The sequence below is a fragment of the Pseudooceanicola sediminis genome (genome assembly GCF_003575965.1).
Taxonomy (GTDB): Bacteria; Pseudomonadota; Alphaproteobacteria; order Rhodobacterales; family Rhodobacteraceae; genus Pseudooceanicola; species Pseudooceanicola sediminis.
Genome location: NZ_QWJJ01000005.1, coordinates 1 through 57,671, shown reverse-complemented (window position 1 = coordinate 57,671; position 57,671 = coordinate 1). Strand labels below are relative to the sequence as shown.

At 65.4% G+C, this 57,671-nt stretch carries 48 protein-coding genes (1 of these 48 running past the window's edge); 28 read left to right on the top strand and 20 right to left on the bottom strand.

What is annotated here, in order from left to right:
- On the top strand, window positions 1-884 hold the 3' portion of the coding sequence (locus tag DL237_RS06720) for a methylenetetrahydrofolate reductase (RefSeq protein ID WP_119398291.1). Its footprint begins 25 nt before the window's first position; 884 of the gene's 909 nt are visible here — the last part of the coding sequence; its start codon lies off the left edge, out of view; it ends in the stop codon at window positions 882-884.
- Window positions 769-2,175: a LysR family transcriptional regulator gene (locus DL237_RS06715; protein ID WP_119398290.1), complete on the top strand. Its 1,407-nt coding sequence runs from the start codon at window positions 769-771 to the stop codon at window positions 2,173-2,175. The genes DL237_RS06720 and DL237_RS06715 overlap by 116 nt, the downstream gene beginning before the upstream one ends.
- Before the next feature lie 87 nt (window positions 2,176-2,262).
- On the opposite strand, the gene DL237_RS06710 is transcribed toward DL237_RS06715, so the two are convergent.
- The 3 genes from DL237_RS06710 to ggt all read right to left on the bottom strand — a co-directional run bounded on the left by DL237_RS06710 (window position 2,263) and on the right by ggt (window position 5,898).
- Window positions 2,263-2,475, bottom strand: coding sequence for a hypothetical protein (locus DL237_RS06710; RefSeq protein ID WP_119398289.1), 213 nt, complete (start codon window positions 2,473-2,475; stop codon window positions 2,263-2,265).
- Window positions 2,476-3,207: 732 nt separating this feature from the next.
- Window positions 3,208-3,813: a hypothetical protein gene (locus DL237_RS06705; RefSeq protein WP_119398288.1), complete on the bottom strand. Its 606-nt coding sequence runs from the start codon at window positions 3,811-3,813 to the stop codon at window positions 3,208-3,210.
- Between the two features lie 252 nt (window positions 3,814-4,065).
- A complete protein-coding gene (gene ggt, locus DL237_RS06700) occupies window positions 4,066-5,898 on the bottom strand; it encodes a gamma-glutamyltransferase (protein WP_119398287.1) in 1,833 nt (610 codons plus the stop codon).
- A 318-nt stretch (window positions 5,899-6,216) separates the two neighbouring features.
- On the opposite strand from ggt, the gene DL237_RS06695 reads away from it, so the two are divergent.
- From DL237_RS06695 to modC, 9 genes are all read left to right on the top strand, one after another.
- Entirely contained in the window at window positions 6,217-7,035 is an 819-nt protein-coding gene (locus tag DL237_RS06695; protein WP_119398286.1) for a purine-nucleoside phosphorylase, read from the top strand.
- Window positions 7,036-7,401: 366 nt separating this feature from the next.
- Window positions 7,402-8,637: an aromatic ring-hydroxylating oxygenase subunit alpha gene (locus DL237_RS06690; RefSeq protein ID WP_119398285.1), complete on the top strand. Its 1,236-nt coding sequence runs from the start codon at window positions 7,402-7,404 to the stop codon at window positions 8,635-8,637.
- A 13-nt stretch (window positions 8,638-8,650) separates the two neighbouring features.
- Window positions 8,651-9,721: a 2Fe-2S iron-sulfur cluster-binding protein gene (locus DL237_RS06685; protein ID WP_233544899.1), complete on the top strand. Its 1,071-nt coding sequence runs from the start codon at window positions 8,651-8,653 to the stop codon at window positions 9,719-9,721.
- Between the two features lie 249 nt (window positions 9,722-9,970).
- Window positions 9,971-10,672: a VIT1/CCC1 transporter family protein gene (locus DL237_RS06680; RefSeq protein WP_119398486.1), complete on the top strand. Its 702-nt coding sequence runs from the start codon at window positions 9,971-9,973 to the stop codon at window positions 10,670-10,672.
- Window positions 10,673-10,811: 139 nt separating this feature from the next.
- Complete coding sequence (locus DL237_RS06675; protein WP_119398283.1) at window positions 10,812-12,116, top strand: aspartate aminotransferase family protein; 1,305 nt, start codon at window positions 10,812-10,814, stop codon at window positions 12,114-12,116.
- 4 nt (window positions 12,117-12,120) lie between these two features.
- Entirely contained in the window at window positions 12,121-12,507 is a 387-nt protein-coding gene (locus tag DL237_RS06670) for a winged helix-turn-helix domain-containing protein (protein WP_119398282.1), read from the top strand.
- Between the two features lie 69 nt (window positions 12,508-12,576).
- Window positions 12,577-13,350, top strand: a complete 774-nt coding sequence (gene modA / locus DL237_RS06665) for a molybdate ABC transporter substrate-binding protein (RefSeq protein ID WP_119398281.1) — start codon at window positions 12,577-12,579, stop codon at window positions 13,348-13,350.
- 3 nt (window positions 13,351-13,353) lie between these two features.
- Complete coding sequence (gene modB, locus DL237_RS06660; RefSeq protein WP_119398280.1) at window positions 13,354-14,064, top strand: molybdate ABC transporter permease subunit; 711 nt, start codon at window positions 13,354-13,356, stop codon at window positions 14,062-14,064.
- Window positions 14,061-15,140, top strand: a complete 1,080-nt coding sequence (gene modC, locus DL237_RS06655; protein WP_119398279.1) for a molybdenum ABC transporter ATP-binding protein — start codon at window positions 14,061-14,063, stop codon at window positions 15,138-15,140. Before modB ends, modC begins: the two co-directional genes overlap by 4 nt.
- Before the next feature lie 14 nt (window positions 15,141-15,154).
- Here the strand turns inward: modC and DL237_RS06650 are convergent, their stop codons facing one another.
- The 9 genes from DL237_RS06650 to DL237_RS06610 all read right to left on the bottom strand — a co-directional run bounded on the left by DL237_RS06650 (window position 15,155) and on the right by DL237_RS06610 (window position 24,929).
- A complete protein-coding gene (locus DL237_RS06650) occupies window positions 15,155-15,862 on the bottom strand; it encodes a nitroreductase (RefSeq protein ID WP_119398278.1) in 708 nt (235 codons plus the stop codon).
- A 218-nt stretch (window positions 15,863-16,080) separates the two neighbouring features.
- Complete coding sequence (locus DL237_RS06645; RefSeq protein ID WP_119398277.1) at window positions 16,081-17,319, bottom strand: saccharopine dehydrogenase family protein; 1,239 nt, start codon at window positions 17,317-17,319, stop codon at window positions 16,081-16,083.
- Between the two features lie 47 nt (window positions 17,320-17,366).
- Window positions 17,367-18,464, bottom strand: coding sequence for a carboxynorspermidine decarboxylase (locus DL237_RS06640; RefSeq protein ID WP_119398276.1), 1,098 nt, complete (start codon window positions 18,462-18,464; stop codon window positions 17,367-17,369).
- Between the two features lie 235 nt (window positions 18,465-18,699).
- Entirely contained in the window at window positions 18,700-19,815 is a 1,116-nt protein-coding gene (locus DL237_RS06635) for a diaminopropionate ammonia-lyase (protein WP_119398275.1), read from the bottom strand.
- 534 nt (window positions 19,816-20,349) lie between these two features.
- The gene (locus DL237_RS06630; RefSeq protein WP_233544889.1) at window positions 20,350-21,039 is read right to left on the bottom strand and encodes a gamma-glutamyl-gamma-aminobutyrate hydrolase family protein; all 690 of its coding nucleotides are present in this window, start codon (window positions 21,037-21,039) and stop codon (window positions 20,350-20,352) included.
- A gap of 179 nt (window positions 21,040-21,218) precedes the next feature.
- The gene (locus DL237_RS06625; protein ID WP_119398274.1) at window positions 21,219-22,214 is read right to left on the bottom strand and encodes an amidoligase family protein; all 996 of its coding nucleotides are present in this window, start codon (window positions 22,212-22,214) and stop codon (window positions 21,219-21,221) included.
- Between the two features lie 261 nt (window positions 22,215-22,475).
- Window positions 22,476-24,194: a sensor histidine kinase gene (locus tag DL237_RS06620; protein WP_119398273.1), complete on the bottom strand. Its 1,719-nt coding sequence runs from the start codon at window positions 24,192-24,194 to the stop codon at window positions 22,476-22,478.
- 16 nt (window positions 24,195-24,210) lie between these two features.
- Window positions 24,211-24,765 (bottom strand): RNA polymerase sigma factor, encoded by a 555-nt coding sequence (locus DL237_RS06615; protein WP_119398272.1) that lies wholly within the window; start codon window positions 24,763-24,765, stop codon window positions 24,211-24,213.
- Window positions 24,762-24,929: a NepR family anti-sigma factor gene (locus DL237_RS06610; RefSeq protein ID WP_119398271.1), complete on the bottom strand. Its 168-nt coding sequence runs from the start codon at window positions 24,927-24,929 to the stop codon at window positions 24,762-24,764. Before DL237_RS06610 ends, DL237_RS06615 begins: the two co-directional genes overlap by 4 nt.
- 98 nt (window positions 24,930-25,027) lie before the next feature.
- On the opposite strand from DL237_RS06610, the gene DL237_RS06605 reads away from it, so the two are divergent.
- Window positions 25,028-25,840, top strand: a complete 813-nt coding sequence (locus DL237_RS06605; RefSeq protein ID WP_119398270.1) for a response regulator — start codon at window positions 25,028-25,030, stop codon at window positions 25,838-25,840.
- Between the two features lie 167 nt (window positions 25,841-26,007).
- Here the strand turns inward: DL237_RS06605 and DL237_RS06600 are convergent, their stop codons facing one another.
- From DL237_RS06600 to DL237_RS06590, 3 genes are all read right to left on the bottom strand, one after another.
- The gene (locus DL237_RS06600; RefSeq protein WP_119398269.1) at window positions 26,008-26,175 is read right to left on the bottom strand and encodes a DUF1328 family protein; all 168 of its coding nucleotides are present in this window, start codon (window positions 26,173-26,175) and stop codon (window positions 26,008-26,010) included.
- 254 nt (window positions 26,176-26,429) lie between these two features.
- Window positions 26,430-27,467, bottom strand: a complete 1,038-nt coding sequence (locus tag DL237_RS06595; protein ID WP_119398268.1) for a 5-oxoprolinase subunit C family protein — start codon at window positions 27,465-27,467, stop codon at window positions 26,430-26,432.
- Complete coding sequence (locus tag DL237_RS06590) at window positions 27,464-28,216, bottom strand: 5-oxoprolinase subunit B family protein (RefSeq protein ID WP_119398267.1); 753 nt, start codon at window positions 28,214-28,216, stop codon at window positions 27,464-27,466. Before DL237_RS06590 ends, DL237_RS06595 begins: the two co-directional genes overlap by 4 nt.
- A 137-nt stretch (window positions 28,217-28,353) precedes the next feature.
- On the opposite strand from DL237_RS06590, the gene DL237_RS06585 reads away from it, so the two are divergent.
- From DL237_RS06585 to DL237_RS06575, 3 genes are all read left to right on the top strand, one after another.
- Window positions 28,354-29,319 (top strand): TRAP transporter substrate-binding protein, encoded by a 966-nt coding sequence (locus DL237_RS06585; protein ID WP_119398266.1) that lies wholly within the window; start codon window positions 28,354-28,356, stop codon window positions 29,317-29,319.
- Between the two features lie 85 nt (window positions 29,320-29,404).
- Window positions 29,405-29,929, top strand: a complete 525-nt coding sequence (locus DL237_RS06580) for a TRAP transporter small permease (protein WP_119398265.1) — start codon at window positions 29,405-29,407, stop codon at window positions 29,927-29,929.
- Entirely contained in the window at window positions 29,929-31,227 is a 1,299-nt protein-coding gene (locus DL237_RS06575) for a TRAP transporter large permease (RefSeq protein ID WP_119398264.1), read from the top strand. The genes DL237_RS06580 and DL237_RS06575 overlap by 1 nt, the downstream gene beginning before the upstream one ends.
- Window positions 31,228-31,399: 172 nt before the next feature.
- Here the strand turns inward: DL237_RS06575 and DL237_RS06570 are convergent, their stop codons facing one another.
- Window positions 31,400-31,909, bottom strand: a complete 510-nt coding sequence (locus DL237_RS06570; RefSeq protein WP_119398263.1) for a winged helix DNA-binding protein — start codon at window positions 31,907-31,909, stop codon at window positions 31,400-31,402.
- Between DL237_RS06570 and DL237_RS20565 the strand changes: the two genes are divergently transcribed.
- The 4 genes from DL237_RS20565 to prfB all read left to right on the top strand — a co-directional run bounded on the left by DL237_RS20565 (window position 31,909) and on the right by prfB (window position 38,007).
- A complete protein-coding gene (locus DL237_RS20565; RefSeq protein ID WP_158585596.1) occupies window positions 31,909-32,076 on the top strand; it encodes a hypothetical protein in 168 nt (55 codons plus the stop codon). The two genes, DL237_RS06570 and DL237_RS20565, sit on opposite strands and share 1 nt — an antisense overlap.
- Before the next feature lie 400 nt (window positions 32,077-32,476).
- Window positions 32,477-33,622, top strand: a complete 1,146-nt coding sequence (locus DL237_RS06565) for an N-acetylmuramoyl-L-alanine amidase (RefSeq protein WP_119398262.1) — start codon at window positions 32,477-32,479, stop codon at window positions 33,620-33,622.
- A 322-nt stretch (window positions 33,623-33,944) separates the two neighbouring features.
- On the top strand, window positions 33,945-36,470 hold the full coding sequence (locus tag DL237_RS06560) for a penicillin-binding protein 1A (RefSeq protein ID WP_119398261.1): 2,526 nt from the start codon (window positions 33,945-33,947) through the stop codon (window positions 36,468-36,470).
- Between the two features lie 412 nt (window positions 36,471-36,882).
- Window positions 36,883-38,007, top strand: a complete 1,125-nt coding sequence (gene prfB / locus DL237_RS06555; protein WP_119398260.1) for a peptide chain release factor 2 — start codon at window positions 36,883-36,885, stop codon at window positions 38,005-38,007.
- Window positions 38,008-38,345: 338 nt separating this feature from the next.
- On the opposite strand, the gene DL237_RS06550 is transcribed toward prfB, so the two are convergent.
- Entirely contained in the window at window positions 38,346-42,515 is a 4,170-nt protein-coding gene (locus DL237_RS06550; RefSeq protein ID WP_119398259.1) for a translocation/assembly module TamB domain-containing protein, read from the bottom strand.
- Entirely contained in the window at window positions 42,515-44,323 is a 1,809-nt protein-coding gene (locus tag DL237_RS06545) for an autotransporter assembly complex protein TamA (protein ID WP_119398258.1), read from the bottom strand. The genes DL237_RS06550 and DL237_RS06545 overlap by 1 nt, the downstream gene beginning before the upstream one ends.
- A 789-nt stretch (window positions 44,324-45,112) precedes the next feature.
- On the opposite strand from DL237_RS06545, the gene DL237_RS06540 reads away from it, so the two are divergent.
- The 9 genes from DL237_RS06540 to urtE all read left to right on the top strand — a co-directional run bounded on the left by DL237_RS06540 (window position 45,113) and on the right by urtE (window position 56,048).
- Entirely contained in the window at window positions 45,113-46,540 is a 1,428-nt protein-coding gene (locus DL237_RS06540) for a circularly permuted type 2 ATP-grasp protein (protein WP_119398257.1), read from the top strand.
- 6 nt (window positions 46,541-46,546) lie between these two features.
- Window positions 46,547-47,494 (top strand): alpha-E domain-containing protein, encoded by a 948-nt coding sequence (locus tag DL237_RS06535; RefSeq protein WP_119398256.1) that lies wholly within the window; start codon window positions 46,547-46,549, stop codon window positions 47,492-47,494.
- A gap of 6 nt (window positions 47,495-47,500) precedes the next feature.
- A complete protein-coding gene (locus tag DL237_RS06530; protein WP_119398255.1) occupies window positions 47,501-48,304 on the top strand; it encodes a transglutaminase family protein in 804 nt (267 codons plus the stop codon).
- Window positions 48,305-48,356: 52 nt separating this feature from the next.
- The gene (locus DL237_RS06525) at window positions 48,357-49,118 is read left to right on the top strand and encodes a proteasome-type protease (protein WP_119398254.1); all 762 of its coding nucleotides are present in this window, start codon (window positions 48,357-48,359) and stop codon (window positions 49,116-49,118) included.
- 474 nt (window positions 49,119-49,592) lie between these two features.
- Window positions 49,593-50,873 (top strand): urea ABC transporter substrate-binding protein, encoded by a 1,281-nt coding sequence (gene urtA / locus DL237_RS06520; RefSeq protein WP_119398253.1) that lies wholly within the window; start codon window positions 49,593-49,595, stop codon window positions 50,871-50,873.
- Between the two features lie 200 nt (window positions 50,874-51,073).
- Window positions 51,074-53,104: an urea ABC transporter permease subunit UrtB gene (gene urtB / locus DL237_RS06515; protein WP_119398252.1), complete on the top strand. Its 2,031-nt coding sequence runs from the start codon at window positions 51,074-51,076 to the stop codon at window positions 53,102-53,104.
- A gap of 275 nt (window positions 53,105-53,379) precedes the next feature.
- Window positions 53,380-54,609 carry an urea ABC transporter permease subunit UrtC gene (gene urtC, locus DL237_RS06510; protein WP_119398251.1) on the top strand — a complete coding sequence of 410 codons (1,230 nt, stop codon included), beginning with the start codon at window positions 53,380-53,382 and terminating at the stop codon, window positions 54,607-54,609.
- Window positions 54,609-55,349 (top strand): urea ABC transporter ATP-binding protein UrtD, encoded by a 741-nt coding sequence (urtD, locus tag DL237_RS06505; RefSeq protein WP_119398250.1) that lies wholly within the window; start codon window positions 54,609-54,611, stop codon window positions 55,347-55,349. The genes urtC and urtD overlap by 1 nt, the downstream gene beginning before the upstream one ends.
- A 3-nt stretch (window positions 55,350-55,352) precedes the next feature.
- The gene (gene urtE / locus DL237_RS06500; protein WP_119398249.1) at window positions 55,353-56,048 is read left to right on the top strand and encodes an urea ABC transporter ATP-binding subunit UrtE; all 696 of its coding nucleotides are present in this window, start codon (window positions 55,353-55,355) and stop codon (window positions 56,046-56,048) included.
- 150 nt (window positions 56,049-56,198) lie between these two features.
- Here urtE and dtd read toward each other — a convergent pair whose 3' ends face one another.
- Together dtd and DL237_RS06490 are read right to left on the bottom strand one after the other, a co-directional pair.
- Entirely contained in the window at window positions 56,199-56,636 is a 438-nt protein-coding gene (dtd, locus tag DL237_RS06495; RefSeq protein WP_119398248.1) for a D-aminoacyl-tRNA deacylase, read from the bottom strand.
- Window positions 56,637-56,648: 12 nt separating this feature from the next.
- Complete coding sequence (locus DL237_RS06490; protein ID WP_233544898.1) at window positions 56,649-57,662, bottom strand: DUF2927 domain-containing protein; 1,014 nt, start codon at window positions 57,660-57,662, stop codon at window positions 56,649-56,651.
- Window positions 57,663-57,671: the final 9 nt, after the last annotated feature.

The following is a 57,671-nucleotide window of genomic DNA, read 5'->3' as shown; positions in this document are numbered from 1 at the left end:
GCGATTCGGCGCAGCCCACCCCGTCTGGGGTCCGCGATCTGGTGCGCGGTTTTTCAATCGAGGTGATGCCACGGACGGCGGCCAAGATCGAAGATTTCCAAGGGCTTCTGCCACAGGATACGCGGGTCTACATCGCCCACATCGAAGGCACCCCGATCGAGGACATGGTTGCCACAGCGCAGCGGCTGGGCCAGGCCGGGTTTGAGGTGATGCCGCATTTCCCTGCGCGCATCATCCGTGACCGGGCGATGTTGCAGGATTGGGTCAAACGCTATTCCGAAGAGGCGGGGGTGACCTCGGCATTGCTGCTGGGCGGATCGCCGAAAACGCCTGTCGGAGAGTTCGACTCGTCCATGCAAATGCTTGAAACCGGGGTGTTCGATACCCACGGCTTTACCCGCCTGCACGTCGCGGGCCACCCCGAGGGCAACCGCGATATCGATGCCGACGGCTCGACAAAGCTGGTCGATGATGCGTTGCGGTGGAAACAGGATTATTCCGAAAGGACGGACGCCGAAATGGCGATTGTGACGCAGTTCGTCTTTGACGCGGCCCCCGTGCTGAACTGGATCAGCCGCCTGCGCGAGGCGGGCGTGACGTTGCCGGTGCATGTTGGTGTCTCGGGGCCGGCAAAGCTGCAAACCCTGATCCGCTTTGCCATTGCCTGTGGTGTCGGCCCGTCGCTGAAGGTGCTGGAAAAGCGGGCGCTGGACCTGAGCAAGCTGCTGGTGCCGTATGAACCCACCGATGTGCTGAGCGCCCTTGCCGATGCTCGCCAGATCGGCAAGATTGCGCAGATCCATTTCTTCCCCCTCGGTGGCATCAAGACCTGTGCCGAATGGGCGAAGCGCAATGGAGGAGCGCCGCTGCAAGCGGTCGTCTGAGCCGGGCGCGGGAGGCGCCCTGGCAGAGACGACGGGGCGGCGGCAACAGGATCTGACAGCTTGGCCAGGGGAGGGGCGAGCGGTGGTGATTGCCGAATATTATCCTAATCTCAGGCACATGGCCGGGATCGTGGCGATAGCCGACACTGGCAGCATGTCCGAAGCGGCCGTCCGTCTGAACCTTTCGCAACCGGCGCTGGCGCAGGGGTTGGCCAAGGTCGAACGGCAGATGAAGGGGGCTTTGTTCCGGCGTGATGCGCGCGGAATGCGGTTGAGCGAGGCAGGCGAAATCTTTGTCGCGCGGCTGCGTCGGGGGTTCGATATCCTGCGGCAGGCGTCACCTGTCACAAAGCGCAGCAACCTGCATCAGCTGGTCACCATGAACCAGATGCTGAGCCTGATCGCGGCGGTGGATCACGGCGGGTTCCGCCCGGCCGCCGCCAGGATGGGACGGGCGCCATCATCGCTGAGCCGGGCCTGCCGTGACCTTGCCGATCAGGCGGGCACGCCGCTGTTCGAAGTGGGGCCGATCGGCTTTCGCCCCACCCCCCAGGCCGAGGAGCTGGCGCGGGTTTTTCGACTGACTCTCAACGAGATACACCAGGCGGCGGCAGATGTGCGCGGGCTTCAGGGCGATTACGCCGGGCGGTTGGCGGTCGGGTGTCTGCCCCTGGCGCAGGCGGTGATCCTGCCCGAGACGCTGAACCGTTTCGCACCGGAATTTCCCGGCATCACTCCTCAGGTGGTCGGGGGCAGATATGCCGACCTTGTGCAGGGGCTGCTGAACGGAGATCTGGATGTGCTGATCGGGGCGCTGCGGCACGAGGCGATGCCGGGTGCGCTGAACTGCGGTCTGGCGCATGTGCCGCTGTTTTCGGATCGGCTGGTGGTGGCGGCGCGGATGGGGCATCCGTTGGCCGGAAAGACGGCGGTGACCCTGGAAAACCTCAAGGAATTTCCGTGGGTTGTGCCGGGTTCCGGTGCCCCGGCGCGGGGGTGCTACGACCAGTTGTTCCAGAGTGGAGCGGCCGCGCCGCGTGGTGTGCCGCGCCCCATCGAGACCGAGGTGCAGGGGGTGGTGGGCGGCCTGCTGCGATCCTCCGACCGGCTGGCGATCCTGGCGCGCAGCCAGTTTCCGCGGGATGGCAGCCTGCAACCGATCAGTTTCGACCTGCCCGACAGCCAGCGCGAAATCGGCCTGACCTATATCGAGGGGTGGTTGCCGTCGGTTCCGCAGGCGCGGTTCCTGAGCCTTTTGGGGGATGTCGTCGCGGACACGGCGGTTGTCTGAGACGGCAGCGCGGTCAGGCGCACAGAAAAAGACCGGCCCGCGATGAGGGGGCCGGTCTTTTCAACTCTTTATTCGCGATGATCGAAATCAATCAGCGAAGTACTTGTTAACAAGGTGTTTTCCGATGTCCTGACGGGCCAGGCCGCGGTCGCGCAGCTGCTTGTCGGAGATGTACATCAGCGCAGATGCCTCACGCGAGGCCGCGATGGCGCGGTGGATCGAGGTGAAAACGTCTGCCACGGTGCGGCCCGCATTGCGGAGGCCAGCGAAGGGGGCGTGCGGTGCGGTGATAAAGGCCATGCTACTCGTCCTTGGTGTCGGATTTGATATCTGTTGTTGCCCTGATACCTAAGGCTTTCTGCGGCGCAGCACAAATGTAGCTTCGGTAGCCCCGTCATGCGTCTTGTGCAGGGCTGAGCCGGTCAGGGATGACGCTGGCGCAAGGCTGCATTGCGCGCGGCGGGAACAGGATTTTCGCGGAGAGGGGCGCCGACCGGGCGGTCGCGGGCATGAAATGTCGGTGCGGCGGACATTGGGGTGGCCAAGTCATTGAAAAGGCTAAATTCCGACGTCGGTATCTGAACGGTATCAAAGCGGTATCCGAGCGGTGCAGCGGCGAGACCCGCGCACAGGATGCACCAGCGCCGAAACGCGGGTGATCACCTGCCGGGCGGAGGCCGGGGAGCGGGCGACCGGGCGACAGGGCGGAGGGGGGCACCTGGCGGGCACATGCCCGTGCAGGCGGCAGGACGACCCCGCGCCAGCGCGGCTGCCGTCAGTGCGGGCTGGCCGGGCCGAAAGCGAAGTGCGCCGCATCGTTCGGCTGGCTGGCCGGACGGGATTTGGGAAAGGGACGGCCTTCGGGAAGGGGCCGTCGCTAGGGAAGTGGCTGGGGAAAGGGAACATGGGCGGGGACCGCGTCGACACAGGCGGGCGGCCATGCCGATTTGCGGCGCAGAAAACGCGCCCCTGCGCACAGGCTCGCACGCAGGGTCTGCTCGATGCGCGGGCCGTCGCCGCGCTTTGACGACGTCAGAGTGTGACGAACCGCTTCGCGGGGTCGAAACCGCACCATTCCGCCGCCTTCAGCCAGGTCGCGGTGAACCCGTTCAGCATGTAGCTGTCATAGATCGTCATTTCGCCATCGCGCTTGACACCGACGATCAGCGAATTGCTGGCGCGCAGCAGATCGACCGTTTCTGCCACGAACATGTTCGACAGGGCCGCATCGACCACGGCATCGCCCCATTCGTTGGTATATTCCGTGATCTCCATCTCCGGGCCGATGGGGCTGGCCTGACCGTCAAAGATCAGCGCGATGGTGTCATCCAGCGTCAGCGGGGCGGCCATGCCGCGAAACCAGACCGGGGTATAGCTGAACGTGGCATCGCCGCCGCCGTCACCGACGCTGATCGCGAGGTTGCCGCGCCCGTCGCCCCCGTTGGACAGGTGACAGACGCGGTTGCCATGGGTGGCGTCCTGTTGCAGGGCGACGGACCACACGCCATGCGCCCATTCGTCCAGCGTCCGCGAGTCGGCCTGCGCCGTCTGGCCGGGCGATATCAGACCCAGCGACAGCAGACCCAGCGACAGCAGGGGCAGCGACAGCAGGGGCAGCAGTTTGGGCAAGCGGATCATGCTGGATCTCCGGAACAGGTTGCAGTGCGGCGAAGCTAGCGCCGCTGTCTTAACGAAGCGTCGCCAGGGCCCCGGGGGGCGGCAGAGGCCAGGGAACGGGAGGACCGAGAGGGACGCGCGGCGGATCTTGCAGACCTGCGCGCCGCTGACCCGCCTTGCGCGCTGGCGCAGCGGTCGTGTCCGGTCGCGGTTCCGCCATCCCGGGCCTGCGCGAAACGGGCCGGCGTCCCCCTCACTCACCCAGGACCCCCCTCACTCACCCAGGGCAATGCCTTCGCGCCGGGGGTCGGCGCCGCCGAGCAGGGTGTCACCGATGGAAATGGCATGCAGGCCGGAGTTCATTTCCTTGGGCTGCACGGTATAGCCCATGGCCTCCAGCGCGGCTTGCAGATCCGTCGCGGTGGTATCGACCTCCACATCGTAGGGGCCGAAACGGTTGACCAGATGGGGCATCGACACGGCCTGTTGCACATCCATGCCCCAGTCGAGATGGGCGATGATGGCCTGCGTGACAAAGCCGATGATGGTGCTGCCGCCGGGGCTGCCGATCACCAGCGTTGGCGCGCCGTCCTGCATCACGATGGTGGGCGACATCGACGAACGCGGCCGCTTGCCCGGCTCGACCCGGTTGGCAATCGGCACGCCATCCTTCTGCGTCTCGAACGAGAAATCCGTCAGCTCGTTGTTGAGCAGGAACCCCCGCACGAACAGACGCGAGCCAAAGCTGTTCTCGATCGTGGTGGTCATCGACAGGGCGTTGCCGTCGGCATCGACGATCGAGATATGCGAGGTCGAGGGCAATTCGATCGCGGTGTCATCCGCCAGCAGCCCGGCATGATCCCAGTCGGGCAGGCCCGGGGCGACATCCTGCAAGGCGGTGTCGGTGTCCAGCAGCTCGGCGCGGCGGGCCAGGTAGTCCGGCGCGATCAGGCCCTTCAGCGGCATCGGCACAAAATCGGTATCGGCCATGTAGCGCCCCCGGTCGGCAAAGGCCAGGCGCGAGGCATCGCCGATCAGGCGCCAGCTTTCGGGGTTGTCGGGGCCGAGGTCTGCCAGGTCGTGGCCCTGCAACATGCCCAGCGTCTCTCCGATGGTCAGCGCGCCCGAGGATGGCGGGCCCATGCCGCAGACCTGCGCGGTGCGGTAGGGGGCGCAGACGGCGGGCCGCTCCTTGACCTCGTAGATCGCAAGGTCGAGGGCCGACAGAACCCCGGGATTGCCGGGCGCCTGCTGCACGGTGGCGGCGATGTCATCGGCGATATCGCCAATGTAGAACGCCTTGGCGCCCCCGTCCGCGATCTGGCGCAGCGTGTCGGCATAGGCCGGGTTGCGCAGGGTTTCCCCGGCATGCAGGGCCGTGCCACCGGGATAGAAATACGCCTCGGTCGCGGGAAAGCGGCGCAGCCGGTCGCCATCGGCGGCGATCAGGTCGGCCAGCCGGGGCGAGACGGCAAAGCCCTGCTCGGCCAGCGCGATGGCATCGTCGAACAGGTCGGGCCAGGCCGCCTTGCCCCACATCTCATGTGCCGCCTCCAGCAGGCGCGGCGTGCCCGGCGTGCCCACCGAACGCCCCCCGACAACGGCATCGAAAAAGCTCAGCGGCGCGCCGGCCTCGGTCTGGAACAGCTGCGGCGTGACATCCAGCGGCGCGGTTTCGCGCCCGTCCAGCGTGGTCAGCGTGCCCGTGGCGGCATCATACCATACCAGGAATGCGCCGCCGCCCAACCCCGAGGATTGCGGCTCCACCAGCCCCAGCACCGCCTGCGTCGCGATCATCGCATCCGCGGCGCTGCCCCCGGCGCGCAGCACCCGTGCACCGGCCTCGACCGCCAGAGGATTGGCTGCGGAAATCATCCACGTCCCCGCTTCGACCGGCGCCCCCGACGCCTTGATCCTCAGCGCCTCCACGGCCTCGGGCGACAGGCCCGGAAACGCGGTGATTGCCCCCGTCGCCGCCTCGGGCGTCCCCACCTCGGGGGCGATCGCATCGCTGGATTGCTGGGCCTGCGCGGGCGTCAGACCTGCCGCCAGCGGCACGGCAAGAATCGCCAGCGCAAGGCCGACAGAATGAGACCATTTGGACATGCGACGTTCTCCTGTGTGATGGGTGCCTGTGATAGCCACCGCTTTTGGGCCGTGGTGCGCCTGCACCGCGCCGCGTCCCGCTCTTGTCAAAGCCCGTTGTGCCACACATAGCAGCCTCGCCCCGTGTTTCGAGGGCGCGCGCCGTTTTCCTCCCTCCCTGCGACACCCCACCCCCCGGCCTCCCCGTCATCTGGCCGGAAATACCCCGGGGGGAGGTGCATGGCACCGGGGGGCAGCGCCCCCTCCGTCCCCTCCGGCAGAGATTGCCTTTTCCCGGCCGAAACGGTGAAATGGCGCGCACACCAAATGAGGACCGACATGAGCAAACACCTGATCGCCGCCGAGCACCTGGCGCGCACCCTTGCCGGGCGGCAGCCAAAGATCGGCATCATCCTCGGCTCCGGCCTGGGCGACCTGGCCGACCAGATCGAGGATCCGACCTATCTGCCCTATGGCGAGATCACGGAGTTCCCGGCCTCTACCGTCGCCGGGCACTCGGGGCGCTTCGTCATCGGGCGGCTGGGCGGACAGGAGGTTATCTGCATGCAGGGTCGCCTGCACAGCTACGAAGGTTTCCCCTATTCCGACCTGGCGCTGCCGATCCGGGCGATGCGGGCCGTGGGCGTCGAGATGCTGTTCATCTCCAACGCCGCCGGCAGCATGAGCGCCGAGATGCCCGAGGGCAGCCTGATGGTGATTTCCGATCACGTGAACTGGTCCGGCTTCAACCCGCTGATCGGTCCGAACGACGACAGCGTCGGCCCGCGCTTCGTGGACATGGGCAATGCCTACGACCGCGACCTGCGCGCGCAGCTGCACGCGGTCGCGGGCGGCATGGGCGTGGTGCTCCATGAAGGGGTCTATTTCTGGTACACCGGCCCGAATTTCGAAACCCCGGCGGAAATCCGTGCCTTCCGCATGTTGGGCGCCGACGCCGTGGGCATGTCCACGGTGCCCGAATGCATTGCCGCGGTGCATTGCGGCATGAAGGTGGTGGCCGTCTCCGCCATCACCAACCTGGCCGCGGGCATGGACGTGACCCAGACGCTGAGCCATGAACACACCCTTGCCCAGAGCGCCACGATCTCGGAGCGGTTCTGCCGCCTGGTGACGGCGTTCGTCGCCACGCAGGGGTAGCAGGGCGCGCGCGCCCTGGAAGCACGCGCCCCGGAAGCAAGCCCCCCGGCAGCACGTCCCCCGGGAGCACGCGCCACACCCCCGGCGCACTTTGTGCAGGCCAGCGTTCAGGGCCGTGCTGCCGGGGGCGGCAGGGTGGTTCTGCCCGAATTTCGTGCAGAACCATGCACGCAATTCGCCGGGCAGGGCGCCCTGCGCCGGGTTTTTCGGCACTGCGGCGCCGAAAACGAACTGCGGGCGGCGCGATGTCTCAACCACGCCGCGAAGAGGCGGATTTTGACCATGGGCCGGTCGCATTCCTGCCTATGGTCCGGGGAAAAGGTCGCTCCGACTCCTCCCCACCCTCTTGCCATGGGTTCCTCACGAATGCTTTCGCACCCCGACGTTCTCTCTCTGTTGATGTCCCGCAAGGCGGGGCATTCGCTGCCGCAGCCCTTCTATACCGACCCCGACGTCTACCAGGCCGACCTGAGCGGCATCTGGTACCGCGAATGGATCTATGCCGTCGCCGTCGCCGAGCTGCCGAAAGCGGGCAATTACGTCACCATCCAGGTCGGTGCCTATTCGGTGATCGTGGTGCGCGGGGCCGACAAGGTGATCCGGGCCTTCCACAATTCCTGCCGTCACCGCGGCAGCCGGATCTGTTCCGCGGCCAAGGGCAGCGCCCCGAAGCTGGTCTGCCCCTATCACCAGTGGACCTATGAGTTGGACGGCAAGCTGCTGTGGGCGCGGGAAATGGGCCCGGATTTCAACCCCGCCGACCACGGCCTCGGCACCGTGCATTGCCGGGAGATCCAGGGCATGGTGTTCATCTGCCTTGGCGATGTCGCGCCGGATACTGCGGCGCTGGAGGCGCAGGCGAACCGCTATCTTGCGCCGCACGATCTGGCCAATCTGAAGGTCGCCTATCAGAGCCAGATCGTTGAGCAGGGCAACTGGAAGCTGGTGCTGGAGAACAACCGCGAGTGCTATCACTGCGGCGGCAACCACCCCGCGCTGTGCCGCACTTTCCCCGAAGATCCCAATATGGTGGGGGGCGACGATTCCAGCAGCTCGCCCATGGGGCGCGATCACGTCAACCGTTGCGAGGCCGCCGGTCTGCCGTCGAAATACATCGTCGATCCGAAGGACCAGTGGCGCTTTGTGCGTATTCCCTTCATCGGGGATGGCGTCAGCTATACGATGGATGGCAAGGCCGCCGTCAGCAAACGGGTCGGCAGCATGCCGTTCGACAATGCCGGCACCTGCCTGTATTTCCACTATCCCAACACATGGAACCACTTTCTGTCGGATTCGGTGCTGACCTTCCGCGTGCTGCCGATCAGCGCCACCCAGACCGAGGTCACGACGACATGGCTGGTGCACAAGGATGCGGTCGAGGGCGAGGATTACGACCTCAAGCGCCTGACCGAGGTCTGGCTGGCCACCAATGACGAAGACCGCCAGATCGTCGAGGAAAACCAGATCGGGATCAATTCGCCCGCTTATCGTCCGGGGCCCTATTCCCCGGTCGAGGAAACCGGCGTGCTGCAGTTCGTTGACTGGTATTGCCGGACCCTTCAGGGCACCCTGCTGCCGCGCAGCCTTTACGCGGCGGAGTAAGCCCATGATCCCGATGCCGAAAGCCGACACTCCGGTCTGGAGTGATTCCGAGGAGCTGGAATGCGTGCTGACGATTCCAGAGGCGCCGGGGGTGATGACCTTTACCTTCCGCCCGCCGTCGGGGGCGCGGTTCGTTTACAAGGCCGGGCAGTTCATCACGCTGGATCTGCCGGTGCCGGGGCAGGGTGGCAGCATCCAGCGGACCTATACCATCTCGTCCTCGCCGGTCAGCAGCGCCTATATCAGCGTGACGGTGAAGGCGCAGGAAGGCAGCATCGGCACACGCTGGATGATCGAGACCCTGCGCCCCGGAATGCGGTTGCGGGCGTTTGGCCCGGCGGGCCTGTTCCATCTGCCGCCGCAGCCCGATGGCAAGTACCTGTTCATTTCCGCGGGCTCCGGCGTGACGCCGATGATGTCCATGGCCTCGACCCTGTTCGAGCGTGGCGAAGACCCCGACATCTGTTTCGTGCAGTGCGCCCGCCGCCCCGCCGATCTGATCTTTCGCCGGCGGTTGGAATACATGGCGGGGCGGGTCACCGGGCTGCAGCTGCATTTCATGGTCAAGCAGGCCGACCCCTATGATGCCTGGACCGGCTATCGCGGCCAGTTCAACCAGCTGATGCTGGGCCTGATGTGCAACGACTATCTGGAACGCGACGTCTATTGCTGCGGGCCGGAAGGATTCATGACCACGGTGCGAGAGATCCTGAACTCGCTTGGCTACGACATGGACCGCTACCATCAGGAAAGTTTTGAGGCCCCGGCCGAGACGGTCGAGGAGATCACCGAGTTTGACGATGATGTGCCCGACGAGGCCATCGCCGCCGAGATCGTCTTTGCCAATTCCGGCGTTTCGGTCGGCTGCAACGAGACGGACACGGTGTTGCAGGTGGCGCGCGCGGCGGGTCTGCGCATTCCGTCCGGCTGTACCTTCGGCATCTGCGGCACCTGCAAGGTCAAGAAGGCCGAGGGCGAGGTCTACATGGTGCACAACGGGGGCATCAGCGACGAAGATATCGAGGACGGCTATATCCTGGCCTGTTGTTCCAAGCCGATCGGCAAGGTGGCCATCGAGGCCTGAGCGGGCGTGCGCGTGGGTGAGATGCGCCCGGCCGAGCGAGGCGGAGGCCAAGGACAATGACGCGGGGCCCCCGGTGCGGCCCCGGGGTTCCGGTTGAGCCGGGCGAGCCGGGTTCGCGATGATCCTGCGGCTTGGCCGCTGACGGGTGCCAGGGGCGGCGGGCCTTGACCTCGGGGGGCGGCCGGGCACAGGGTTGGCCGCAGAATGCGGGCGCGCGACGGTCCGCCAGCGACACCCGGGACCTACGCCATGACATACAAATCCGCCCACGAAGAAGTGCATTTCATCAACCGCTCCGGCTGGCTGCGGGCCGCCGTGCTGGGGGCCAATGACGGTATCGTTTCGGTCGCGTCGCTGATCGTTGGTGTCGCCTCGGCGGAACCATCGGCGCGGGCGATCCTGATCGCGGGCGCGGCGGGGCTGGCCGCCGGGGCGATGTCGATGGCGGCGGGGGAATATGTCTCGGTCAGTTCGCAATCGGATATCGAGCGGGCGGACATCGGGCGCGAACGCGCGGCCCTGCAAGAGATGCCCCAGGAGGAAGAGGCCGAATTGGCGTCCTTGCTGGAGGGGCGCGGGATGAGTGCTGCGACGGCGGCGCAGGCAGCACGAGAGATGAGCGAAAAGGATGCCTTGCGCGCGCATGTGCGCGAGGAACTGGGGCTGTCGGAAGAGAACGGCGCGCGCCCCTTGCAGGCGGCGCTGGCCTCGGGGGCGACGTTTTCGGTTGCGGCGGCGGTGCCGGTGCTGGCGTCGGTGCTGGCGCCGGCGACACAGGTCATCCCGGTGGTCGTGGTGGTGACGTTGATCGCGCTGGCGGGGCTGGGGGCGTTGGGGGCCCATGCAGGGGGCGCGCCAAAGCTGCGGGCGGCGGTGCGCGTGGTGGTCTGGGGGGCGGCGGCGATGGCGGTGACATCCGCCGTGGGGCTGGCGTTCGGGGTTGCCGTCTGAGGCGTGTTTTCGCGGCAACCGGGCTTGCCCTGCCGGGCAGCCGCTGCGCGGGCGGGCGGCGCGCCCCGGTTTCGGTTTGCGTGCATCCCCATGCCGTGTCTAGGCTGGCACGAGAGAGGCAACCGGGGGATCTGAGCCAATGACGAAGAACGAAGAGCGCGCCTTTTGGGACGCCGCCGATGCCCATGTGCTGCGCTATGGCGGCACGTTTGACCGCAAGATCATCGAGCGGGCCGAGGGATCGTTCGTCTACGACGCCGACGGCGCGGCGATCCTGGATTTCACGTCCGGTCAGATGAGCGCGGTTCTGGGGCATTCGCATCCGAAAATCGTCGAGACGGTGCGCGCCCAGGTCGGCAGGCTGGATCACCTGTTTTCGGGGATGTTGTCGCGGCCCGTGGTGGACCTGTGCACAAGGCTGGCGGCGCTGGCACCCGGCCTCGACAAGGTGATCCTGTTGTCGACGGGCGCGGAATCGAACGAGGCCGCGATCCGCATGGCCAAGCTGGTGACCGGCAAGCACGAGATCGTGGGCTTTTCAAAGAGCTGGCACGGCATGACGGGGGGCGCGGCCTCGGTCACCTATAGTGCGGCGCGCGCGGGCTATGGGCCGGCCGCCGTCGGATCGCTGGCGATCCCGGCGCCGAATGCCTATCGCCCCCGGTTCACCCATGCGGACGGAACGCTCGACTGGCAGAGGGAGCTGGACGATGCCTTTGATCTGGTGGACAGCCAGTCGACGGGCAGCCTGGCCGCGTTCATTGCCGAGCCGATCCTGTCGTCGGGCGGGATCATCGACCTGCCGAAAGGCTATCTTGGCGCGCTGAAGACCAAGTGCGAGGAGCGGGGGATGCTGCTGATCCTGGACGAGGCACAGACCGGGATCGGGCGCACGGGCGACATGTTCGCCTATCAGCGCGATGGCGTGACGCCGGATATCCTGACGCTGTCCAAGACGCTGGGGGCGGGGATGCCGCTGGCGGCGATGCTGACGACCACGGCGATCGAGGAAGAGGCGCACAAGCGTGGTTACATGTTCTATACCACGCATGTCTCGGACCCCTTGCCTGCCGCCGTCGGGCTGTCGGTGATCGACGTGGTGGAGCAGGAGGGGCTGCTGGCCCGCGCCGAGGTTGCCGGGGCGCGGTTGCGCGACGGGCTGCGCGCGCTGCAACAACGCTATGACTGCATCGGGGATGTGCGGGGCCGGGGCCTGATGGTGGGGATGGAGATCGTCAGCGACCGCCAGAGCAAGGGGCCGGACATCGCCACGGGCGAGCGGATCGGAGAAGAGGCGCTGAAGCGCGGGTTGTCGATGAACATCGTCAAGATCCGCAGCCTTGGCGGGGTGTTCCGCATCGCGCCGCCGCTGACGATTTCGGACGAGGAGCTGGAGCAGGGGCTGGAGATCATCGGCCAGTCCATCGCGGCGGCCGTGGGCTGACCTGATGACGGACGATGGCGCAACAGACCTGACGGACCTGACGCAGATGCGCCTGCGGGTGATCTTTGGCCCGGCGGGCATGATGGGCCCGGGCAAGGCCGAGCTGTTGGAGCGGATCACGCGCACCGGGTCGATTGCGGCGGCGGGGCGCGAAATGGGCATGAGCTACAAGCGCGCCTGGCAATTGGTCGAGACGATGAACGCGATGTTCCGTGCCCCGCTGGTCGAGAGCACGCGCGGCGGGGCCAGGGGCGGCGGGGCGACGGTGACCGAGACGGGGGCCGTTGTCCTGCGCCATTATCGCGGGCTTGAGGCGGCGGCGCGCGCGGCCGGTGGCGACCATCTGGCCGAGCTGGAGGCGCTGTTGGCCGATATGTCTCAGGGAAAATAACGCTTGCGTCCGCCGGGCATGCGGGGCGATATATCTGGCGAACCATAACGCTTGCCGGAGGGGATTTTCATGACCCGATCTATTTCGCTGCTTGGCTGCATCACGTCGCTGGTCCTGCTGGCCGGGGGTGCGCAGGCAGAACAAGCCCGCCTGACGGTATTTGCCGCCGCCAGCATGAAGAACGCGATGGACGAGATCGCGGCAGGCTACGAGGCAGAGACCGGCAACGCGGTCGATGTGTCGCTGGCCGGGTCGTCTGCGCTGGCGCGTCAGATCCAGCAGGGCGCACGGGCGGATATATTCATCTCGGCCAATACCGACTGGATGGATCGGCTGGAGGCGGGGGGGCAGATTGACGGCGACAGCCGGGTCGATCTGCTGGGCAATGCCATCGTGCTGGTCGCGGCCAGCGGCGCGGCCCCGGTCGAGATCGCGCCGGGGATGGATCTGGCGGCCCTGCTGAACGGCGGGCGGCTGGCGATGGCGCTGGTCGATGCGGTGCCTGCGGGGATCTATGGCAAGGCGGCGTTGCAGTCTTTGGGCGAATGGGACAGCGTCGCGCCGATGGTCGCGCAGGCCGACAATGTGCGCGCGGCCCTTGCGCTGGTCGCCACTGGCGCGGCGCCGATGGGCATCGTCTATGCGACGGACGCAGTGGCAGAGGACGACGTGCACGTCATAGGGACCTTTCCCGAGGACAGCCATCCGCCGATCATCTATCCGGCGGCGCGGGTGGCGGGCAGCGACAACCCGCTGGACGCGGGCTTTCTGGCCTATCTGCAAGGGGCGGCGGCGCGTGCGGCGTTCGAGAGGCAGGGCTTTGTCGTGCTGGCGCAGGAGTAGCGGATGGGCGGCTGGCTGACCCCTGACATCCTGCCGCCCGAGGCCTGGCGCGCGGTGGCGCTGTCGCTGAAGGTCTCGCTCTGGGCGGTGCTGGTCAGCCTGCCGCTGGGGATTTTCACGGCCTATGCGCTGGCGCGCTGGCGGTTTCCGGGGCGCGGGCTGGTCAACGGGCTGGTGCATCTGCCGCTGATCCTGCCGCCGGTGGTCACCGGGTATATCCTGCTGCTGAGCATGGGGCCGCAGGGGCCGATTGGCGGGCCGCTGGCGCGGATCGGGGTGGTCTTTGCCTTTCACTGGAGCGGCGCGGCGCTGGCGGCGGGGATCATGGCGTTTCCGCTGATGGTGCGCGCCATCCGCCTGTCGATCGAGGCCGTGGATCCAAAGCTGGAACAGGCGGCGGCGACACTGGGCGCGCCGCGCCTGTGGGTTTTTGCCAGCGTCACACTGCCGATGATCCTGCCGGGCGTGATTGCCGGCGCCATCCTGGCCTTTGCCAAGGCGATGGGGGAATTCGGCGCGACGATCACCTTTGTGTCCAACATCCCCGGTCAGACGCAGACGCTGCCCTCGGCCATCTATGCGTTCTTGCAGGTGCCGGGGGGCGAGGGCGCGGCGGTGAGCCTGGTCGTGATCTCGGTCGCGGTCGCCATGGGCGCGTTATTGCTGTCAGAGGGGATCGGGCGGCGGGTTGCACGGCGGGTGGCGGGCGCATGAGCGTTTCGGTGACGGTGCAGCATGGATTTGGCGGGTTCAACCTGGATGCGGCGTTCGAGGCGCCTGCGGGCATCACGGTGCTGTTCGGGCGATCCGGGTCGGGAAAGACGACGATCATCAACGCGGTGGCGGGGCTGTTGCGCCCGGACGCGGGGCGCATCGCGATTGACGATTGGGTCCTGCTGGACCGCGCGGCGGGCGTGTCGCTGCCGGTGCATCGGCGGCGGCTGGGCTATATCTTTCAGGATGCGCGGCTGTTTCCGCATCTGAACGTGCGCCAGAACCTGCTGTTCGGGCGGTTCTTTGCACCACGGGACGCGCCGCGCGCCGATATGGGCCGGGTGGTCGAGATGCTGGGGATCGGGCCGCTGCTGGGGCGGCGGCCTGCGATGCTGTCGGGGGGCGAGCGGCAACGGGTTGCCATCGGGCGGGCGTTGCTGGCCTCGCCCCGGCTGATCCTGGCGGATGAGCCGCTGGCGGCGCTGGACGAGGGCCGCAAGGCCGAGATCCTGCCGTACTTCGAACGCCTGCGCGATGAGGTCGCGGTGCCGATCCTGTATGTCAGCCATGCCCCTGCGGAGGTCGCGCGGCTGGCCACCACCGTTGTCGCGCTGGAGGACGGGCGTGTCACCGGGCAGGGACCGGCGATACAGATCCTGGGCGATCCCAACGTCATGCCGACCGGGGTGCGCGACGCGGGCGCGCTGTTGCAGGCCGTCGTGGTGCGCCATCACGACGACGGGCTGAGCGAGTTGAGCGCGGGTGGTGTGGCGCTGTTCCTGCCACGGGTGCCACATGCGCCGGGCGGGCAGCTGCGCCTGCGCATCGCGGCGTCCGAGGTGATCCTGTCGCGTGCGCGTCCCGAAGGGCTGTCGGCGCTGAACATCCTGCCCGGCGTTGTCGAGGCGATCCGCGACGGGGACGGGCCGGGGGCCATCGTGTCGCTGAACACACCGGCAGGGCGGGTTCTGGCGCGGTTGACGCGCCGCTCGGTCGCGGCGATGGCGCTGGCCGTCGGCGCTGAGTGCCACGCGATCGTCAAGACCGTCGCCATTGCGCCAGAGAACGTAAGCTGATGGATTTCAGTTCGTTATTCGCCAGCCTTCATGCGTTGTGACGCCTCGTCGAACCCGATGAAACGGGCCACATTGTCGACCGGCCGGCGTCGGGATTTCACCGCGTTGGCCGAGAAGGTTTCATCCGGCCAGCCGAGCGCGACGCAGGTCAGGATCACCTGATCGTCGGGGATTTCGGCCACCTCGCGCACCACGGGGCTTTGCATGATCCCCTGGCCATTGATCACCGCGCCGAGGCCACGGCTCCACGCGGCAAGGACAAGGCCATAGGTCACCGCGCCCAGGTCGAAATGGGCGATGGTACTGCGATCCTCCAACGACTTGTCGAAGGTGACGACGACCGAGACGGGGGCGTCGAACTGGCGAAAGCCGCGCATCATCCAATCCTGACGGCGGACCTTGTCGTGGCGTTCGATCCCCATCGCCTCGAACAGCTGCACGGCGATCTCGATCTGGCGCGTGCGATGCACGCCCTCGTATTCTCCGTGGTCCATGATCTCGCGCTGAACGGGCACTCCGGCGAGCATGCGTTCGGAATTGCCCTGACGCACCCGCTCCAGCGGCGTGCCGGTCAGCACGTGAAAGTGCCAGGGCTGGGTGTTCATCGAGGAGGGCGCGCGGTTGGCGAGGGCAATGACCTCCTCCAACAGGGCGCGGGGCACAGGGGCGTCGGTAAAGCCGCGAATGCTGCGCCGCTCCTGCATGGCCTGATCCAGTTTCATGAAAGCCCCTCCCCCTCTGACGGTCTGGTATGACGTCAGCGTGGGCGACCAGCGGCGGAGGCGTCAAGCGCGCCTGAGGCGTGTGACCCTACGTCGTTCTGCGCATGTGCCGCTGTGCGGAAGGCGCGCGGCGTCTTGTTTCGCAGGGCGGCAGAGGGGGCAGGAACGCCCTGCCGGCGCGGGGCGGGCAGGGCGTGGTTTTCAGGCTGTAACAGGGGTCAGGCGTTCCAGGCGGTATCGGTGCCGTTGACCTCAACCCGCGTCGGCAGGCCCATCTTGTCGAGGAGGGTGAAAAACGGCTTTGGGTCCAGTTCCTCGACGTTTTTCATGGCCTTGGCATCCCATTCGCCGGTGGCGACTAGCATGGCGGCGGCCACGGGGGGCACCCCTGCGGTGTAGGAAATGCCCTGGCTGCCGACCTCGGCATAGGCCTCGGCGTGGTCTGCGACGTTGTAGACAAAGACCTCGACCGGGGCGCCGTCTCTGGTGCCCTTGACCAGATCCCCGATGCAGGTCTTGCCGGTGTAGTCGGGGGCGAGGGACGAGGGATCGGGCAGGCAGGCCTTGACCACCTTCAGCGGCACGACCTCAAGCCCTTCGGCCGTGGTCACGGGCTGTTCGGAGAGCAGTCCGAGGTTTTGCAGCACGGTGAAGACGTTGATGTAGTGATCGCCGAAACCCATCCAGAAGCGCACGTCGGCCTTGGGATAGTTGGCGGCAAGGCTGTGCACCTCGTCATGGCCGGACTGATAGGCCTTCTGCTTGCCCACGACAGGCAGGTCCCATTCGCGACCTGAGGCGAACATGCTGGTTTCCTTCCATTTCTGGTCTTCCCAGTAATAGACGGTGCCGGTGAATTCGCGAAAGTTGATCTCGGGGTCGAAGTTGGTGGCGAAGTATTTGCCATGGCTGCCGGCGTTGATGTCGACGATGTCGATGGAGGTCACGTCGTCCATGTAGGTGTCGATGGCATAACGCGCGAAGGCATTGACGACGCCCGGATCGAACCCCGCGCCGAGGATCGCGGTGACGCCCTTTTCAGCGCAGAGGTCGCGCTTTTTCCACTCGTAATTGCCGTACCAGGGCGGCGTTTCGCAAATCTTTTCAGGGTCTTCGTGGATCGCGGTGTCGATATAGGCGGCCCCTGTTTCGATGCAGGCATCCAGCACGGTCATGTTGACGAAGGCGGTGCCGACGTTGATGACGATCTGCGCGCCTGTTTGCCGGATCAGCGCGGCGACGGCGGCGCTGTCCATGGCATCGACAGAATGGGATTTGAACACGCCGTCCTGCTTCATCGCGGCCTTGTCGGCCACGGTCTGAAGGATCGCATCGCATTTCGATTTCGTCCGGCTGGCGATATGCAGATCGCCCAGAATGTCGTTATTCTGCGCGCACTTGTGCGCGACCACCTGGGCGACGCCGCCAGCGCCGATGATCAGGACATTACGTTTCATAAACCCGTGTTACCCCCTTTGGTTGTTGGGTCGGAGCACGACAACGCTCAGGACAGTGCCGCGGCGAAGTCGTTGTAATCAAAGTCACGCACGAGGCGCGTCGAGCCGTCGAGTTCCCGGATCGCGATGGCGGGCATCTTGACGCCGTTGAACCAGTTTTTCTTGACCATCGTATAGCCTGCGGCATCCTGAACCGACAGGCGGTCGCCGGGGTTCAGGGCCTTCGGGAAACGGTATTCGCCAAAGATGTCACCGGCGAGACAGGACTTGCCGCAGACCATCCATTCCTCGGGGCCCTCGTTCGGGGCCATCTTGGCGGATTCGCGATAGATCAGCAGGTCCAGCATGTGCGCCTCGATCGAGCTGTCGACGATGGCGAGGTTCTTGCCGTTGAAAAGCGTATCCAGAACAGTGACTTCCAGCGTGGTCGACTTGGTGATCGCGGCCTCGCCCGGCTCAAGATAGACCTGCACCTCGTTCTCGCCGGCAAAGCGTTTCAGACGCTCGGCAAGGCGGTGAATCGGGTAGTCTTCGCCGGTGAAGTGGATGCCGCCGCCGAGGCTGATCCAATCCATCCGGCGGATCAGGTGGCCAAAGCGCTGTTCGATGCTGCCTAACATGTTGTCAAAGCGGTCGAAATCGGCGTTTTCACAGTTGTTGTGGAACATGAAGCCAGAAATCAGGTCCGCGACGGGTTCGATGTCGGCGGCGTCGTGTTCGCCCAGGCGCGAGAAGGGACGCGCGGGGTCCGCAAGGTCGAAACCGGAGGTCGACACGCCGGGATTGACCCGGATACCGCGGGTGTGGCCCCGGCTAACCCCTTCAAAACGCTGAAGTTGTCCGGCGGTATTGAAGATCACCTTGTCGGAGTTCGCCAGCACCTCGTCAATCTCATGGTCGGCCCAGGCAACGGAATAGGCATGGGTTTCGCCTGGAAACTTTTCGCGCCCCAGCTTGACCTCGTAGAGCGAGGAGGAGGTGGTGCCGTCCATGTACTCGGACATGAAATCGAACACCGACCAGGAGGCGAAACATTTCAATGCCAACAAGGCCTTGGCCCCGGATTGTTCGCGCAGCCAGGCGATCTTTTCCATGTTCGGCAGCAGGGCCGATTTGTCGATCAGGTAGTAGGGTGTCTGGAGCATGGACGCCTCATCTTCGGGCAAACCCCGTCCGGGGCGGAAAGGGGGTTTTATACGGGGTCCGCCGGTGCGGAACAAGGGTGGCGGCGGTGGCGCTGCGCGCATTTGCCGGTTGCGGGGGCATCTTGTGGCCGTGTCGGTACGCCCTGTCAGGGGACATAGGGCAAGCCTTTGATATCGCCAGAATTTAACGTCGGTATCTTGACGGTATCGTGACGGTAAGTGAGCGGTGCGAAAATCAGCCCCCGGTGCCTTCGGTCGCGATGACCAGAGCGATGGCCCCGGCGGGCAGATCGGCGGGCAGATCGGCGGCCAGCATCCCGGCGAGGGAAGCCGCGCCGCTGGGGGTGGTCTGCAGGCCCGCGCGGGCGAACTGCGTGACGGCGGCGTCCGCCTGCGCATCGGTGATGGTGACAAAGTGGTCGGCGTCATGGCGCAGCGCGTCGAAGGCCAGCAAGGAGGCATCCTTGCAATCCAGCCGCCCCATGTTGGACCGTGCGCCCGTGGCGGTGACGGGTCGCCCCGCCGCGACGCTGATCCGCAGGCAGGGCGCGCGGTCGGGTTCGACGACGGTAATCACCGGCTGGACATCCCAGAGGGCGCGGATATGGCCCGCGACGGCGGCGGCAAGGCCGCCGACACCGGCCTGGAGAAAGACATGGCTGGGCCAGTCGCCAGTGGTGGCAAACTGCTGGCGGCATTCTTCGGCCAGCACCGTATAGCCCTCCATGATCAGGGCAGGGCGGTCGAGGTAGCCGGGCCAGGAACCGTCGGCCAGCAACAGCCAGCCCTGCGCGTCGGCGGTGGTCATCGCGTGGGCCACGGCATCCTCATACCCGCCGGGCACGCGCAGAACCTCGGCCCCCATGGCCGCGATGCGGGTTGCAAACCCGGCAGGCACCGTGCTGTCGAGGACGATCACGGCGTGCGCGCCGAGGATCCGCGCCCCCGCGGCAACCGAAAGACCGTGGTTTCCGGCGCTGGCGGTGATGAAGGTCATCTGCGCCGCCGCTGCGCGGGCGGTGTCGGACATGAGGTCGCTGTCGCCGCTGGCATCCGCGATCATCTGCGCGATGGCATAGGTGCCGCCGAGCGCCTTGAAGCTGCCCAGTCGCATCCGGGCGGTTTCATCCTTGACCAGCACCCTCGCGTGACCAAGGGCGCTGAGGGTCGGATTTTCGCCAAGCGGTGTGGCGGCATAAGCGGGACAGTTGCCCAGCATCGCCAGCGGCCGGGCGGGCGAGACGCGGAAACCCCGCCGAGTACCGGTTTGCGCGCGGCCGCCGGGCCGGGGACCTGTGGTTGCCACATCGGGGTGTGGCGTATCGGGTTTGGGCGTATCGGGATTGGGCATTGGCAGCCTTGCGTCTGGTCTTTGGCGGTCGGCTGCGCTGCGGCTGCCGGAGGTCTGTCGACTGAACAGGGAAAATGCGCCCGCGTCAAAACCCCAGCGGCAAAAGGCCCGGTTTTCTAAGGTGCAGGCCTCTGACCGGGGTGAAAACGACCAGTTCCGCGCGCAGGGGCGCTCGATTGCTTGCAAGGGTGCCGGTATGCGAAATTTCAGGGGTGTAGAATGTTTTGTGCCGGAGAAGGGGGATACTTCTCCGGCACAGGTTGGGACGTCACGAGGTATAGCACGACCCGATTTCCGATGCTGGGGATGTCCGGGACAGACGCATCGGTCATTCAAGTAACGCAGCCCGATCAGAAAGGGTTCCGGCCGGGAACATTTTTTTTCGTTTTTTTCTCGGGGCCGGTGGGGGCCGGATCGGCCTGTCTGGCAAGGGCTGGTTGGAAGGGGGTTGGCCGGGCGCCGATGGGGCTGGACAGCGGCGGCGGGCAAACATCGCCGGTCGAACCTCGGGGTGGCAAACCTCGGGGGGCGGGGTCACTGTGCGGCGAGGTCAGTGGCGACGCCGTCGCGTTGATCGCGGCCGGCACCATAGGCGCGGGCGGCCAGGGTCAGGGCGCGAAACAGGCGGCGTTGGCGGCGCGCATAGAACAGGTGTTCGGGGTGCCACTGAACACCGATGGCAAACGGTTCGGCGGTGCGTTCGACGGCCTGGACCATGCCGGCCTCGTCCGTGGCGGCGATGCGCAGGTCGCGCCCCAACCGGTTGACCGCCTGCGAATGCAGGGCGTTGACGCGCATCGGGTCGGTTCCGGCAATACGGGCCAGGTGGCTGTCGCGGCGGATCGAGACGTTGCGGCGGGGCAGGATGGTGCTGTACTTGCGCGATCCGTAGACGCCAAAGGCGTTCTGGTGCAGCGTGCCGCCCAGCACGACATTCAGCATCTGTGCCCCGCGACAGATGCCCAGGATCGGCAGGTTCTGGGCCAGCGCCTGAGCGATCAGGGATTGTTCCATGCGATCACGCGCCGGATCCAGCGTCACGCGGGCGACGATTTCGGTGCCATAGAGGCTGGGCGCGATGTCGTCTCCGCCACCGATGACGATGCCATCGACCCGGTCGAGGTCGATCTCCTCTGCCGTGTCCCACCGCAGGGCGCGCGCCCCGGCCAGCGCCAGGTTCAGCCAGATCAGCGGAAAGATCCGCCAGCCGGAATGGCGCGACACGGTCACGCCGATGGTGGGGCGGTAAGGGGCCGTGCGGCCGGGCGTCGGTGCCGCGGGGGAGGGGCGTGTCGGGTCAGCAGTTGATGGGCCTAAGTTTGTCTGTCCCGTGTTTGTCTGTCCCGAATTCGTCTGCGCAGCGTTCGGGGCGGTGATCGGGGCGGGGTCTGGACGGGGGGGTGTCACGCCGCTGCGCTGTCGCGTTTGGACAGGCTATCATGCCCGTAATCGCGCAGGATCTCTGCGGCACGGTCGAGCCAGCCGTGCGGGATGCGGGCCAGCCGGTCACGGTGATCACGCCAGGCGGCGCAGAGGGCATTCAGCGCGGCATGATCTTCGGCCAGCGCCTCGATCGCGACCCAGAGGTCCCATTCCTGTGAAACGCTCCACTCCGGGTCGTCGATCCGGCAGTCGGGCATACGATAGTGAAAGGCGGGGCGCGCGCCGATCCCGTGGTTGTCGCCGAACACCTCGCGGATCAGGGAGGTGTCGAAATCCGCGATGATCGGCAGCATGTCCAGCGCATGATTGCGCGACGGGGCGTAGGTCAGGTAGATCTGCGCAAGATCGTGCAGCGTCTCCGGGGGCCCCTCGGCCAGCGCGTCGAGCAGCGCGCGGGGGTAGGGATCGACGAAGGGCAGCACGCGCCGCGACAGGTCGATGGGATGGTTGTGGCGCAGCAGCGGTTCGGCAAGCGCGAAGGCGGTGACGACGGACCACAGGTGCGCGACGTCATCGGAGGCGGTCTGGACGTTCAGGTGTACGCCAAACCCCAGCAGGATGCCGCGTTCGGTGCCATAGGCACCGGCGTCGCGCATCGTGGCCAGCAGGGTGTCGAGCTTCGGCAGCGCTACCGGATCAAAAGGGTCAGTGACCAGTTCAACAGGCACCAGCCCGCGCGCGAGGTCCAGCGCGGTCTTTGCGATCTCGCCCGAGGCGCGTTTGCGATAGGCGGTGTCGATGAACATCTTGCAGGTGCCGAAGGGCGTATCGCTGACGGTGTAATCGGTGCCTTGGCATTCCATCGTTCCGCCGGTTTCGCGGGCCAGCAGCGAAGCGGTCTTTTCCTCGCCCAGACCGCCGAATTCAACCTCGACGCCGAGCTTGCGGGGCTGCCCGCCCGCGTCGGTCGGGGTGGGCAGGGAGAGCGGGCTGGTTTGGTGCGTGCGTGTGTCCATGTCGACCCAACGCAACCTGCGGGGGCATGGTTCCGGGCTGCCTGGGTGCAGGGTCGCGGCCCTGTGTGACAGGGTTGGTCAGGGGGGCCGGGCAGGCGCGGGACCGTCAGTCGGCGGCATCTGCGGTGGGGTGGCAGGATGACCGTCGCGTGGCGGAACGAGACCGCGAGGGACGGGGGCCATGCAGCAAGGGGGAGGGCAGGCAGGGGGAGGGCAGGCAGGGTCACCGCCGGAGCGCGAGGGATCGCTCCGGCGGTGGGCTCAGTAATCCAGCGCCTCTGGCTGGAAGCTGAGAACTTCGAACGACACGAAGGCGCGGTATTCCGTGTCGGATTCCTCGGTTTCGATGCGGCTGCCGAGCTGGGTCGCAAAGGCGCGGATCAGCTGTTTGCCAAGGCCGGTGGATTCGCCCTCGGCGGGTTCGCGGGTGACCGTGCCCTTGGAATTGACCATTTGCAGTTTGGCCCGCGTGCCGGTTTGCGTCAGCGACAGGGTCAGCCAGGGCTCACCGTGATCGTTGCTGGTGTACTTGGCCGCATTCGCCATCAGTTCGGACGCCAGCAGCGACAGCGGCACGGCCTGATCGGGATAGAGGATGACATCGTCGATTTCGATCTTGACGCGGATGCGGTGGCCGCCGCTGGCGCTGGCCTGCAACGTCTGGTTCGCGACCTCGCGCACCAGGGCGCCGACGTTGACCTGGCCCTGCTGTTCGACCTGGTGCAGGTTGCGGTGGATCGAGGCCATGGCCAGCACGCGATCCTGAAGCCGTGACAGGATTGCCTTGGTTTCTTCGGAATGCGCCTTGCGGATGTTCATGTTCATGATCGAGGAGATCAGTTGCAGGTTGTTCTTGACCCTGTGATGGACCTCTTTCAGCAGCACGTTGCGCTGGCGGACGGCATTTTCCAGCTCGGCCTGATCATGCAGGATGGTTTCGGCCATCAGGATGAAATCCTGTTCCATGTGCCGCAGCTCTTCGGCGGCGTGGCGCATGGTGCGGTTGTCCTCGAACGTGCGGACACGTTCAAAGCGGCGCATCCGGCGGCTGAGCATTCGGATGTGACGGCCGGCCATGCGGTCGATGGCGACAAGGCCGACGACGACAGAGGCGATCCACATCAGCAGCGGGAACAGGATCACCGGCGCGTTGACGGTTTCGGACATGTCGGAAACCGAGGGCCAGATGCCGAGGGCAAAGACCTGATCTTCGACCACGGGCACGACGACATAGAGCTGATCGGCGCCGGTGCGGCTCTGCCCGGAAAAGACGATGGGGGCGAGGCCGGCCATTTCCTCAAGCGTGGAGCGGATCGGCAGCACGGATTCAGCGTTGTCGAAACCTGTGGTGGAGGTCAGGATCTTGCCCGACCCGTTGAAGGTCATGATATCCTTGGGCGCGGCACCAAAGCCCGCGCTCTGTTCCAGCTTGAGGTTCGAGTGGGGGACAGAGATGGCGACGTAGCCGGTATATTCACCGTCAATGAAGACCGGCTGAGAAACCACGAGCACCGAGGTCTTGCTGATCGGGGCATCGGTGGCGACCTGCACGGTGGGTGCCTGGGCATTGATGGTGAACAGGTGGTTCGGGCGTTGGGATACATCCGTGCCGATCCCGGTCGATGCGCATTGGATCTGGCCATCGACGGGGATGTAGGCCGCCAGGCTGAACTTTGGCATCTGCTTGTTGAAGTCGCCCATCATCTTGCGGCAGGCGGCAAGTTCGAGACCGTTCGCCTCGACCGAGCGGGCCAGTGCCGAGGCCGCACCAAACGCCTGTTGCAGAACGCTACGCTCGCCCTCGACCCCTTGTTGGGTGAGGGCAAGCAGCGACAGCCGCGTCACCTCTTCGGCTTGCGAACTGACCTGATTGGTCTGGTAGATGGCGATGGACCCGATGGGAACCAAGGCAAGAGAGAGAACCCCCGCAATCCGAAAACTCAGACTGCGTACCCAGGGCGTGTTCGCGGAATTTGGCATGCAGGTGTTTGGCCTGTCAGCGGGCTGTCATGGGTTTTGAATTGACCACCGCCATCGTCGCGGGGTCTGTCAATTCCATTGCCTCGTCTTCGTTGAGATGCAGCAGTTCTGCAAGTTTCGCACGGCCACGGTTTGCGCGGCTCTTGATCGTACCGACGGCAACGCCGCAGGTCACGGCGGCTTCTTCGTAGGAGGCACCCAGGGCGCCGACCAGCACGAGGGCTTCGCGTTGTTCATCGGGCAGCTTTTCGAACGCGCGTCGGAAGTCCGCCATCTGGAGGCGACCGTCGTGGGCCGGCTTCTCGGACAGACCGGCGGCAAAGATGCCATCGACGTCGGGAACCTCGCGGCGCGTCTTGCGAAGGCTGCTGTAATAGGTGTTGCGCAGGATCGTGAAAAGCCAGGCGCGCAGGTTGGTCCCGGCCTCGAATTTCTCGATGTTCGTCCACGCCTTGACGATAGCGTCCTGAACGAGGTCGTCTGCCGTCGCGCTGTTTCGGGTCAACCCGAGGGCAAAGGCCCGAAGCGCAGGAAGGTGGTCGACAAGTTCGTCCCGCGGGTGCTTTGTCATTTACGGTCACCCTCGGCGCTCGCCGTGGAGTCCTGGTTTTTAAGTTGATTCAGCAGATCTTTGAAGCGATCCGGGATATCTTCGTCCAGCGTGGATTGAAAAACCTTCCGGAGGTTATCGTCTATCCCGCCCTTCTTGCCTGTATTTGACTGACCCAATGCCATAGTTCCTTTCCAACTCCGGAGAATTTCTCGCTGCTAGCGGAACCAAACGCAACCAGGTGGCGTTGGGTTCCCAAGAAAAGGACAATTAAGGGGATAAAATGTCGGTCTCTTCCGGTACCACGGATCTTTCCAGCCTCATCGGCACACACCTTCCATTCCTGCGCAGGTATGCGCGGGCCCTGACAGGATCGCAGAGTTCCGGTGATGCCTATGCGGCAGCCACGCTGGAAGCCATCCTGCAGGATCGTTCCGTATTTGAGGGCGGCATTGGCGACAAAGCTGCCCTTTTCAAGGTATATCACACCATCTGGGCCAGTTCCGGTTCACCCGTCGATATCGAAGCCTCCGGCATGGAGGCGCGCGCGCAGGAACACATGGCCAAGCTAAGCCCCAACACGCGGGAAGCGCTTTTGTTGCATTCGATCGAAGATTTTAACGTCTCCGAAGTCGCGGCGATCATGAACACGGACGAAGACGAAGTTGAACTGCTTCTTAAAACTGCCCGTCAGGAGATGGAGGATGCCATTTCCGGCCGCGTTCTGATCATCGAGGACGAGGCGATCATCGCGATGGACCTGGAGGCGCTGGTTGCCGAGATGGGCCACCGCATCACCGGTGTCGCGCGCACCCACAAGGAAGCAGTCGCCCTGGGTCGCAAGGAACAGCCCGATCTGATCCTGGCGGATATTCAGCTGGCCGACAATTCGTCCGGCATCGACGCCGTGAACGAGCTGTTGGGAGAGTTCGGCCTGATGCCGGTGATCTTTATCACCGCGTTCCCCGAACGGCTGCTGACCGGCGAACGCCCGGAACCGGCATTCCTGATTTCCAAACCGTACCGCGAAGATCAGGTCCGTTCGGCTGTGAGCCAGGCGATGTTCTTTGCCTCGACCGAGACGCTGAAAGGCTGATCCCAACCCGTGCGCTGCGCGAAAAAGGTGACGTCCCCGGACGGCGCCCTTTCGGGCAGCGTTCAGGCGTCATGACGGACATGGAACGTCACACAGAAAAACGCCCCGCCGGATCTCCACGGCGGGGCGTTTTGCATTGGTTCTCACGGTCACAGGGGTGGTTCGTTTCAGAACCGATCCTCGAAGTGATCGACAACAAGGGCCAGAATTCCCAATCCCATGAACAGGATAAAAAGTATCTGGGCAATCCCTGCGGATGCTGCGGCTATCCCCGCATAACCAAACAGGCCAGCGACGACGGCAACAGCAAAGAAGACGATAGACCATAGTGGCATGGTATGTCCTTTCCTGTTGTCTGCCCAACCCCACATGGGGTGTTCGCTAGTTCAACGCCTCGCCCATGATGCGGTTCCGGCCGAATTGGATTCAATTGGAGCGGTTTCCTGCGACATTTCTGCGCGGTGGCACCCGTGCAAGTCAGACAAATGACGGCATTTCGAGGGCACGCACAGGCAGGCCGAGCGGCCTGGTGGGCACGTGCGCGCGCCTCGGGCAACGCCCGCGCCGTTGCCCAAACCGGGCGGCTGTCCTAGCGCGCAGTCGGGTCCAGATCGTCACCGGAGGTGACGCCGCTGATCAGCTGGTAGGACAGCAGGTCGGGAATGTCGGCGGGATCGCGCACCAGCGGCATGACGCTGGCGGGCAGGCGGGCCAGAGCGGCAAGGTGGCTGGCAAGCAGGGCTTCGGCGTCCTCCCACCCGATGAAGGAGAGGTGGAGCGCGGGGGCCGGACCGGCCTGCACGATGCGCCCCATGTCGGCGGGGTGAACCGACCCGATGCGGGGGTAGCCGCCGATGGTCTGGCATTCGGCCAGCAACACGAAGGGCGTGCCGTCGCCGGTGATCTGCACGTCACCGGCCTGGATGGGTTCGGAGGCGAGGTCACCCGCCGCGCGGTGCCATGTCGGGTCATCCTGGCTGATCAATTGCATCGCCTGGCGATTGCTGCGCGGGCCACGCACAAAGGTCGCCTGTCCGAGCGCCGCCCGCTGCGCGTCGTCGAACATGTCGCTTTGCGGACCGGGGACCAGGCGCACCGTACCGCCGTTGAAGCGCGCACCGAACGGACCCGCGCCGGGCAGGTGGCAGGCGGGCCGCGACGGCGCGGGGTCGTCGGACAGGGGTAGGCAGTCGCCAGACTGCAACACCGCGCCGATTCCGATGTTGAGGTGCGCCGCGCGGCTGCCCAGCACGGGCGATGTCGCAATGGGGGCGCCGGGTGTCAGGTATCCGACAACGCCGCGTTCGACCCCGCCGATCTTGAGGATCTGCCCCGGCGCGATGGGGTGGGCGGCGTGCCAGCGCAGGGGCGCGCCATCCAGCGTCGCCTTCATCGGGGCACCTGTCAGCGCGACCCGTGTCGGGATGTCGACGCTGAAACTGCCACCCATGCCGGGCATCTCGATCGCGGCGGCGGGGCGGGAATGGAGCAGCGCCGCGGCTTCGTGCAGGGCGAGCGGATCTAGCGCACCGCCGCGTGACAGCCCCTGCGCCGCATGTCCCGGGCGCCCCAGATCCTGCACCGTCAGTCCCGGCCCCGCGGCGACGATCCTGAGCGACGCGGTCATGTCAGATCCTGTTGCGTGGCGCCGCCAAGCGGGTGGTCTGCCAGGCCTGCCAGTTCGTCGGCGCTGGCGCGGGCAAAGCGTATTTCGTCCCCCGCGCGCAGGGGTGTGGGATCGCTGGCCCCGGCGGTGAAGGGGCGGAACGAGGTGCGCGCCACCTGAACCCAGCCGGTGGGCGAGGGGTTGGCGAACAGGACCAACTGCCGGATCGCGGCCACCAGCGCCCCTGCGGGCACCTGGCTGAGCGTGCCCTGGCGGGGGAAATCCCAGTTTTCGGGCAGCAGGCCCATGTAGGGCTGGCCGGGGGCGAACCCGATGGCCAACACACGCGGTTTGGCGGCCAGGATCTGTTCGACAGCCCGGGTTTCGCTGATCCCGGCCTGTTCTGCGGCATGGGCCAGGCCCGGCGCATCGTCGCCGTCAAAGCTGAGCGGCAGGGTCCACGCCCGGCGGGCCGGGGCGTCGGGCAACGCCAGCCAGTCGCGGCTGTCGACAAGCTGTTGCAAGGCCGCCCGGGCCGTGGCGCGGTCCGTCGTCTCGGGGATGTCGAAACGTACCATGGTCGATGTCAGGGCCGGCAGCACCTCGGTTACCCCTGCCAGGCTGCGGGCCTGTTCGCCAAGGGCCAGTGCGGCGCGGTTCGCCTGCGGTGCAAAGACCGGGGCAAAGCGGACAAGAAAGGCGTCCATGCCCAGTGGCAGGACCTGTGGCTGCCCGGTCGGAGCGGAGGGAAGTGCCTGCGGATCAATCACCAGAGCCGTGCCTTTATCAGGGGACAGAGGTTTCTCTTGACCTGAATGGCAAAACGCTGACAAATTGTCAACGTAATGTCACTGTAACCCAAGCCGACCGCAAGAGTCGTGCCCATACATCCATCAGGAGAGAGAAAATGCTGAAATTTGCTGCTGTCGTCGCCACCGGGATCTGCCTTGCCGCCCCGCTGTCTGCCGAAACCTGGAACATGCCGGTGCCCTATGGCGACACCACGTTCCACACCGTCAATATCCGTGAGTTCGCCGCCGACGTCGCCACGGCCACCGATGGCGCGCTCGAGATCGAAGTGCATTCCGCCGGATCGTTGTTCCCGCACCCGGAGATCAAGGGCGCGGTGCGCTCGCGCCAAGTGCCGATCGGGGAATTCCTGCTGTCGCGCCTGTCGAATGAAGATGCGGCCTATGGCATCGATTCCCAGCCCTTCCTCGCCACTTCGTATGAAGACGCGAAAAAGCTGTGGGACGCGCAGAAACCCGTGATCACCGAGCTGATGGCCGAAGAGGATCTGATGCCGCTGTTCTCGGTTCCGTGGCCGGCGCAGGGGCTGTACACCAATGGCGAAATTGCCACGGTCGACGATCTGTCGGGCCTGCGGTTCCGCGCCTACAACGCCGCGCTTGAGCAATTCGCCCAGCTGGCCAAGGCCGCCCCGGTGCAGGTCGAAGCGCCCGATATCGCGCAGGCCTTTTCGACCGGCCAGGTCGAGGCGATGATGACCTCGCCCTCCACCGGGGCCAATTCCAAGGCCTGGGATTACGTCAATACCTATACGGCGGTTGATGCCTGGCTGCCCAAGAACATCGTCGTGGTGAACAAGAAGATGTTCGACCGCCTGCCCGAAGACGTGCAGGCCGCCGTGCTGGACGCCGCCGCCGCCGCCGAAACGCGCGGCTGGGACATGTCGGCAGCCGAAGCGGATGAGAAGAAGGCCGAAATGGAAGCCAACGGCATGGCCATCGTCGCGCCCTCAGATGATCTGATGAACGGTCTGAAGGCGATCGGTGCCACCATGATGGACGACTGGAAAACCAGCGCCAGCGAGGCCGGTCAGAAAATCCTGACCGATTACGAGGCCAAGTGAACGGCCCGGTGATCTGACCCGGCCCCGCGCATTCAACAGCGCGGGGCCACTGGCTTTGGATGTTTCTTTCAACAGGGGTGACGCGATGCGGCGCGGTCTGGACTTGCTCTATCTAGCGGGGGGCGTGGCGGCGGCGGCCGCGATTGCCCTGATCTGCCTCGTCGTGACGGCGCAGGTCGGCCTGAACATCCTGGCGCGCATCGGTGGGCCGGGCTATTCCTATACCATCCCGTCTTACGCGGATTTCGCAGGCTTCCTGCTGGCCGCGGCCAGTTTCCTGGCCCTGGCGCCGACGTTGCGATCCGGTGTGCATATCCGGGTGAACCTGTTGACCTCGCGCCTGCCGGACAGGGCCACCTGGGCGCTGGAACTGCTGGTGCTGGGGGTCGGTGCCGCCCTCTCGGGCTACGCCTGTTTCTATGCGATCAACCTGACATGGGAGAGCTGGGATTTCGGGGACATGTCGACAGGCATGGTGGCCATCCCGCTGTGGATTCCGCAACTGGCGATGGACGCGGGACTGGCGCTGCTGACGATCGCACTGCTGGATACCCTGCTGGAAAGCCTGCGCGCCGGTCATGCCATCATCGCTGATGCGGGAGAGGCATGATGTCCGATCCGGTGATCTTCTCGATTCTTCTCGGCGTGCTGCTGGTGATGCTGGCGGCAGGTCTTTGGGTGGCGTTGTCACTGATGGCACTGGCGCTGGTGGCGCTGGTCTTCTTCGCCAATGCGCCCCAAGGGCTGGTGCTGGCGACGACGCTCTGGGGCAATTCGCACAGTTGGACGCTGGCGGCGCTGCCCCTGTTCATCCTGATGGGAGAGATATTGCTGCGCTCGCGCCTGTCCAACGACATGTTCTCGGGGCTTGCGCCCTGGCTGGGACGGGTGCCGGGGCGGTTGCTGCATGTCAACGTGCTGGGCTGCGCGATCTTCGCCGCTGTCTCGGGGTCGTCTGCGGCGACTGCGGCCACCATCGGGCGCATGTCGGTGCCCGAACTCGAGGCGCGCGGCTATCCGCAAAGCCTGATCCTGGGCACGCTGGCAGGCTCGGCCACGCTGGGCCTGCTGATCCCGCCCTCGATCATCCTGATCGTCTACGGCGTGGCGACCGAACAGAGCATCGCGCGTCTCTTCGTGGCCGGGATCCTGCCGGGCCTGATGCTGGTGGCGATGTTCGCCGGATACGTCGGGCTGCGCGCCCTGATGTCTCCGACGATCATTCCCGACGAGGGGGTGCATTACACGGTGCGCCAAAAGCTGGCGGCCTCGCGGCGGCTGATCCCGGTCATGCTGCTGATCATCGGGGTCATGGGATCGATCTACACCGGCGTCGCCTCACCGACGGACGCGGCGGCCGTCGGTGTTGTGCTGGCGGTCGGGCTAGCCTTCGCGTCCGGTGGTTTCGGCTGGCGCGACCTGCTGGCCGCGCTGATGTCGGCGACGCGCACCTCCTGCATGATCGCCTTCATCCTGATGGGGGCGGCCTTCCTCGCAATTTCGATGGGCTTTACCGGCATCCCGAGAAACCTTGCCGCCTGGATCGGCACGATGGAGCTGTCGCCTTACGCGCTGCTGGCGGTTCTCACGGTGTTCTTCATCGTGCTGGGGTGTTTTCTGGACGGGATTTCGGTCGTGGTGCTGACAACCTCGATCATCCTGCCGATGGTGCAGGCGGTGGGAATAGATACGCTGTGGTTCGGCATCTACCTTGTGCTGGTGGTCGAGATGAGCCAGATCACACCGCCCGTAGGCTTCAATCTTTTTGTCATCCAGGGGCTTACCGGGATCGACATCCTGCGTGTTGCCCGGGCCGCGCTGCCATTCTTCGGGCTCTTGTTGCTTGGTGTGCTGCTGATCACGATGTTTCCGGCAATCGTAACCGTGCTGCCGAATGCCATGGGCTGACCCCAGGTTCCTTCGGGCATGAATGTGGGGGCTCCGCCCCCGTCAGCTTCGCTGCCTCCCCCGGGATATTTCGAACAGGGAAACCTGCAGGACGGCGCTCTTCATCATCTGGCGGGAAATACCCCCGCCGGAGGCGGCTTTGTGGGGCGTTCCATACAGGTACGCGTTCGGGCTAGAGGCTGGCGGCGGCGCGGCTGGCCTGATCGAACTGGCCGGACATTGCGCGCAGGGACGAGGCGATCCTGCGCAGTTCGTCGCCGTCGTAGCCTGCGGGCAGCGTGCCAAGCAGGCATTGTTCCCGGATCTTGCGGTAGGCGAGGCAGAGAGATTCTCCGGTCGGGGAGGGGCGGTAGAACACTTCCTTGCCGCGTTTCTCATTTTCCAGCAGACCGAGCTTCAGCAATTTGCGCAGGGCATAGTTCACCGTGTGGGAGTCTTCGATGTTCAGAAGAAAAGTTATATCGGACAATCGCTTATCACGACCCCGGCTATTGGTATTGTGCAGGACGAGGATTTCCAGCGGAGACAATTCCGGCATGCCTGCAGCCGTCATGCAGCGTTGCATCCAGCGGGTGAAGGCGTTGTAGGCGATGATCAGACCGTATTCGAATTCGGAGGCTTCCCAGCCCTCGCCCTCGGCCAGGTGACGGGAGGAAACGATGCGGCGGGAGTCGGAGGTCATTGGCGCTGGCCTTTGCTGACGGTGGCGAATTGTTGGTAAATTATCAGCAAAATGCCTCGGGACAAAGCTTTGAATGGCCTGAGTCCGGGCTGCGGTATCCTGTCGGTTTCGGGTTCGGTATCCTGTCGGTATTGCAGTGCAGCATCGGGGATGCGATGCGGGAGTGATGGTTGGCAGGCGCGGGAGCTGTGGTCGCGTGCTTGCCGTGCGCACAGTGCGCGATTGGTGTACTCGATCGGTGTGCGGGATTGATGGAGCGAGGGTGAGGTTGTTGCGGCGCGGCCTCGCGGGGGCGTTGCGTTGGGGTTTGGGATGGCAAGGTTGAAAGCGACGGAGATGAGACGGACGGGGAGACGGTGCCTGCGGGATCGGGGGACGCCCTTCGTGGTGATGCGGGTCTTGATCCTCGGGCTTGTCGCTGTGGTCACGTGTTGCGGGGCATCGGCACCGGGATGGGCGCAGGGGCATTTGGGGCGTGAGCCCCAGGAGCGTCCTGCACAGGAGGGGCGCCCTGCACAGGAGGGGCGGCCGGCACAGGCGCGCGCGGCGCATTCGAGCTTTAGCGCGATGGCGCAGGTCGATCCGGCGCGCAGCCGGATCCGTGACCGCAAGGGCGGTCTGGAGCTGGAACTGGCGTTGAGCCAGGGGGTACCCTACCGCATTTTCACGTTGCAGGATCCGCGCCGGGTCGTGCTGGATTTCCGCGAGGTTGACTGGAGCGGTGTGCAGGCCGCGACCCTGGTGCGATCGGACCTCGTCGCCTCGGCGGCCATGGGGGGCGTGCGCCCCGGCTGGTCGCGGCTGGTACTGACGTTGACCGCGCCGCTGGCGTTGCAGCGTGCGGCATTGACGATCGACCCGGAGAGCGGCGCCGCGGTGTTGCGGGCGCGTTTCATGCGGGTTGGCGATGCCGCCTTTGCGGCGGCGGCAGGGGCGGCCCCTGATCCGGGCTGGGCGTTGCCTGCCGCGACATCGGGGGATTCGAGGGCGGCTTCCTCGACGTCTGAGGCTGGGGTGCTGCGGATCCTGCTCGATCCAGGTCACGGCGGGCTCGATCCCGGTGCCATGCGTGACGGCGTCACGGAAAGCCGGCTGATGCTGAGCTATGCCCGTACCCTGCGCGAGGCGCTGGTGCGGGCGGGGGCCGAGGTTGCCATGACGCGCGAGGACGACAGTTTCGTGTCGCTGGAGCGCCGTGTCGAGATGGCCCATGCCATGGATGCGGATCTGTTCATTTCGCTGCACGCGGATGCGCTGGCCGGCGGCGGGGCGCGGGGCACGACGGTGCACACGCTGTCCAAGACCGCCAGCGACGAGGCGTCACGCAAGCTGGCGGAACGTCATGATCGGGGCGATATCCTGGCCGGGGTGGACCTGAGCCACAGCGATGACGTGGTGGCCGACGTGCTGATGGACCTGGCGCGGATGGAGACGCAGCCGCGCAGTGAGGCGCTGGCCGATGCCGTGGTTGCGGCGTTGCGGAGCGCGGGGCTGCCGCTGAATTCACGGCCACGGCGGGCGGCGGGGTATTCGGTGCTGAAGGCGGCGGATATTCCCAGCATCCTGATCGAGGTCGGGTTCCTGTCCAGCGACCGGGACCGCGCCAACCTGGTCACGCCCGAGTTTCGCGCCCGCCTGGCCGGGGCGGTTCGGGATGCGGTGCTGGCCTGGCAATTGGCGGATGAGGCCGAGGCACCGTTGCGGCGCCAGTAGTTTGCGCCGCGCGCGGCCGACCGCGTGGATGATGCCCTGACTGCCTGCGCGTCGGATCGCGCGGTACAGGTCGTGGGGGGCCTTCGTGCTTGGTGCTGTCGTGAGGAGTGCGGCGCGCCGGAAGGCTGCGGGCGGCCCGTCAAGGGCCTGTGAAGGGACTGTCGGTGTCCTGTCAGAGTATCTTCCGGGGCCAGCAGGCGGACCCGGCAACGTCCCGGCAACGGCGTGTTCCGGCAGATCGCGGCGGTTTGGCGGGGATGTGTTTTGACCGCCCTCGTCCAGCGCCCTATATACTGCTTTCAACCAGAAAGGCGCGCCGCCCGTGATCAGATTCGTTCTCTCCTTTTTCGGAGCCATTTTTACCCTTGTCACGCTGTCGGTCGCCGTGATCGCATTGTCCATCGGGGCGGTGTTCTGGATCTATGGCCGCGACCTGCCCAGCCACGAGGCGCTGGCCAGTTACCAGCCCAAGACGATCAGCCGGATCTATTCCGGCGAAGGGCGCATCATTGACGAATTCGCCCAGGAACGGCGCCTTTTCACGCCCGCGTCGGAAATTCCCAAGCTGGTGAAAGAGGCGTTCATTTCCGCGGAGGACAAGAATTTCTATCACCATGCGGGTTATGACACGCGCGGCATGATGTCGGCGGCCTTTGATGCGATCAAGTCGCGCGGCAAGAACGTGCGCGGGGCCTCGACCATCACGCAACAGGTGATGAAGAACTTTCTGCTGACCGGCGACCGCAAGATCGAGCGCAAGATCAAGGAAATCATCCTGGCCTCGCGGCTGGAGGAAACGCTGCCCAAGGACAAGATCCTGGAGCTGTACCTGAACGAGATCTTCCTGGGACAGAACTCCTACGGGGTGACCGCCGCCGCGCAGACCTATTTCAACAAGCCACTGTCCGAGCTGTCGCCCGCCGAGGCCGCGACGCTGGCATCCATGCCCAAGGCTCCGTCGGATTATCACCCGGTGCGCAACCATGACCGGCTGCTGCAACGGCGCGATTACGTGCTGCGCGAGATGCATGAGAACGGCTATATCGACGACTACATCTATGCGGCCTCGGTGGCCGAGCCGATCCGTTCGGTGCAGGGCGGCGACTATCCGGGGTTCCGCAGCACCTTGCCGCCGCGCGACTACTTTACCGACGAGATCCGGCGCCAGCTGACCCAGGATTTCGGCGAGGACGAGTTCTTTACCGGTGGCTTTACCGTGCGTGCCACCATCGACCCCGAAATGCAGGCCGACGCGGCAATGGCGCTGCGGCACGCGCTGGAGAAATTCGACCGCACGCTGGGGCGCTGGCGCGGCACCGGCAAGGCCCTGGACGAAGCACAGCTGGCCGACGAGACCACCTGGCGCGACACCCTGCGCGGCACCAATGTGCCCCGGGACATCACGCTGGAGCATCCCTGGCTGCCCGCCGTGGTGTTCAACGTCGCGGATCAGACGCTGGACATCGGCATCGAGGACGTGGCGAATGACGATCCGCGCGGCCATTCCGTGCCGCGGTCGGATATCCATTGGCTGCGCGGTGATTTCCACGACAATTTCAAGCGCGGCGATGTGGTGCTGGTGCGCGAGGTCACGGATGACAGCGGGGCCTTCGTCAACTGGTCGCTGCGCCAGGTGCCCGAGGTCGAGGGCGGCTTCATGGCGATGGACGTCAACAACGGCCGCGTGATCGCGATGCAGGGCGGATTTTCCTATCAGGCGTCGGTGTTCAACCGCGCCACCCAGGCGAACCGGCAGCCCGGGTCATCGTTCAAGCCGTTTGTCTATGCCTCGGCACTGGATTCGGGCTATACCCCTGCGACGATCGTGATCGATGCGCCGATCGAGGTGAATACGCCCGATGGCGTGTGGCGGCCCACCAACTCGTCCAACCAGTACTACGGCCCGACACCGCTGCGCACCGGGATCGAGCAGTCGCGCAACCTGATGACGATCCGCCTGGCGCAGGAAGTCGGCATGGACGTGGTGGCGGAATATGCCGAACGCTTTGGTGTCTATGACAATATGGGCACCTACCTGGCCAATGCGCTCGGCTCCGAAGAGACCACGTTGTACAAGATGGTCGCGGCCTATGCGATGTTCGCCAATGGCGGCGAGCGGGTCGAGCCGACGCTGGTCGACCGGGTGCAGGACCGCAATGGCCACACGATCTATCGGCACGACCACCGGATCTGCAACGAGTGCCGCGAGCCGGTTCTGCCAGCGGGCGAGGGGCCGGAGATCATCTCGAACTCTCAGCGGGTGATGAATGCGATCACGGCCTATCAGCTGACCTCGATGATGCAGGGCGTGGTGCAGCGCGGCACGGCGGCGCGGGTGGTCAACCTGCCGGTGCCGACGGCTGGCAAGACCGGCACCACCAATGATGCGCGCGATGCCTGGTTCATCGGCTTTACCTCGAACCTGGTTGCCGGGTGCTATATCGGCTATGACAATCCCCGCTCGATGATGAACGGCCATGGCTATGGCGGCACGCTGTGCGGTCCGGTGTTCCAGGAGTTCATGACCAAGGCGATCAAGGAATATGGCGGCGGGGCGTTCAAGGTGCCGCCGGGGGGCCATTTCATCAACATCGACCGCTTTACCGGCGCGCGTCTGTCCGACGATGCCTCGGGCAACAATGTGGTCGCCGAGTATTTCCGCGATGGCGAAGAGCCGATCTTTGGCATCACCTATGACGGTGGCTTTGCCATGGGGTCGGATCTGCCGCTGTTCCGGGATGCGGGCGACGCCCGGCAACGCCAGCAGATCACCACCTCGACCGGCGAGAGGACGACAATCGCGCCGAAGGCAAATTTCGGCACGCTGTCGTCTGGCGGGCTGTACTGAGGCGAGCGGCGGCCGAGCCTTTAGGCGCCGTCTGGCGGACCCGCGGCGCTGGAGAGAGTGTGAGGGTGTGAGAGTGTGAGGGTGTGGTGGTTTCGGGGGCGTCCTGCGGGGGTGAGACCTGAGTGGGGGCGCTGCCCCCGTCGCTGACGCGACTCCCCCGGGGTATTTTCGGCCAGATGACGGGGGAGGCCGGACGGTTGACCGGACAGGCGAGTGGGCCGGAGTGGTCGTGCGGGGCCGGGGCCTGGGGGGGCGAGGGGCGCCGGTGCTGACTAGGGCCGGTGCTGACTGGGGCTGGTGCGGAGTGAGAGGGGGGAGTGTTCGAAGAGGCGGTGCGGGGTGGGGGTGCTCTTGCTCGTAACGGGTGGTTGGGCTATCACGCGGCTCTGATACTGTTAAGGAAAGGTGGCCCATGCGCGCCGAGGCCCAGAACTTTGTAGCCGAGATCGAGAAGTCGCTGGAGCTGTTGCGCCAGCGGATGGATTGGGACATGGCCCAGCACCGGCTGGAAGAGTTCAATGCCCGGGTCGAGGACCCCGATCTGTGGAACGATCCCGAAAAGGCGCAGGCGCTGATGCGAGATCGGCAGATGCTGGTCGATGCCATCGAGACGCATGATTCCATTCAGCGCGATCTGAACGACAGTGTCGAGCTGATCGAACTGGGCGAGATGGAGGATGACCAGGAGGTCATCGCGGATGCCGAGGCGACCCTGAAGGCGCTGCGTGCCAAGGCGGCCGAGAAGGAGCTGGAGGCGCTGTTGAACGGCGAGGCCGACAGCAACGACAGCTTTCTGGAGATCAACTCGGGTGCCGGTGGCACCGAGAGCTGCGACTGGGCCAGCATGCTGGCGCGGATGTATGTCCGCTGGGCCGAGAAAAAGGGCTACAAGGTCGAGCTTCAGGCAGAGAGCGCAGGCGAGGAGGCGGGCATCAAGTCGGCCACCTACAAGATCACCGGGCACAACGCCTATGGCTGGCTGAAGTCCGAAAGCGGCGTGCACCGGCTGGTGCGCATCAGCCCCTATGACAGTGCGGCGCGGCGCCACACCAGTTTCAGCTCGGTCTGGGTCTATCCCGTGGTGGACGACAATATCGAGATCGAGGTGAACCCGGCCGATATCCGCATCGATACCTACCGGTCCTCGGGGGCGGGCGGGCAGCACGTCAACACCACCGACTCGGCCGTGCGGATCACCCACCATCCCACCGGGATCGTCGTCACCTCGTCCGAGAAATCCCAGCACCAGAACCGCGACATCGCCATGAAGGCGTTGAAATCGCGCCTGTACCAGATGGAGCTGGACAAGCGGAACGCGGCGATCAACGAGGCGCACGAGAACAAGGGCGATGCGGGCTGGGGCAACCAGATCCGCAGTTATGTGTTGCAGCCCTACCAGATGGTGAAGGACCTGCGCACCGGCTATGAGACGTCGGATTCCGGCGGCGTGCTGGACGGTGATCTGGACGGGCTGATGGCGGCGACGCTGGCGCTGAACGTCAGTGGCAAGAGCCGGGCGGAGGCCGCCGCCGACTGATCAGGGTGCCGGGATGGGAGGCCGTGCGGCGCGGGACACCGTGACACTGGCGAAGATGTGGCACTGGCAAAGATCTGAGACTGGCGAAGATAGAAAAGACCCGCGGGCGTGCTGAACAGCGGCCGCGGGTTTTTCGATGTCAGGGGGCATGTCGCGGGTCATGTCCGGGACCAGTCAGGGGGGCGCCTGTCGTGGGCGGGGAAGGGGGCGCTGCCCCCTCTTGCGGCAGGGCCGCAATTCACCCTTGGGGTATTTTCGGCCAGATGACAGGGGGCCCGGGGGAGAATGGGGCGCGCGGCGTGTCGGAACGGGACGCGGATGCCCGCGCCCCGGGATGATCAGTAGTCTTTTTCGAAGAAGATGCCGAGGCCGGTTTCGCCGTCGGTCTTGACCGAGCCCCTGGCCTTGACCGTGTCGGAGATGTCGAGGTTGATCGACAGGCTGGTTTCGCCGTCACCCGTCACTTCGGTTTCCGTATAGACGTTTTCGTTCAGGTACTTGCCGGCCTTGAGGCTGGTTTCGCCCTCTTGCGTGGTCGAGATGTCGAGATCGTCGAGGCCGGTGTTGGCGCGCAGCTTGTCGAGGACGCCGCCCTGGCCCGAGCCGGTGAGCGTGGCGACGGCGGCGGCCAGGCGCGCCGCCTGCAGGGCCGAGAGCGTGTCGATGCCGCGCCCGAAGAACAGCTGTGACAGGATTTCGTCCTCGGGGAGGCCGGGGTTGGAGGAAAAGCTGACCTCGGGGTCGGAGGCGGTGCCGTCGATGGCAATCGAGACCGCGTAGCTGCCGCTTTGCGAGGTGGCGACGAAGTGGATGATGGGTTCGAAGCCGCCCGCGAGGCGGACCGATCCGTCCGTCAGCTCAAGCCGCTTGGTAAGGATGTTGAGGCGGCCGCGCACCAGGTCGAATTCCCCGACCGGGATGACGTTGGAGGTGGTGCCGCGCAGGCGCAGATCGCCGCGCAGCTCTGCGTCGAGGCCGCGTCCGCGGATGAAGATCGAGGTGTCCGTGCCGACCGAGAGGTCGAGGTTGAGCCCCCCCGAGGCGGTCGCGCCCGCAGAGCTGTCGCTGCTGTCGTCGCCGGTGATGCCCGCGCGCTGGCGGGTCAGGCGGCTTGCCTGCGGTTCGTTGACGTGGCGGATGTCGGGGATCGTCTCCTGGCCGCCGAAGCCACCCGAGGAGAGGCGTACCTCGGTATCCGAGAGGCCGATGCGGCCCGACACTGTGCCGCCGCCGGTCAGCCCGCCGTTCACCGCGATCTGGCCGTTCAGCCGCGTGGTGGCCAGCCCGGCGCGCGTGGCGATGACGTTGTTCAGCGCGACGTTCAGCCCGGCGCGGTAGGGCGCGGCGAGGCCGATGGGGCCGGAGATGGTGATCTGGCCGCCCTCTGACGGGGTGGCGCGCATGTCGATGTTGGCCTGACCGCCAGAGAGGGCCATGCGGCCCGAGATCCCGTCGATCACCTGCCCGAGCGTCGGGGCGACGAGGCGGGCGTTGTCCACGCTGATCTGGCCGGAGAGCGCAGGCAGGCCCGGCTGGCCGGTCATCGACAGATCGAAGCTGGCGGGGCCTGCCACCGAACGCGGCGCGATGAAGCTGTTGGCCAGGGCCAGCGGTGCGGTGCCGCGGATGCTCAGGTCGACCGCGCCGTTCGGCATCAGCACATCGCCCGTGATCCGCGCATTGGCCCCGGCGGGGCCGTCGGCGGTGACGTTCAGGGTGCTGGCACCATTGGCGCCGGGTGCGACCGTGCCGTCGAGGGAGAGCGGGCCGTTCAGGCCGTCGACCAGGCGGGCGATATTGTCGAGCCGGGCGGTAAAGCGCAGGTCGGGGGCACCATTGGCAACGCTGCCGCTGGCCTGGGCGCTGAGGGCGGTGGAGGCAAAGCGGGCCTCGTCGATGGTAAGGGTGCCGTCCGCCGCCATCGCGACGCGCGCGACGAGGCTGCTGTCACCGCGAAACAGGGCGTCGATCTGGCTGTTGCCGATTCCGATGGATTGGCCGTTGCCATTTGCCGCGACCTGGTAGGTGCCATCGCGGCCGGTGATCTGTGCGGTCAGGCTGATCGGGCCGGCGTTTCCGCCGAGCGGGGCGGCCGAATTGGCCAGGCGGGCGTCGAGCGCAAGGTCGAGGGCATCGCCCTGCATGGTGCCGGTGGCCGTGGTGGTCAGGACGGGAGAGGTGACCTCGGCGCGGTTGAGGGTGATCAGATCGCCGTCGATCAGCACGTCGGCGTTGATGTCCGTGCGACCGTCGAGCAGGGCGTCGACGGGGGCGATACCGGTGCCAAGGGCGTCACCACCACCGGACAGGCGGGCGCGGATCGCGCCGGAATCCTCGGTACGGACCTGGCCGGCCAGGGTCAGGGGGCCGGCCTGACCGCCGGTGAAGACGGCAGAGTTTTCGAGCCGCGCCTGGAAATCCAGCGCCATGGCGGCGGGGTCGATCGGCCCGGAGGCGTCGAGCCGCAGCGCATCGCTGCGGATCAGGGCGCGTTCGAGTTGCATCGGCGCATCCTCGGCAGGCAGCAGCAGCGACAGATCGAGAGACAGTCCGCCTGTCAGCAGCTGATCGACGGGCGCAATGCCGAGCGCGAGGTCGGTGCCGCCGCCCTTGGCGGTCACGCGCAGCCCATCGGGCGCGCGCGCGATGGCGCCGCCCACATCGACAGGTCCGGCGGTGGTGCCGGTCAGCAGGCCGGCGTCGCTGAGGTGCAGGTCATAGGTGATCGCGCCGTCTTCGCTGCCGATGCGGCCCTGGCCGGTCAGGCGCAGGGCCTCGGTCCCGAGGTCGAGCTGGTTCACCACGATGCCCTGTGCGCCGCGTTCCACATCCAGCGCCAGTTGCAGCGGTGTCGCCAGCAGGGCGTCGGCCTGGTCGATGCCCGTGGCGATGTCGGTGCCGGTGCCGGTGGCGGTCAGTTTCGCCGTACCTGCGGGCAGTTGCACCTGGAGGTTCATGTCGAGATCGGCCTGACCGGCCAGCGACAGCCCGGAGAGCGAGGAGAAGGCCGCCAGATCCTTGACCCGGGCATTGGCAGCCAGGTCGAACTGGGCCTGATCCTCGTTCGGCGTGAAGTTCAGCGAGCCGGCGAGCGTCAGCGCCTTGCCGTCCAGCGTCAGATCCTCGACCCGCACGGGGCCGCTGCCAAAGACGACGGCGGCGCTGCCGCTGAGCTGGTCACCCAGGGCCTGCGCGACACCGGGATCGTCGGCGGACAGTCCTGTCGCGTCAAAGCCGATGATCGCGCGGCTGGTGCCGGTCTTGTTCAGCGGGCCGCTGAGGCTGAGTACGACCTTGTCGGCGGCAAAGCCGGAGGAGGTGGGAGAGAGGGCTTCGATCTGGCCGGACATGTCGTTGGAGCTGGCGTGATCATAGGTGAAATCCATCACCGCGGAGGCCAGCGAAACACCGGGCGCAAAGGGCAGGTCGACACGCTCTTTCCCGGCGGGAGAGGCGAGGGTGCCACGCAGGTCGAAACTGGAGGGTTTGGCGTTTTCATCCAGCGCCAGCTTGCCCTCGATGTTCAGCGCAGCCGAATTCAGCCGCAGCAGTTGCAGGTCGATGGCGCCATTGGCGGCGCGGGTTCCGGTCGCGACAAGGCCAATGTCGGTGCCGAGGAATTCGCGGTAATCCGGTGCGGCAAGCGCGGTCAGGTCGCCGCCGACCTGGAGCGCGAATTCGCGGCCACCGTCGTCGCGGCCGCTGAGGCTGACGGTGCCGGTCAGGCGCGGTTCGCCATCGGTCGCCAGCTGCATGTCGGCCTTGTACTGGTCCAGCGGGCCGGTGCCGGCGATGGTCATGTCGACCGAGGGCAGCCCGGGCAGGTTCATCAGGTTGGCAACGATGCCGTTTTCAGGTTCGTTCACGCCGATGTCGACCCCGAGGCGTTGGCTGTCGGGGTCGTAGTTCACGTTCAGCTTGACCTCGCCCTGCTGATCCTGGCGCAGGATGTCCAGCGCGGCATCCAGCCCGCCGTCGGCCAGCGCGGCGCGGCCTGTCAGGCTGATCACGGCGGCCTGGCCGATCACCGGCTCGCGCATGTCGAAGCGGTCGATCTTGATTTCGTCGATGTTCACGGCGACCGGCAGGTCGGGGATGGAGAACCCCGGGGCCTCGGCGGAGGGGGATTTCGGATCGGATTTCGGCAGCCGATAGAGCGTGATCGATTCCGCCGACAGCTTTTGCACCTGAAGGCGGCCCCGCAGCAGGGCGGTGCGGCTCCAGTCCAGTTCGGCATTGCTGAGTTCCAGCCAGACGCCTTCGTCATCGGCGATGCTGAGGCTTGCCATCCGCGCACTTGAGGACAGCGCGCCGGTAAAGCCCGAGATGCTGACCTGGCGGCCTGCGCCCGACAGCAGATCCTGGATCTTGCGGGTCAGAAAGCCCTGTCCGTCGTCGTCGGCGTCCTGCGCCAGCGCGGCGGGGCCGACCGACAGGCAGACCAGCGCCATGCAGGCAAGCAGGGCGGTGCGGAGCAGGGAAACGAGGCGTTGGCGGATATTGATCATCAGAAGGACTGCCCGATACCGACATAAACGGAAACTGAGTTGGCGTCGCCCGTGACCGGCACGGCAACATCCAGGCGCACGGGGCCGAGCGAGGTGAAGTAGCGCGCGCCGACGCCCGCGCCGCCCTGCCACTCTCCGCCCTCGAACGTCTCGCTGGCGGCGACATAGCCATAATCGACAAACGCCGCCGCACCCCAGTTGCCGACGACGCGGGCGCGCAATTCGGTGCTGATCGCGGCATAGCTGCGCCCGCCGGTGGTGTTGCCGTTGGTGGTCACGCCCAGCGACTGATAGGCCTGCCCACGCACCGATCCGCCGCCGCCGGAATAGAACAGCCAGTCAGATGGCGTTTCCTGGAGCGACGGCCCGACGACCGAGCCAAGCTGGACGCGCGCGGCCAGCACGAACTTGTCGCTGCCCAGCCGCTGATAGCCGCGGATGTCGGCCGTCGACATCACGCCCGAGGCCGATCCGCTGACCCCCAGAAACGGCATGATGCCGACCTCGGCATAGATGCCCTTGGTCGGGTCCGTCTTGTCGTCGCGGTTTTCCCAGGTCAGCCCGCTGTCGAGGGTCAGGTGATAGAAATCACGTTCGCCCAGGTCATCGTCGGTACGTGACACCCGCGCCCCGATCCCCAGGTTGGCCGTCAGTTTTTCGTTGATATAACGATCGACCCCGACGTTGGCAGTGGCCGACGACGAGGTATAGCTGGGTTCATCGACGCGCGAGATATTCGCGCTGTAGGTCAGGTCCATGTCGGGGTGACGGAAGGCCGGGCGGGTCAGCGACACCCCCAGCGAATAGTCGATCCCGCCGGTGCCGCCGCCGATCCCCGCAACCTCGCCATCGACGCGGAACCTTTCGGCGCCGCCCAGCAGGTTGCGGTGCATCCAGTAGGAACTGAGGGTCAGCCCGTCGGTATTCGAAATCTCGGCGCCAAAGCCGAGGCGGCGCGGCTTGGCATCGGTCACGTCGACACTGGTGCCCAGTTGATTGACCGGCGTGATGGCGTCATCCTCGGTCACCACCGCTGCGGAAAAGGCCCCGGCGCGGCGCAGGCGGGTTTCGGCGCGGGCCACTTCGTCGGGGTCATAGACCTCGCCCTCGGGCAGGCCGGCGATGGCCAGGATGCGTTCCGGGCGCACGGTACTGTCGTAACTGCGGGTGCTGAGGCGCACCTTGCCAAAAGTCAGGCGCGGCCCGGGTGTCAGGCCAAAACGGGCCGCGACGGTATCGGTCCGGTGATCCGCGGTGATCTGCTGGCTGTCGACGCGGGCCTTGGCGTGGCCTTCGTCGCGCCAGGCGTCGACGCCGTTCTTGGCGGCGCGGCGCATCAGGCCGGTGCCGGCGGTTTCGCCCACGGCAAAGCCTTCGGTCGGTTCCGCATTGGGCGGCAGAGGGGCGACGGTCGCCTCGGAAAAGGTGAACTTTTCGCCCGGCACAACATCGATGACGATCTGGTTCACGGCGGTCCTGGGGTTCAGGATCGACACGCTGCTGGCCTCGCGTCCGTCCACCTTGATCGACACGGTGCCGCCGAAATACCCCTTGTCGTACAGGGCCGCGACCAGGCGTCTGTAGTCGGCCTGGGCCGCGGCGATCAGTTCCTGCGGGTCGGTCACGTCGTCGGTGTCGATTGCCGTAACGGACAGGGAGGCCCCGCGCAGCGATGACGTCAGATCCTTGTCCTGTCCCGCGTTCAGCACCACGTCGGCCGCACCGACCGGCGTGACGGAGGACATGGCAAGGGCAAGCGCGGCTGCGGTTGTCGTGGCGGTTCTGGCGGCGGAAGAACGCGTCGTCATTTAAGCGCGAAACCTCTGGGGTCTGGGGTCGACCACCGGCGTCGTCGGCATGCGGGCCGGGTTGCGCGCGTGCCTGCCGGGGCGGGAAAGGGCTCAGGAGGGCAACGTAGAGCGCGGCCACCGTGTTGACCAGCGTTTCGGCCCGCGTTTTTCGTTTCGGCGGCAAAGCGCACCCACAGGTATGCTGGCAGGCGTGCTGACCGGCCTGATCGCGTGCCTGAACCGCGTATCCGGGTCACCCCGGGGGATCCAGCCCCCCCTTGCATCTGCCGCCGGCGGCTGTGCGCCCTGTACGCCCTGTGCGCCGCACGACTGCCGGTCCTGTCCCCAAGCAGCGTCGGTGTTGCGGGGCGGCTGACGATCCTTGCCGGACCATTCGCAGCCGGATGCTATCGCCCGGCGAAAAAAGATGCTTTTGCACCTGCTCGCGGCTAGACTGGGCTAACCCCTTGACGGTTTGTCGCAAAAACCGCCAAATCGACTTGGGCGTTCAGGTCGGCCGGGATACCGCAGAGGTTGCGACCCACTTGCCGAAGACAACGGGGGCAATAGATCCATGACCAACCACGACACGGGACCGGAACGGGGAAGGGCACAGTCAAAGCGATAAATTTGTGCAGATGATCGCCATTCGCGCTGCGAAGCGTCCGATCTCCGGGTGGTGCACTCGCATCCCGGTGCGGCCTCTGTAACCATCTGGGTCTCTGCAACGATCAGAGCCTCTGCAACGAACCAAGTCCGGGCGCAGATCCGGGGTGCCGAAGGTAAGATAAAAGGTCCGGGGGTAGCATGACCGAAAGACGATTTTTTGACGAAATGGCATTGCAGGGCGGCGATCCGCGCGTGCCCTATGCAGATTACGCACGATGGTTTTCCAACGAAGACCCCAAGTCCCTGCTTAAGAAATCCGCCGAAGCCGAGACATTCTTTCGCCGGATCGGGATCACCTTCAACGTTTACGGACAAAAGGATGCCGACGAACGGCTGATCCCGTTCGACATCGTGCCGCGCATCATTTCGGCCAGTGAATGGCGGGTGCTGGAAAAGGGCATCGATCAGAGGGTGCGGGCGCTGAACGCGTTCCTGGCCGATATCTACAATAAGCAGGAGATCCTGAAAGCGGGCCGCCTGCCCGAGCATATCATCAGCCGCAACGCCGCCTTTCTGCCGCAGATGATCGGGATGACGCCACCGGGTGGCGTCTATACCCATATCGTCGGCACCGATCTGGTGCGCACGGGCGAAAACGAATTCTACGTGCTGGAAGACAACGCGCGCACGCCCTCCGGCGTCTCCTACATGCTGGAGAACCGCGAGACGATGTTGCAGATGTTCCCCGAGCTGTTCACCAAGATGAAGGTGCGCCCGGTGTCATCCTATCCGGCCGAACTGCGCCGGTCGCTGGGCGAATGCGCACCCCCGAACTTCGATGGCACCAAGCCCGCGGTGGCGGTGCTGACGCCGGGTATCCACAATTCGGCCTATTTCGAACACAGCTTCCTGGCCGATCACATGGGGGCCGAACTGGTCGAGGCCAGCGATCTGCGCGTGGTCGATGGTCGTGTGCAGATGCGCACGACACGCGGCTACAAGGCGCTGGACGTGATCTATCGCAGGGTCGACGACGAATACCTCGATCCGCTGACGTTCAATCCCGACAGTCTGCTGGGCGTGCCGGGGATCATGGATGCCTACCGCGCCGGCAATATCACCATTGCCAACGCGCCGGGCACCGGCATTGCCGACGACAAGGCGCTGTATTCCTACATGCCCGATATCGTCGAATTCTATACCGGCGAAAAGGCGATCCTGCAGAACGTGCCGACGTGGCGCTGTTCTGAGGAGGAAAGCCTGAAGTACGTGCTCGACAACCTGGCCGACCTTGTCGTCAAGGAAGTGCACGGCTCGGGCGGCTACGGGATGCTGGTCGGTCCGGCCGCATCCAAGAAGGAGCTGAAGGCGTTCGAGGCCAAGCTGCGGGCGCGCCCCGACAATTACGTCGCACAACCGACACTCGCCCTGTCGACCGTGCCGATCATGACAAAGGCAGGACTCGCGCCGCGGCACGTGGACCTGCGCCCCTTTGTTCTGGTATCCCCGAAGCGTGTGCATATCACCGCCGGCGGCCTGACGCGCGTTGCGCTGAAAGAAGGCTCTCTGGTCGTGAATTCCTCGCAAGGGGGCGGAACCAAGGACACATGGGTGCTGGGGGACTAAGTGAATATGCTAGGACGGACAGCCGGTGGGCTTTTCTGGATGTTCCGCTATCTTGAGCGGAGCGAAAACACGGCGCGACTGTTGGAAACCGGGTTCAGGATTGCCCTGACCGGGGCGCAGGATTCGGATGACAGCGAATGGGAATCCATCGTGTCGACGGCGGGTGTGCGCCCGGCGTACGTGGCCAAGTTCGATGACGATTTCGACCAGGCCACAGTGATCAACTACCTGCTGCGCGACCGCGACAACCCGTCGTCGGTGATGTCGTGCATCGAGGCCGCGCGCTCCAACGCCCGCATGGTGCGCACGGCGTTGTCCTCCGAAGTCTGGGAGGCCGTGAACGAGGCCTGGATGACCCTGAAGGACCAGATGAAACGCCCGGTCTCGATGAAGAACCTGGCCGAGGTGCTGACCTCGATCCGCCAGCATTCCAGCCTGGTGCGCGGTGCATTGCACGGTACGATGCTGCGCAACGACATCTTCGATTTCGCGCGGCTGGGCACCTATATCGAACGGGCCGACAACACGTCGCGCATTCTGGACATCAAGTATTACGTCCTCTTGCCCTCGGCCGCCTATGTCGGATCGTCCATGGACAACGCCCAGTGGGAAACCATCCTGCGGTCGGTTTCCGCGTTCCGCAGCTTTCGCTGGTTGAACGAAGGCGAGGTGACGCCGATGGCCATTGCCGATTTCATGATCCTGGACAAGCGGATGCCGCGGTCGCTGGCGTTCTGTCACTCCAAGATCGTCGGCAACCTCAGCTATCTGAACCACGATGCGGACCCGGAACTGCCCTGCCTGACGCAGGCCAGCCAGATCCACGCCCGGCTGTCCGGGCGCGACATCGACTCGGTCTTCGACGAGGGCCTGCATGAATTCCTGAAATCCGCGATCGCGGATACGGGCCGTCTCGCGGCCCAGATCCAGGAAGATTTTCGTTTTTACGGGTAGGAACCTATGCGGCTCAACATCACCCACAAAACCACCTACAGCTATGACCGGCCCGTGCATTACGCGCTGTTGCAACTGCGCATGACCCCCCGCAGCGCTGCGGGTCAGAAGGTTCTGAACTGGTCGACGACACTGGAAGGCGCGACCAGCCAGGTCACCTACGACGACCATTTCCGCAATGTCACCGAACTGATCGAGATGGACGCGGGGTCCAGCGCGGTCAGCATCACCTGTCAGGGTGAGGTCGAGGTCGAAAACCTCAACGGCGTCATCGGGATGGGCACCGGTCTGGCGCCGCTGTGGCTGTTCCTGCAGCAAACCCCGGCCACCGTGCCCGGCCCGACCATCCGCAAGATCGCGCAGCAGGTGAAAAAGGCGACCGAGGCCAGCCAGCTTGACGGGATGCACCAGCTGTCGGGCGCGATTGCCGATGCCGTGACCTATCGCACCGGCATGACCCTGTCGACAACGCCGGCCGAAGACGCGGCCAGCGAAGGGCAGGGCGTCTGCCAGGACCACGCCCAGATCATGATCGCCGCCGCGCGCCACCTTGGCCTGCCGGCGCGCTATGTCTCTGGGTATCTGCTGATGGACGAAGTCGTCGACCAGGAGGCCAGCCATGCCTGGGCAGAGGTCTGGATCGAGGGCCTGGGATGGGTCGGTTTCGACGTCTCCAACGCCGTCTGCCCCGATGATCGGTATGTCCGCGTGGCCCTCGGGCGCGACTATGGCGAGGCCGCTCCGGTGCATGGGCTGCGTCAGGGCAACGCGACAGAAGAGCTTTGCGTTTCCCTGCAAGTTCAGCAATAGAGTTCCCCGGCTCGGGCGCCTGGCCCCGAGTCGGAAACGGAGCGCCTGACTGATGACATATTGCGTAGGGATGATGCTGAACCGCGGCATCCTTTTCATGTCCGATACCCGCACCAATTCCGGCGTCGACAATATCTCGATCTTTCGCAAGATGTTCCATTTCGACGTGGAGGGCGACCGCTCCATCACCTTGATGACCGCGGGCAACCTTGCCACCACGCAGGCCGTGATCTCGATCCTTCAGGAACGCGGCAAGAGCCCGGAAGAGCGCGCGCCCGATATCGAACGCCTGACCTCCATGTTCCAGGTCGCGCAGCTGGTCGGCCAGACCCTGCGCGAAGTGATCTCGACCCACGATGACAATGGCCAGAAGGCCAGCGCCGCCTTTGGGGCCACCATCCTGCTGGGCGGCCAGATCAAGGACGGTGAACCGCGCCTGTTCCTGATCTATCCCGAGGGCAATTTCATCGAGGCCAGCACCGATACGCCTTTCTTTCAGATCGGTGAAACCAAGTACGGCCGCCCGATCCTGATCCGCGCCTACGATCCCGACATGTCGTTCGAAGAGGCGATGAAATTGCTGCTCGTGTCCTTCGACAGCACCATCAAGGCCAACCTGTCGGTCGCGCTGCCGCTGGATTACCATATCTATCGCAGCGATACGCTGAGCCGTGGCCTGATCGGGCGGGTCGAGGCAGATGACCCCTATTTCCAGGAAATATCCTCGGGGTGGGGGGTGGCCCTGCGTGACGCGTTTTCAGCCCTGCCTGCCTTCACTTTCAGCACTGACCCCGATCCCGAGCCGACCGCCTGACACCCGGCTGTCACCTCGGGCCATCGAGATCTGAGCGGTATTTGGCCGCTCATCCCGGAAATCATGTCGTTTTCGGCTGCGTCCCGCCGATTTCGGGCGCTGTCGCCTGCCGCGTCGGCGGAATGTCGCAGGGCGCTGCTGTCATGGCGCTGTCATGGCCGCGATTTCGGATCGCCCATTTTATAGGCGAATGCCCAAAGCTGTGCCTTGTATACAGGCGCACGCTTCGTTTCCCCGGCCTGTTGCGCGCCGCGTCGTAGGATTCGTCCGCGCGTCCGGCATTGATTGGATTGCACCCGGGACGGGCGCACCAAGGGACGTGCGGTGGCATCCAATCTGGCGGTTCGGTCACCACCGCACGAACGCAACTGCAAAGCTGCTTGGGGACATTAGGGGGGAGCGAATGATTTTTCAAATGACATGTCGATTACGTCCCGTTCTCAACGCGGCATCAACGAGGGGATAAATCATCCTATGTCGCACTTTCTGAAAACGATGCTGGGCGCTGCCGCCGGCTCGATCATGCTGGCAGGCTCGGCGTTTGCACAGGATACGATCAAGGTCGGTGTCCTGCACTCGCTCTCCGGCTCCATGGCGATCTCCGAGACAACGCTGAAAGACGCCGTGCTGATGATGATCGACGAACAGAACGCCAAGGGCGGCGTGCTGGGCAAGCAACTGGAAGCGGTTGTCGTCGACCCGGCCTCCGACTGGCCGCTGTTCGCCGAAAAGGCCCGCGAACTGCTGACCGTGTCCGACGTCGCCGTGATGTTCGGCTGCTGGACCTCCGTGTCGCGCAAATCCGTGCTGCCGGTGATCGAAGAACTCGACGGCCTGCTGTTCTACCCGGTGCAGTACGAGGGCGAAGAATCCTCGCGCAACGTGTTCTACACCGGCGCCGCGCCGAACCAGCAGGCGATCCCGGCCACCGATTACTTTCTCGACGAACTCGGCGTTGAAAAGTTCGCGCTGCTCGGCACCGACTACGTCTATCCGCGCACCACGAACAACATCCTCGAAGCCTACCTGAAGGACAAGGGCATCGCGGAAGAGGACATCTTCGTCAACTACACGCCCTTCGGTCAGTCCGACTGGTCCAAGATCGTGTCTGACGTCGTCGCACTGGGCGCCGACGGCAAGAAGGTCGGCGTGATCTCGACCATCAACGGCGACGCCAACATCGGTTTCTACAAGGAACTGGCGGCACAGGGCGTTTCGGCAGATGACATCCCCGTCGTCGCCTTCTCGGTCGGCGAAGAAGAACTCTCCGGTCTGGATACCTCGAACCTGGTCGGCCACCTGGCCGCGTGGAACTACTTCCAATCCGCCGAATCCGACGCCAACGATGAATTCATCGCGGCCTGGAAAGAGCGTATGGGCGATGATCGCGTGACCAACGACCCGATGGAAGCCACCTACATCGGCTTCAACATGTGGGTTCAGGCGGTCGAAGAGGCCGGCACCACCGACGTTGACGCCGTCATCGACGCAATGCCCGGCCAGACCTTTCCGAACCTGACCGGCGGGACGGCTGAAATGCTGCCCAACCACCACCTGACCAAGCCGGTTCTGATCGGTGAAATCCAGGCCGATGGCCAGTTCGACATCATCTCGGAAACCGATCCGGTGCCCGGCGATGCCTGGACAGACTACCTGCCCGAATCCGCAGTGCTTGAATCGGATTGGGTGACGCTGGACTGCGGCATGTACAACACCGAGACCAAGACCTGCGTGCAGATGAAGTCCAACTACTGACACGGCACCGGGGCCCGGAGGACCGGGCCCCGATCGCCTTGCACGTATCGTCAGCCGCCCTGGCGCGCTGACACGGCCCGGGTGGGGCAGGGGGCCTCCTCCTCCCCCCACTGCCCCACCCGGACCCACGTGCACGTGTGCCGCCGACCCCCGTTGCGCATTTCGGGCGCATTTCTCCTCCTACCGGCCCGCAGGACATCATGATCAAACGCATTCTTCCGGCTCTTGCGCTGGTACTCGGCCTTGTCATCGCCCCGATCCTCCCGACGCATGTGGCCCAGGCACAGGAACAGGCACAGGAACAGGCCCAAGAACAAGCACAGGAACAGGATCAGGCCGCACCCGCCGACAGCATCCGGCCGATCCTGTCGGAAAACGCCGCGCTGATCATCGAGAGTTCGCGCCGCACAATCCAGCCCGCGATCGATGCCATTGCCGCCTCGGGCCTTCCGCAGGCCCCCTTCGTCCTGGTGACATGGGCCGACCGCGACATGTGGCAGCGCAAATCGGACGGGCTGTTCTTCAAGGCGGTGAAGAATGCAAAGCAATACGACCTGATCGATTTCGACACCGGCGAAATCGTCGCTACCGTCGACAAGGACGCCATCGACCAGCTGAAACCGAATTCGGGCATCCGGGCTGAAATTGCCGTCGCCCTGGTGAAATTCCAGCTCTCCGATCCCGATCCGGCGAAACGAGCCGAGGCGCTGGATGCCATCGAACGGAACGGAGAGAAAAGCCACCTCGCCCCCCTGCGCGCCTCGATCGAGACAGAGCAGGACGCGGCACTGAAGGCGCGCAAGCAACACCTCGAGACCCTGCTGACCATCCGCTTCGATGCCGACACGGACACCCGCATCGCCGCCATCGAAAAGGTCGCCGGCGACACCGGGGTCGATGTCCGTGCCACGCTGAACCCGCTGGTCGCCACCACGCTCAAGGCCGCCAGAACCCTGCCCGACGCGCCCAATGTCGCGCGCGAGATCAAGCCCGGCTTCGATCTCCTCTCCCGCGAAGACGCCTATCAACTGCTGGTGAACGAAGGCCTCGCGCCGCGCCTGCTGAATGACCGCGACCTGCGCGACACCCTGACGGCCAATATCACCGACGGTGCCGTCGGCGGCGTGCCCGTGGCCGACCTCGGCACCAATGCCGCGCGCAACCGTGCCTATGATGCGCTGGTGGCCGCCGGTCAGGCCGACGCCGCCGCCACCACGGACGAGATAGACGAGATCATCGACGATTTCACCTTTTACGAGACCTACTCCGAACCCAATTCCGAGGTGACGCAGGCCGCCAATGCCGCGCTGCACAAATCCGCGCTCAAGGTCGGCCTGATGCAGTTCCTCGACCTGTCGCTCGACGCGCTTTCGCTCGGCTCGATCTACTTTCTTGCCGCCATCGGCCTCGCCATCACCTTCGGGGTGATGGGGGTGATCAACATGGCACATGGCGAATTCATCATGATGGGCGCCTATACCGGCTACGTGGTCCAGCTCTTCATCCCGAACTACACGGTCTCGATCCTGGTCGCGATCCCGCTGGCCTTCGCCGTCACCTTCGCCGCCGGGGTCGCGATGGAACGGCTGGTGATCCGCTGGCTTTATTCCCGCCCCCTCGAAACGCTGCTGGCCACCTTCGGCATCTCCATCGCGCTGCAACAGCTGGCCAAGAACATCTTCGGCACCCAGGCCCGCCCGCTGACCTCGCCCGCATGGCTCGACGGTGGCCTGGTGATCAACGATGTCGTCGGCATCTCCTACATCCGCATCGCGATCTTCGTGCTGGCGCTGATCTTCCTCTGCCTGTTCCTCTTCATCATGAAAAAGACCCGCCTCGGCCTGGAAACCCGCGCCGTGACGCAGAACCCGAAAATGGCCGCCTCGATGGGCATCAACCCCGAATACGTCAACATGCTGACCTTCGGCCTCGGCTCCGGCATCGCCGGCATCGCCGGTGTCGCCATCGGCCTCTACGCCAAGGTCACCTCGGAACTGGGGCAGGATTACATCGTCCAGTCCTTCATGACGGTGGTTGTGGGCGGCGTCGGCAATATCTGGGGCACGCTGTTCGGCGCCCTGATGATCGGCTCGCTGCAAAAGGGGATCGAGTGGTTCAACCCCTCCAACACCCTCGCCGCACAAACCTACATGATCATCTTCATCATCATTTTCATCCAGTTCCGCCCAAGGGGCATCATCGCCCTCAAGGGCCGCGCCGCGGGAGATTGACACCATGTTCCCCTACCAACGCCCCGCCAACCTCGACCGCCCGCCGCTCGCCGTCATCGACGGTGGCCGCGACCACCACCCGAAGGGCGGCCGCACATGATGGTCTTCCCCGCCGCCTTTTCACTTACCCTGCTGCCCCCCACCTGCCTGCGCACAGCCTCCACATGTTTCCCTGTTGAAAATATCCCGGGGGGAGTCAGCGCAGCTGACGGGGGGCAGCGCCCCCTCGCCCTCGCCCTTGCCCTCGCCCCCCAACCCCCCGAAGGCCCGAGCACATGAGACGCAGCTTCATCGCCCGCAACCCCTCGATCCTGGTGTTCCTCGCCTGTCTCGCGCTCTTCACCCTCGCCATCACCCTGATGAGCGAGGCGACGGGCGCAGGGCTGATTTCCACCTCCTTCGTCAAGACGCTGGGCAAGACGCTCTGCCTCTGCCTCGTCGCGGTGGCGATGGACCTCGTCTGGGGCTATTGCGGCATCCTCTCTCTCGGCCATTTCGCCTTTTTCGGCCTCGGCGGCTACATGGTCGGCATGTGGCTGATGTATGCGCGCACCGAAATCATCGTCGCGGGCTCCCTCGCCAACGCGCCGCTGCCCCCGACACCGGCCGAAATCTCCGATGCCATCGGCTCCCAGATCTTCGGCGTCGTCGGCTCCTCCGACTTTCCGCTGATCTGGTCTTTCGCCCACAGCTTCTGGGCGCAGATGGCGCTGGTGGTGATCGTACCCGGCCTCCTTGCACTGGTCTTCGGCTGGCTGGCCTTCCGCAGCCGCGTCACCGGTGTCTACCTTTCGATCCTCACGCAGGCGATGACGCTGGCGCTCTCGCTCTACCTGTTCCAGAACGAAAGCGGCCTGCGCGGCAACAACGGCCTCTCGGGTCTGCAAAACCTGCCCGGCGTCGGCGCCGGCCAGGACGCGGTCTCGATGTGGTTCTTCTGGGGCTCGGCCCTTGCCCTGGCGCTCGGCTACGTCATCTGCGCCTGGGTCGTCTCGGGCAAGTTCGGCTCGGTCGTGCGCGGCATCCGCGATGACGAGGCGCGGGTGCGCTTCCTCGGCTACTCGGTCGAGGGGTACAAGCTGTTCATCTTCACCTTCACGGCCGTGATCGCCGCCATCGCCGGGGCGCTCTACTATCCACAGGCGGGCATCATCAACCCGGGCGAGGTCGCGCCGATCGCCTCGATCTACCTCGCGGTCTGGGTCGCCATCGGTGGGCGCGGGCGGCTCTACGGCGCGGTCATCGGCGCGGCGCTGGTCAGCCTCGTGTCGACGTGGTTCACCGGTGGCCTGGTGCCGTCGATCCGCTTGGGTTTCTATACCGTCGACTGGGTCGACTGGTGGCTGGTGCTGCTGGGCCTGTCCTTCGTGCTGGTCACACTGTTCGCCCCCAAGGGCATCGGCGGACTGGTCGACCTGATCACCGACCGCATCGCCCCCAACCGTCACGGCGCGGACTACGGCCCCGACAAGGGCGCCCTGCGCGAAGGGGAGGGCCGCAAGTAATGGCAACACTTCTCGAAGTCTCCGGCGTCTCCGTCACCTTCGATGGCTACAAGGCGATCCGCAACCTCTCCTTCTCGATAGGCGAGGCCGAGATGCGCGCCATCATCGGGCCCAACGGGGCAGGCAAGACCACCTTCATGGATATCGTCACCGGCAAGACCAGCCCGGACGAGGGCCGCGTCATCTGGGGCGAAAAGTCCGTCAACCTGCTCAAGATGAACGAGGCACGGATCGCCCAGGCCGGCATCGGACGCAAGTTCCAGCGCCCCACCGTGTTCGAGGATCAGACGGTGCATGCCAACCTGCTGATGGCGCTGAAGAACCCGCGCCCGTCCTTCGCCTGCCTGTTCTACAGGCCGAGCACCCGCGATCTCGACCGTGTCGCCCAGCTAGCAGACGAGGTCGGCCTGTCGGACGCGCTGATGCGCATGTCGGGCGAGCTGAGCCACGGCCAGAAGCAATGGCTGGAAATCGGCATGCTGCTGGCTCAGGAACCGCGGCTCCTGCTGGTGGATGAGCCCGCCGCCGGCATGACGCTGGCCGAACGCGAACATACCACCGACCTGCTGAAAGAGGCGGCGAAAACCCGCGCCGTCGTCGTGGTCGAACACGACATGGAGTTTGTCCGGCGGCTGGAGTGCAAGGTGACGGTGCTGCACGAAGGTTCGGTCCTGGCCGAAGGCTCGCTCGATCACGTGACCGCCAATCCCAAAGTCATCGAAGTTTATCTGGGGCGCTGAGAAATGCTGAATGTCCAAGGCCTGACCCTGCACTATGGCCAAAGCCAGATCCTCAACGGGATCGACCTGCGGGCCGAAACCGGCCAGGTCACCTGCATCATGGGCACCAACGGCGTCGGCAAGACGTCTCTGCTCAAGGCGATCTCGGGCACCCACCCCCGCTCCGGCGGCACCATGAGCCTCGACGGCGAAGACCTCGGCAAACTCCCCGCCCATGTCCTCGCCCACAAGGGCATCGGCTACGTACCCCAGGGCCGGATGATCTTTCCGCTGCTGACGGTCGAGGAAAACATGCAGACCGCCTATGCCTGCCTGCCACGCTCGGAACACGTCATCCCGGATGAAATCTACGACCTCTTCCCGATCCTCAAGGAATTCCTGCACCGCCGTGGCGGGGACCTCTCCGGCGGACAACAGCAGCAACTTGCCTTTGCCCGCGCCATCATGACCAAGCCCAAGTTGCTGTTGCTGGATGAACCGACCGAAGGCATCCAGCCCAATATCATCCAGCAGATCGGCCGCGTCATCGAATACCTGCGCGACAAGGGAGACATGGCAATCGTCCTGGTCGAGCAATACTTCGAATTCGCCTACAATCTTGCTGACCGGTTCTACGTCCTGCGACGCGGATCGGTCACGGCATCGGGTACCAAGAACGACATCACGAAACAGGCCCTGATGGCCGAGGTCTCGGTCTGAAGCAGGCCAGGGGGCGCTGCCCCCTCTGGGGCCTGCGGCCCCATTCACCCCCGGGATAGTTCCAACAGGGAAACAATGCCGGGGTCCGGCTGTTTCCCTGTTTCAAATATCCCCGCCGGAGGCTCGCCTCGCAGAGGCGATGAGGTCGTATCAGAGGTCCATCGGGATGGTGATCGGGCCGTCGTTGATCAGCGACACCTTCATGTCGGCACCGAACTCTCCGGTTTCAACTGCGATGCCCTGGGCGGCCAGGGCCTGTGCGAAGTGATCATAGAGGAGCCGACCTTCCTGCGGCGCGGCAGCACCGGAAAATCCCGGGCGGTTGCCACGGCTCGTATCGGCGGCCAGCGTGAACTGGCTGATGACGAGGGCGCTGCCGCCGATGTCGAGGACCGATCGGTTCATCTTGCCCGTCTCGTCGCCAAAGATCCGCAGCCTGGCAATCTTGGCGGCGAGTTTTTCCGCCGTCGCGGTGGTGTCGCCCTGCATGGCGCAGACCAGGACCATCACGCCCGCCCCGCATTCGCCGATGAGCGTGCCCTCGACATGCACCTGCGCCTCGCTTACCCGTTGCACCACTGCCCGCATCCCGGCCTCCTGTCAGATGTCGCCTGTCAATTCGCGCGCCAGAGCCTGGACGGTCGGGCGTGCTTCGTCTGCCGTCATGCCGGGTTTCAGGCGCGGATCATAGAGCATTTTCAACATCATCTCGTCCTGGGTGGTGAGCAGCGCGAATTCCGAGTCGTCATTGAAAATCGAAGGACGGGCCTTGTCGTAGTCATTGCGCAGCCCGAGGCCCTGGGCGATTTCTTCATGTAGGCAGGCGCGTCGGGTCAGATCGGGATGTTCCGCACGGATCAGCGCGATGGCCGACCGATAGACAGGTCCATCGCCAAGGGTGGGGTCGCCAATCGCGGGATTGCCATCTGCAGTGGCGGCGCGATCCGTTTCAGGCGCTCCGAACCCCAGCACCAGGCAATGCACATCGCGGGGCAGGCGGCCCAGTACCGCCATCGTGTCATAGCTTATGGCAGGCACCAGCGCGCGGATCTGCGCCAGCGCCTGGGCTCGATCATCCTCGCCCATCACCAGAACGTGGAAATTCGCACCCTGGCTGACGTGGCTGATCGGATGCCCGGTCACACGGGCCAGCCGCGCGGCATAGCGGCCCAGGTCCGTGCGATCCTGCCGGCGTACGGCCTCGTCCACGCTGTCGCCGAAGATCAGCCCCAGCCGCACCGGCCCCTGCCAGCGGCGCAGCACGTCGGGGTGGTCGCCGCCGCTGCTCAGCGCCGCGCCGCGCGGGTACTCTCCGAAAAAGGCGATGCGTTCGAAATTGCGCGCAAGGTCCGTGGCGTCAAAGGGGGTGTCCGGGCCGCCGCCATCCTTGCGCAACAGCCCGTGCGCCAGGTCGTCGGCCTGAAGCCGGCGATAGTAGGCCGCCAGGCGCAGGCTTCGCTCGGACGGGGCGGGGCGCGCGCGGGGCGCGGCGGGGGCGACCGGGCGCAGGCTCGTCTGCGGATCAGGTGCCGAAGGGCCGAGCTGCGCACAACCCGCCAGCGCCAGCAACGCGGTCAGCCGCAGCGCCGCGCGCAGCTCCAGCACCCTGCGCACCCTGGCCCA

Excerpts from the sequence above, each read along its gene's own strand:
- DL237_RS06715 (WP_119398290.1), top strand. The coding sequence starts at position 769 with ATGCTCGCCAGATCGGCAAGATTGCGCAGATCCATTTCTTCCCCCTCG.
- DL237_RS06710 (WP_119398289.1), bottom strand. The coding sequence starts at position 2,475 with ATGGCCTTTATCACCGCACCGCACGCCCCCTTCGCTGGCCTCCGCAAT.
- DL237_RS06705 (WP_119398288.1), bottom strand. The coding sequence starts at position 3,813 with ATGATCCGCTTGCCCAAACTGCTGCCCCTGCTGTCGCTGCCCCTGCTG.
- ggt (WP_119398287.1), bottom strand. The coding sequence starts at position 5,898 with ATGTCCAAATGGTCTCATTCTGTCGGCCTTGCGCTGGCGATTCTTGCC.
- DL237_RS06695 (WP_119398286.1), top strand. The coding sequence starts at position 6,217 with ATGAGCAAACACCTGATCGCCGCCGAGCACCTGGCGCGCACCCTTGCC.
- DL237_RS06690 (WP_119398285.1), top strand. The coding sequence starts at position 7,402 with ATGCTTTCGCACCCCGACGTTCTCTCTCTGTTGATGTCCCGCAAGGCG.
- DL237_RS06685 (WP_233544899.1), top strand. The coding sequence starts at position 8,651 with ATGCCGAAAGCCGACACTCCGGTCTGGAGTGATTCCGAGGAGCTGGAA.
- DL237_RS06680 (WP_119398486.1), top strand. The coding sequence starts at position 9,971 with ATGACATACAAATCCGCCCACGAAGAAGTGCATTTCATCAACCGCTCC.
- DL237_RS06675 (WP_119398283.1), top strand. The coding sequence starts at position 10,812 with ATGACGAAGAACGAAGAGCGCGCCTTTTGGGACGCCGCCGATGCCCAT.
- DL237_RS06670 (WP_119398282.1), top strand. The coding sequence starts at position 12,121 with ATGACGGACGATGGCGCAACAGACCTGACGGACCTGACGCAGATGCGC.
- modA (WP_119398281.1), top strand. The coding sequence starts at position 12,577 with ATGACCCGATCTATTTCGCTGCTTGGCTGCATCACGTCGCTGGTCCTG.
- modB (WP_119398280.1), top strand. The coding sequence starts at position 13,354 with ATGGGCGGCTGGCTGACCCCTGACATCCTGCCGCCCGAGGCCTGGCGC.
- modC (WP_119398279.1), top strand. The coding sequence starts at position 14,061 with ATGAGCGTTTCGGTGACGGTGCAGCATGGATTTGGCGGGTTCAACCTG.
- DL237_RS06650 (WP_119398278.1), bottom strand. The coding sequence starts at position 15,862 with ATGAAACTGGATCAGGCCATGCAGGAGCGGCGCAGCATTCGCGGCTTT.
- DL237_RS06645 (WP_119398277.1), bottom strand. The coding sequence starts at position 17,319 with ATGAAACGTAATGTCCTGATCATCGGCGCTGGCGGCGTCGCCCAGGTG.
- DL237_RS06640 (WP_119398276.1), bottom strand. The coding sequence starts at position 18,464 with ATGCTCCAGACACCCTACTACCTGATCGACAAATCGGCCCTGCTGCCG.
- DL237_RS06635 (WP_119398275.1), bottom strand. The coding sequence starts at position 19,815 with ATGCCCAATCCCGATACGCCCAAACCCGATACGCCACACCCCGATGTG.
- DL237_RS06625 (WP_119398274.1), bottom strand. The coding sequence starts at position 22,214 with ATGGACACACGCACGCACCAAACCAGCCCGCTCTCCCTGCCCACCCCG.
- DL237_RS06620 (WP_119398273.1), bottom strand. The coding sequence starts at position 24,194 with ATGCCAAATTCCGCGAACACGCCCTGGGTACGCAGTCTGAGTTTTCGG.
- DL237_RS06615 (WP_119398272.1), bottom strand. The coding sequence starts at position 24,765 with ATGACAAAGCACCCGCGGGACGAACTTGTCGACCACCTTCCTGCGCTT.
- DL237_RS06610 (WP_119398271.1), bottom strand. The coding sequence starts at position 24,929 with ATGGCATTGGGTCAGTCAAATACAGGCAAGAAGGGCGGGATAGACGAT.
- DL237_RS06605 (WP_119398270.1), top strand. The coding sequence starts at position 25,028 with ATGTCGGTCTCTTCCGGTACCACGGATCTTTCCAGCCTCATCGGCACA.
- DL237_RS06600 (WP_119398269.1), bottom strand. The coding sequence starts at position 26,175 with ATGCCACTATGGTCTATCGTCTTCTTTGCTGTTGCCGTCGTCGCTGGC.
- DL237_RS06595 (WP_119398268.1), bottom strand. The coding sequence starts at position 27,467 with ATGACCGCGTCGCTCAGGATCGTCGCCGCGGGGCCGGGACTGACGGTG.
- DL237_RS06585 (WP_119398266.1), top strand. The coding sequence starts at position 28,354 with ATGCTGAAATTTGCTGCTGTCGTCGCCACCGGGATCTGCCTTGCCGCC.
- DL237_RS06580 (WP_119398265.1), top strand. The coding sequence starts at position 29,405 with ATGCGGCGCGGTCTGGACTTGCTCTATCTAGCGGGGGGCGTGGCGGCG.
- DL237_RS06575 (WP_119398264.1), top strand. The coding sequence starts at position 29,929 with ATGTCCGATCCGGTGATCTTCTCGATTCTTCTCGGCGTGCTGCTGGTG.
- DL237_RS06570 (WP_119398263.1), bottom strand. The coding sequence starts at position 31,909 with ATGACCTCCGACTCCCGCCGCATCGTTTCCTCCCGTCACCTGGCCGAG.
- DL237_RS06565 (WP_119398262.1), top strand. The coding sequence starts at position 32,477 with ATGGCGCAGGTCGATCCGGCGCGCAGCCGGATCCGTGACCGCAAGGGC.
- prfB (WP_119398260.1), top strand. The coding sequence starts at position 36,883 with ATGCGCGCCGAGGCCCAGAACTTTGTAGCCGAGATCGAGAAGTCGCTG.
- DL237_RS06550 (WP_119398259.1), bottom strand. The coding sequence starts at position 42,515 with ATGATCAATATCCGCCAACGCCTCGTTTCCCTGCTCCGCACCGCCCTG.
- DL237_RS06545 (WP_119398258.1), bottom strand. The coding sequence starts at position 44,323 with ATGACGACGCGTTCTTCCGCCGCCAGAACCGCCACGACAACCGCAGCC.
- DL237_RS06540 (WP_119398257.1), top strand. The coding sequence starts at position 45,113 with ATGACCGAAAGACGATTTTTTGACGAAATGGCATTGCAGGGCGGCGAT.
- DL237_RS06535 (WP_119398256.1), top strand. The coding sequence starts at position 46,547 with ATGCTAGGACGGACAGCCGGTGGGCTTTTCTGGATGTTCCGCTATCTT.
- DL237_RS06530 (WP_119398255.1), top strand. The coding sequence starts at position 47,501 with ATGCGGCTCAACATCACCCACAAAACCACCTACAGCTATGACCGGCCC.
- DL237_RS06525 (WP_119398254.1), top strand. The coding sequence starts at position 48,357 with ATGACATATTGCGTAGGGATGATGCTGAACCGCGGCATCCTTTTCATG.
- urtA (WP_119398253.1), top strand. The coding sequence starts at position 49,593 with ATGTCGCACTTTCTGAAAACGATGCTGGGCGCTGCCGCCGGCTCGATC.
- urtB (WP_119398252.1), top strand. The coding sequence starts at position 51,074 with ATGATCAAACGCATTCTTCCGGCTCTTGCGCTGGTACTCGGCCTTGTC.
- urtC (WP_119398251.1), top strand. The coding sequence starts at position 53,380 with ATGAGACGCAGCTTCATCGCCCGCAACCCCTCGATCCTGGTGTTCCTC.
- urtD (WP_119398250.1), top strand. The coding sequence starts at position 54,609 with ATGGCAACACTTCTCGAAGTCTCCGGCGTCTCCGTCACCTTCGATGGC.
- urtE (WP_119398249.1), top strand. The coding sequence starts at position 55,353 with ATGCTGAATGTCCAAGGCCTGACCCTGCACTATGGCCAAAGCCAGATC.
- dtd (WP_119398248.1), bottom strand. The coding sequence starts at position 56,636 with ATGCGGGCAGTGGTGCAACGGGTAAGCGAGGCGCAGGTGCATGTCGAG.